The sequence below is a fragment of the Rhizobium sp. L9 genome (genome assembly GCF_002531885.1).
Lineage (GTDB): Bacteria > Pseudomonadota > Alphaproteobacteria > Rhizobiales > Rhizobiaceae > Rhizobium.
Window position 1 is genome coordinate 112,673 of record NZ_NWSZ01000020.1, and the last position, 57,671, is coordinate 170,343.

The 57,671-nt window shown below is 61.1% G+C and carries 48 protein-coding genes and 1 pseudogene (2 of these 49 running past the window's edge); 37 read left to right on the plus strand and 12 right to left on the minus strand.

Annotated elements, in window-relative coordinates:
* The 15 genes from flgK to folD all read left to right on the plus strand — a co-directional run.
* Positions 1-478 carry the end of a flagellar hook-associated protein FlgK gene (gene flgK, locus CO660_RS20925; protein WP_085776972.1) on the plus strand. 1,010 nt of this gene lie to the left of the window's left edge, so 478 of the gene's 1,488 nt are visible here — the last part of the coding sequence; its start codon lies off the left edge, out of view; the stop codon is at positions 476-478.
* A 3-nt stretch (positions 479-481) separates the two neighbouring features.
* A complete protein-coding gene (locus tag CO660_RS20930) occupies positions 482-1,534 on the plus strand; it encodes a flagellar hook-associated family protein (protein WP_097600338.1) in 1,053 nt (350 codons plus the stop codon).
* A 31-nt stretch (positions 1,535-1,565) separates the two neighbouring features.
* On the plus strand, positions 1,566-1,913 hold the full coding sequence (gene flaF / locus CO660_RS20935) for a flagellar biosynthesis regulator FlaF (protein ID WP_064800698.1): 348 nt from the start codon (positions 1,566-1,568) through the stop codon (positions 1,911-1,913).
* Entirely contained in the window at positions 1,910-2,359 is a 450-nt protein-coding gene (gene flbT, locus CO660_RS20940; protein WP_012482697.1) for a flagellar biosynthesis repressor FlbT, read from the plus strand. Before flaF ends, flbT begins: the two co-directional genes overlap by 4 nt.
* Entirely contained in the window at positions 2,350-2,775 is a 426-nt protein-coding gene (gene flgD, locus CO660_RS20945; RefSeq protein WP_085776974.1) for a flagellar hook assembly protein FlgD, read from the plus strand. Before flbT ends, flgD begins: the two co-directional genes overlap by 10 nt.
* Before the next feature lie 90 nt (positions 2,776-2,865).
* Complete coding sequence (fliQ, locus tag CO660_RS20950) at positions 2,866-3,132, plus strand: flagellar biosynthesis protein FliQ (protein ID WP_011424049.1); 267 nt, start codon at positions 2,866-2,868, stop codon at positions 3,130-3,132.
* An 89-nt stretch (positions 3,133-3,221) separates the two neighbouring features.
* The gene (flhA, locus tag CO660_RS20955) at positions 3,222-5,309 is read left to right on the plus strand and encodes a flagellar biosynthesis protein FlhA (RefSeq protein ID WP_085776975.1); all 2,088 of its coding nucleotides are present in this window, start codon (positions 3,222-3,224) and stop codon (positions 5,307-5,309) included.
* Complete coding sequence (gene fliR / locus CO660_RS20960) at positions 5,306-6,058, plus strand: flagellar biosynthetic protein FliR (RefSeq protein ID WP_085776976.1); 753 nt, start codon at positions 5,306-5,308, stop codon at positions 6,056-6,058. The genes flhA and fliR overlap by 4 nt, the downstream gene beginning before the upstream one ends.
* 7 nt (positions 6,059-6,065) lie before the next feature.
* Positions 6,066-6,479, plus strand: coding sequence for a hypothetical protein (locus CO660_RS20965; protein WP_097600339.1), 414 nt, complete (start codon positions 6,066-6,068; stop codon positions 6,477-6,479).
* A gap of 31 nt (positions 6,480-6,510) precedes the next feature.
* Complete coding sequence (locus tag CO660_RS20970) at positions 6,511-7,074, plus strand: rod-binding protein (protein WP_097600340.1); 564 nt, start codon at positions 6,511-6,513, stop codon at positions 7,072-7,074.
* An 11-nt stretch (positions 7,075-7,085) separates the two neighbouring features.
* Complete coding sequence (locus tag CO660_RS20975; protein ID WP_003556590.1) at positions 7,086-7,451, plus strand: hypothetical protein; 366 nt, start codon at positions 7,086-7,088, stop codon at positions 7,449-7,451.
* Positions 7,451-7,987, plus strand: coding sequence for a hypothetical protein (locus CO660_RS20980; RefSeq protein WP_097600341.1), 537 nt, complete (start codon positions 7,451-7,453; stop codon positions 7,985-7,987). Before CO660_RS20975 ends, CO660_RS20980 begins: the two co-directional genes overlap by 1 nt.
* Before the next feature lie 293 nt (positions 7,988-8,280).
* Positions 8,281-9,120 carry a WecB/TagA/CpsF family glycosyltransferase gene (locus CO660_RS20985; protein ID WP_097600342.1) on the plus strand — a complete coding sequence of 280 codons (840 nt, stop codon included), beginning with the start codon at positions 8,281-8,283 and terminating at the stop codon, positions 9,118-9,120.
* Between the two features lie 171 nt (positions 9,121-9,291).
* Positions 9,292-11,055, plus strand: coding sequence for a succinoglycan biosynthesis protein exop (locus CO660_RS20990; protein ID WP_097600343.1), 1,764 nt, complete (start codon positions 9,292-9,294; stop codon positions 11,053-11,055).
* A gap of 121 nt (positions 11,056-11,176) precedes the next feature.
* The gene (gene folD, locus CO660_RS20995) at positions 11,177-12,076 is read left to right on the plus strand and encodes a bifunctional methylenetetrahydrofolate dehydrogenase/methenyltetrahydrofolate cyclohydrolase FolD (protein WP_097600344.1); all 900 of its coding nucleotides are present in this window, start codon (positions 11,177-11,179) and stop codon (positions 12,074-12,076) included.
* Here the strand turns inward: folD and CO660_RS21000 are convergent, their stop codons facing one another.
* Positions 12,077-13,105, minus strand: coding sequence for a substrate-binding domain-containing protein (locus tag CO660_RS21000; RefSeq protein ID WP_097600345.1), 1,029 nt, complete (start codon positions 13,103-13,105; stop codon positions 12,077-12,079).
* 293 nt (positions 13,106-13,398) lie between these two features.
* Here CO660_RS21000 and CO660_RS21005 point away from each other — a divergent pair, with 293 nt between their 5' ends.
* From CO660_RS21005 to CO660_RS21030, 6 genes are all read left to right on the plus strand, one after another.
* Positions 13,399-14,760 carry an ABC transporter substrate-binding protein gene (locus CO660_RS21005; RefSeq protein WP_085776984.1) on the plus strand — a complete coding sequence of 454 codons (1,362 nt, stop codon included), beginning with the start codon at positions 13,399-13,401 and terminating at the stop codon, positions 14,758-14,760.
* Between the two features lie 184 nt (positions 14,761-14,944).
* A complete protein-coding gene (locus CO660_RS21010) occupies positions 14,945-15,958 on the plus strand; it encodes a sugar ABC transporter permease (protein WP_085776985.1) in 1,014 nt (337 codons plus the stop codon).
* Between the two features lies 1 nt (position 15,959).
* Positions 15,960-17,123, plus strand: a complete 1,164-nt coding sequence (locus CO660_RS21015; RefSeq protein WP_097600346.1) for a carbohydrate ABC transporter permease — start codon at positions 15,960-15,962, stop codon at positions 17,121-17,123.
* A gap of 33 nt (positions 17,124-17,156) precedes the next feature.
* Entirely contained in the window at positions 17,157-18,809 is a 1,653-nt protein-coding gene (locus CO660_RS21020) for an alpha-glucosidase (protein WP_085776987.1), read from the plus strand.
* A gap of 21 nt (positions 18,810-18,830) precedes the next feature.
* Positions 18,831-19,919: a sn-glycerol-3-phosphate ABC transporter ATP-binding protein UgpC gene (ugpC, locus tag CO660_RS21025; protein ID WP_097600347.1), complete on the plus strand. Its 1,089-nt coding sequence runs from the start codon at positions 18,831-18,833 to the stop codon at positions 19,917-19,919.
* 176 nt (positions 19,920-20,095) lie between these two features.
* Positions 20,096-20,449, plus strand: coding sequence for a hypothetical protein (locus CO660_RS21030; protein ID WP_009996042.1), 354 nt, complete (start codon positions 20,096-20,098; stop codon positions 20,447-20,449).
* 84 nt (positions 20,450-20,533) lie between these two features.
* On the opposite strand, the gene edd is transcribed toward CO660_RS21030, so the two are convergent.
* The 5 genes from edd to CO660_RS21055 all read right to left on the minus strand — a co-directional run bounded on the left by edd (position 20,534) and on the right by CO660_RS21055 (position 27,492).
* Positions 20,534-22,354, minus strand: a complete 1,821-nt coding sequence (gene edd, locus CO660_RS21035; RefSeq protein ID WP_097600348.1) for a phosphogluconate dehydratase — start codon at positions 22,352-22,354, stop codon at positions 20,534-20,536.
* Between the two features lie 78 nt (positions 22,355-22,432).
* On the minus strand, positions 22,433-23,131 hold the full coding sequence (pgl, locus tag CO660_RS21040) for a 6-phosphogluconolactonase (RefSeq protein ID WP_097600349.1): 699 nt from the start codon (positions 23,129-23,131) through the stop codon (positions 22,433-22,435).
* Positions 23,132-23,141: 10 nt separating this feature from the next.
* The gene (gene zwf / locus CO660_RS21045; protein WP_085776991.1) at positions 23,142-24,617 is read right to left on the minus strand and encodes a glucose-6-phosphate dehydrogenase; all 1,476 of its coding nucleotides are present in this window, start codon (positions 24,615-24,617) and stop codon (positions 23,142-23,144) included.
* 134 nt (positions 24,618-24,751) lie between these two features.
* Positions 24,752-26,047 (minus strand): FAD-binding oxidoreductase, encoded by a 1,296-nt coding sequence (locus tag CO660_RS21050; protein WP_097600374.1) that lies wholly within the window; start codon positions 26,045-26,047, stop codon positions 24,752-24,754.
* An 8-nt stretch (positions 26,048-26,055) separates the two neighbouring features.
* Positions 26,056-27,492 carry a glutamine synthetase family protein gene (locus CO660_RS21055; protein WP_097600350.1) on the minus strand — a complete coding sequence of 479 codons (1,437 nt, stop codon included), beginning with the start codon at positions 27,490-27,492 and terminating at the stop codon, positions 26,056-26,058.
* Between the two features lie 125 nt (positions 27,493-27,617).
* On the opposite strand from CO660_RS21055, the gene CO660_RS21060 reads away from it, so the two are divergent.
* From CO660_RS21060 to CO660_RS21070, 4 genes are all read left to right on the plus strand, one after another.
* On the plus strand, positions 27,618-28,799 hold the full coding sequence (locus CO660_RS21060; protein WP_176536334.1) for an NAD(P)/FAD-dependent oxidoreductase: 1,182 nt from the start codon (positions 27,618-27,620) through the stop codon (positions 28,797-28,799).
* A 145-nt stretch (positions 28,800-28,944) separates the two neighbouring features.
* A complete protein-coding gene (locus CO660_RS33385) occupies positions 28,945-29,088 on the plus strand; it encodes a hypothetical protein (RefSeq protein WP_176536335.1) in 144 nt (47 codons plus the stop codon).
* A 313-nt stretch (positions 29,089-29,401) separates the two neighbouring features.
* Positions 29,402-31,933, plus strand: a complete 2,532-nt coding sequence (locus CO660_RS21065; RefSeq protein WP_097600352.1) for a HAMP domain-containing methyl-accepting chemotaxis protein — start codon at positions 29,402-29,404, stop codon at positions 31,931-31,933.
* Between the two features lie 153 nt (positions 31,934-32,086).
* Positions 32,087-33,934, plus strand: coding sequence for a methyl-accepting chemotaxis protein (locus CO660_RS21070; protein WP_097600353.1), 1,848 nt, complete (start codon positions 32,087-32,089; stop codon positions 33,932-33,934).
* Here the strand turns inward: CO660_RS21070 and CO660_RS21075 are convergent.
* Positions 33,907-34,155 (minus strand): hypothetical protein, encoded by a 249-nt coding sequence (locus tag CO660_RS21075; RefSeq protein WP_176536336.1) that lies wholly within the window; start codon positions 34,153-34,155, stop codon positions 33,907-33,909. The genes CO660_RS21070 and CO660_RS21075 overlap by 28 nt on opposite strands.
* Positions 34,156-34,245: 90 nt before the next feature.
* Here CO660_RS21075 and CO660_RS21080 point away from each other — a divergent pair, with 90 nt between their 5' ends.
* Entirely contained in the window at positions 34,246-35,115 is an 870-nt protein-coding gene (locus CO660_RS21080; RefSeq protein ID WP_097600355.1) for a LysR family transcriptional regulator, read from the plus strand.
* A gap of 113 nt (positions 35,116-35,228) precedes the next feature.
* Here CO660_RS21080 and CO660_RS21085 read toward each other — a convergent pair whose 3' ends face one another.
* Positions 35,229-35,465 carry a hypothetical protein gene (locus CO660_RS21085; protein WP_064800722.1) on the minus strand — a complete coding sequence of 79 codons (237 nt, stop codon included), beginning with the start codon at positions 35,463-35,465 and terminating at the stop codon, positions 35,229-35,231.
* A 20-nt stretch (positions 35,466-35,485) separates the two neighbouring features.
* Positions 35,486-36,775: an isocitrate lyase gene (gene aceA / locus CO660_RS21090; protein ID WP_097600356.1), complete on the minus strand. Its 1,290-nt coding sequence runs from the start codon at positions 36,773-36,775 to the stop codon at positions 35,486-35,488.
* 192 nt (positions 36,776-36,967) lie between these two features.
* On the opposite strand from aceA, the gene CO660_RS21095 reads away from it, so the two are divergent.
* The 5 genes from CO660_RS21095 (at position 36,968) to CO660_RS21115 (ending at position 42,572) form a co-directional block, all read left to right on the plus strand.
* Positions 36,968-38,377: an XRE family transcriptional regulator gene (locus CO660_RS21095; protein ID WP_097600357.1), complete on the plus strand. Its 1,410-nt coding sequence runs from the start codon at positions 36,968-36,970 to the stop codon at positions 38,375-38,377.
* 126 nt (positions 38,378-38,503) lie between these two features.
* Positions 38,504-39,601 (plus strand): polyamine ABC transporter substrate-binding protein, encoded by a 1,098-nt coding sequence (locus CO660_RS21100; protein ID WP_097600375.1) that lies wholly within the window; start codon positions 38,504-38,506, stop codon positions 39,599-39,601.
* Between the two features lie 90 nt (positions 39,602-39,691).
* Positions 39,692-40,834, plus strand: coding sequence for an ABC transporter ATP-binding protein (locus tag CO660_RS21105; RefSeq protein ID WP_097600376.1), 1,143 nt, complete (start codon positions 39,692-39,694; stop codon positions 40,832-40,834).
* A gap of 4 nt (positions 40,835-40,838) precedes the next feature.
* Complete coding sequence (locus CO660_RS21110) at positions 40,839-41,750, plus strand: ABC transporter permease subunit (protein ID WP_097600358.1); 912 nt, start codon at positions 40,839-40,841, stop codon at positions 41,748-41,750.
* Positions 41,751-41,753: 3 nt separating this feature from the next.
* On the plus strand, positions 41,754-42,572 hold the full coding sequence (locus CO660_RS21115; protein WP_097600359.1) for an ABC transporter permease: 819 nt from the start codon (positions 41,754-41,756) through the stop codon (positions 42,570-42,572).
* 105 nt (positions 42,573-42,677) lie between these two features.
* Here CO660_RS21115 and CO660_RS21120 read toward each other — a convergent pair whose 3' ends face one another.
* A complete protein-coding gene (locus CO660_RS21120; protein WP_097600360.1) occupies positions 42,678-43,340 on the minus strand; it encodes a GntR family transcriptional regulator in 663 nt (220 codons plus the stop codon).
* 371 nt (positions 43,341-43,711) lie between these two features.
* Here CO660_RS21120 and CO660_RS21125 point away from each other — a divergent pair, with 371 nt between their 5' ends.
* The 5 genes and pseudogenes from CO660_RS21125 to CO660_RS21140 all read left to right on the plus strand — a co-directional run bounded on the left by CO660_RS21125 (position 43,712) and on the right by CO660_RS21140 (position 49,300).
* A complete protein-coding gene (locus CO660_RS21125) occupies positions 43,712-44,968 on the plus strand; it encodes an NRAMP family divalent metal transporter (protein WP_097600361.1) in 1,257 nt (418 codons plus the stop codon).
* Between the two features lie 74 nt (positions 44,969-45,042).
* The gene (locus CO660_RS21130) at positions 45,043-45,810 is read left to right on the plus strand and encodes a 5-oxoprolinase subunit PxpA (protein ID WP_097600377.1); all 768 of its coding nucleotides are present in this window, start codon (positions 45,043-45,045) and stop codon (positions 45,808-45,810) included.
* 46 nt (positions 45,811-45,856) lie between these two features.
* A pseudogene (locus CO660_RS33920) lies at positions 45,857-45,952 on the plus strand (DUF1445 domain-containing protein); the annotation flags it as partial.
* A 7-nt stretch (positions 45,953-45,959) separates the two neighbouring features.
* A complete protein-coding gene (locus CO660_RS21135) occupies positions 45,960-47,576 on the plus strand; it encodes a 5-oxoprolinase/urea amidolyase family protein (RefSeq protein WP_097600362.1) in 1,617 nt (538 codons plus the stop codon).
* Positions 47,573-49,300 carry a biotin carboxylase N-terminal domain-containing protein gene (locus tag CO660_RS21140; RefSeq protein ID WP_097600363.1) on the plus strand — a complete coding sequence of 576 codons (1,728 nt, stop codon included), beginning with the start codon at positions 47,573-47,575 and terminating at the stop codon, positions 49,298-49,300. The genes CO660_RS21135 and CO660_RS21140 overlap by 4 nt, the downstream gene beginning before the upstream one ends.
* A 236-nt stretch (positions 49,301-49,536) precedes the next feature.
* Here CO660_RS21140 and CO660_RS21145 read toward each other — a convergent pair whose 3' ends face one another.
* Positions 49,537-51,429, minus strand: coding sequence for an AsmA family protein (locus CO660_RS21145; RefSeq protein WP_097600364.1), 1,893 nt, complete (start codon positions 51,427-51,429; stop codon positions 49,537-49,539).
* Between the two features lie 248 nt (positions 51,430-51,677).
* Between CO660_RS21145 and CO660_RS21150 the strand changes: the two genes are divergently transcribed.
* Positions 51,678-53,630 carry an acetoacetate--CoA ligase gene (locus CO660_RS21150; protein WP_097600365.1) on the plus strand — a complete coding sequence of 651 codons (1,953 nt, stop codon included), beginning with the start codon at positions 51,678-51,680 and terminating at the stop codon, positions 53,628-53,630.
* 258 nt (positions 53,631-53,888) lie between these two features.
* Here the strand turns inward: CO660_RS21150 and CO660_RS21155 are convergent, their stop codons facing one another.
* Positions 53,889-57,671, minus strand: partial view of a PAS domain-containing sensor histidine kinase gene (locus CO660_RS21155; protein ID WP_097600378.1) — the 3' portion only. It continues 15 nt past the right edge of the window; 3,783 of the gene's 3,798 nt are visible here — the last part of the coding sequence; the start codon falls outside the window, past its right edge — the gene reads right to left on this strand; the stop codon is at positions 53,889-53,891.

Below are 57,671 nucleotides of genomic sequence, written 5' to 3' on the forward strand. Positions count from 1 at the left end.
GACCATCACGGTCAGCACCCGCGTAATCACCTCGCAGGGCGGCGATCCGATGCGTCTGCGCGATGGTGGCGTCAACGCCGCCGGCGTCGTCCTGAACACGTCAGGCGTCAGCGGTTATACAGCTGAACTCGACCGCCTTTATACGGCGATGACATCCGACATGGATTTCGACCCGGCAGCTGGAGCGCCGGTCGGCTTCGACGCCACGACGGGCATCGATTCAAACGTCAGCATCATGGAATATGCCACGAATTCCCTCGGCTGGCTCGAGCAGTACCGCAGCAACGCGACGACGGCGGCCGAAAACACTTCGGCGGCACTGTCGCGCTCCGACGAAGCCTATTCCAATGAGACCGGCGTCAACCTCGATGAGGAACTGACGCTGCTCCTTGATATCGAGCAGTCCTACAAAGCGGCGACCAAGATTCTGAACGCCGTAGACGAAATGCTGAAGTCATTGCTGGATATTGCGAGTTAAGCCATGAAGAGCTCATTTATTTCAAGTTCGGCCATTCAGAATGCAATGCGGTTGACGATCCGTCAGGCGCAGAACCAGATGACGAAGGCGACGATGGAAGCGACGACGGGGGTCTATGCGGATATCGGCGTCTCGCTCGGCGGCAATGCAGCCAGAAGCGTAGATTTCACCCGCGAGACTGACAGAATCGATTCAATCAAATCAAGCAATTCGCTTGTCAGCGCACGCATGGAATCCTCGCAGCTCGGTCTTTCCAAGATGAAGGATGTCGGCGATGGCCTCGTTTCGAAACTGACGGCGCTGCAGGGTAGCCATGATCCGGGCAGCATAACCGTCGCCATTCAGTCGGCCACCAGCGCACTTTCGACCATGATGGATACGGCCAACACCATGGTGAACGGGGAATATCTGTTCTCCGGCATCAACACGGACGTGCAGCCGCTGACCGACAAGACGACGGCCACGAGCGCCGCCATCGTCACTGCGCTCAACACTTATGCGGCCGGCCTCGTTCCGCCGAAAGCGGTCAGCGACCTCACCGGCGCTGAAATGGAGACCTTCATCACGTCGACGGTCGAGCCGATGTTCAGCGAAGCGAACTGGACGGCTGCAGGGACCGGCTGGTCGCAGGCGTCGAGCCAGAACATGACGAGCCGCATCAGCAACTCGGAAGTGATCGAATCTTCGACCAATGCCAATTCCGAAGGCATGCGTTATTTGGCGCTTGCTTCGGTCATGACCACCGCCCTGCTCGGCCAGAACCTCAGCACCGATGCAATGACGACGGTGTCAAAGCAGGCCATCAGCTACACGGCCAAGGCCACAAGCGGCCTCGTGACGCAGGCAAGTCAGCTTGGCCTCTCCCAGGAGCGCGTCAAGAAGTCCAACGACGCTCTCGACGCTCAGTCGAACATCATCAAGAACAAGCTGGTCGATCTCCAGGGCGTCGATCCCTACGAAGCCTCGACCCTCGTCAAGACTTTGGAAACGCAGCTTGAAACCGCTTACACGATCGTCTCGAAGATCCAGCAGTTGAGTCTCGTAAACTACCTTTGATGATCAAAGGCGCGCACAGAAGGATGCATGAATGTATCAGTTCTCATATGCCGAAGTCATGCAGGACTCGGTGGCCGACGCGAAAGAGCGGGAATGGCAGGTTCTTGACCGGTCCATAGAACTGCTGGCCTTGGCGCGCGACAAGGAAAAATACGGTCGGGAAGCCATCGAAGCCCTGTTTTATACGCGCCGGGTTTGGATCAGCTTTATCGAGGATCTGAAACATCCGGAAAACCAGCTGGATATCCAGCTCAGGGCTAACCTCATCTCGATTGCGATCTGGATATTGAAGGAATGCGACAGGATCAGAAAACGTCTGTCTAATAACTACCAGGGCATCATCGACGTTACCACCATCATCAGGGATGGACTTAAATGAAAAGTACACTTCGCATTTCTCTGAAGGCCGGAGAAAGAATCTTCATCAACGGCGCCGTCCTGCGTGTCGACCGCAAGGTCGCGCTGGAATTCCTGAACGATGTGACGTTCCTTCTCGAGAATCACGTCCTCCAGCCTGAAGGCGCAACGACGCCCCTGCGCCAGCTCTATTTCATCGCGCAGATGATCCTCATCAATCCCGAGGGCAAGGACCACTCGACGGCGATGTTCCGCAAGTCGATCACCATGCTGCTCACCTGCTTCAAGAACGAAGAGATCCTCGCTGAGCTGAAGCGGATCGATGCGCTTGTGTCGACCGGCCGCGCCTTCGACGCCTTGAAGGCGATCCGCGGTCTCTACGCGATCGAAGACAATATCCTCAACAATCACGAGCTGCCGCCGACGATGGTCGAGCAGATTCGCAGGGAGATCGCACCATGGCGGTAGACGCAACGTCAAGCGTGACGAGTTCGACCACGACGAGCTCGAGCTCAACTCAGAGCAAGGCGACGCTGAACTACGACAACTTCCTTCAGCTGCTCATCGCGCAGATGAAGAACCAGGATCCGACCGATCCGATGGATGCAAGCGAACAGGTCGCTCAGCTTGCCACCTTCTCGCAGGTCGAGCAGACGATCCAGACCAACACCAAGCTGGATACGCTCCTGGCAAGCTCGAGCCTGACCCAGGCCAGCAGCTATGTCGGCAAATATATGGAAAGCGCCGACGGCACCGTCAAAGGCGTCATCGATTCCGTCAAGGTTTATTCCGACGGCATCATTGCGACGACCACGGATGGCGATAAGATACTCGTGCAGGCGGGAATCACTGTCGCCGACGAGGCGCCGAGCAGCAGCTCCTGACGCAAAGGGGTGTCAGCGCGCCTGACAATGCCGATCAATCGCAGCCCTGTCATACGGGGCTGCTTCGAGGCGATATGAGGTTGCCTTCAGATGAATGAAGCTGATGCATTGGATCTGTTCCAGGCCGCAATCTGGACGGTCCTGATTGCCTCCGGTCCGGCGGTTCTCGCTGCGATGGTGGTGGGTCTCGTCATCGCGCTGATCCAGGCGCTGACCCAGGTACAGGAAGCGACACTGACCTTCGTGCCGAAGATTGTCGCGGTGCTGGTCGTGGTCGGAATCACCGCCCCCTTCGTCGGCTCGCAGATCTCCATTTTCACCAATCTGGTCTTTTCGCGCATTCAGTCGGGTTTCTGAGCCACCTTCGCGCAAGCTTCGCCATTTAATTCTCGATCCGAATTGGGCGGACTCATGTCCGCCTCCTCTCATGAAGAGACGGAATCGTCATGGCGCAACCACCTGCACTCCCCCTTCCGAAAGTCGCCCCGAGCCTGCGCGATATCGGTTTTGCCCTCGGCATCATCGGCATCATCTGCATTCTCTTCCTGCCGATCCCGCCGTTCCTGATCGATATGGGGCTGGCCTTCTCGATTGCTTTCTCGGTGCTGATCCTGATGGTCGCGCTATGGATCCAGAAGCCGCTCGATTTCTCGTCTTTTCCGACCATTCTGCTGATCGCAACGATGACACGATTGGCGCTGAACATCGCGACGACCCGCGTCATCCTGTCCCACGGCAATGAAGGCCACGATGCGGCCGGCGGCGTCATTGCCGGTTTCGCCAGTCTCGTCATGTCCGGCGACTTCGTCATCGGTCTGATCGTCTTCCTGATCCTCATCACCATCAACTTCATCGTCATCACCAAGGGTGCCACGCGTATCGCCGAAGTCGGCGCGCGTTTCACCCTGGACGCCATCCCCGGCAAGCAGATGTCGATCGACGCCGATCTCTCGGCCGGCATCATCGACGAAAAGGAAGCCCAGCGCCGGCGCAGGGAGCTCGAAGAGGAGAGCTCCTTCTTCGGGGCGATGGATGGTGCGTCGAAATTCGTGCGCGGCGATGCCGTCGCCGGCCTCATCATCACCGCGATCAACGTCTTCGGCGGCATCATCATCGGCTATTTCCGCCACGGCATGCCGATCGGCGAAGCGGCCGACGTCTTCGTCAAGCTCTCCGTCGGCGACGGCCTCGTCTCGCAGATGCCGGCCCTCATCGTTTCGCTCGCAGCCGGCCTTCTCGTGTCACGCGGCGGTACGACCGGCTCCACGGACCAGGCTGTCGTCAACCAGCTGAGCGGCTATCCCCGCGCGCTCTCCGTCTCGGCCGTCTTGATGTTCGTTCTCGGCCTGATGCCGGGCCTGCCGACCATTCCCTTCACCGTCCTCGGCGGTCTTCTCGCCTTCGGCGCCTGGTTCATTCCGCGGCAGGTCGAGGCTGAAAACAAGCTTCGCCGCGAACAGGAGGAAAAGAAGGTCGTTCAGAGCAAGGAACTGGAGAAGGATTCGGTCAAGTCGGTGCTCCGCACCTCCGAGATCGAGCTCGCGCTCGGCAAGATGGTGTCGACCCGCCTGCTCGGCGCTCACCAGGAGCTGGCGTTCCGCGTCGGCAAGATGCGCAAGAAGTTCGCCACTCAATACGGTTTCGTCGTGCCGGAAATCAAGGTCACGGACGACATCGCCATTCCCGAGAAGTCCTATCAGATCCGCATCCATGGCACGACGGTCGCATCTAACCTGCTGCGCGTAGGTGAAGTCCTGGTCGTCACCGGCGCCGGTCGCAAGCCGAGCATTCCCGGCGACGAAATCCGCGAACCCGCTTTCGGCATGCCGGCTGTCTCGATCCTCGAAAACTTCGCCGACGATCTGAAACGCGAAGGCTTCCAGCCGATCGACAACGTCTCCGTCGTGCTCACGCACATGAGCGAGGTCATCCGCAACAACCTGCCGCAACTTCTATCCTACAAGGACGTCAAGGTGCTGATCGACCGCCTCGACCCGGAATACAAGAAGCTTGCCGATGAGATCTGCTCGTCGCACATGTCCTATTCCGGCCTGCAGGCGGTGCTCAAGCTCCTGCTTGCCGAGCGCGTTTCAATCCGCAACCTGCATCTCATTCTCGAAGCGGTGGCCGAGCTTGCCCCGCATGTCAGGAAGACCGAGCAGATCGTCGAGCATGTCCGCATCCGCATGGCCCAGCAGCTCTGCGGCGATCTCGCCGATAATGGCGTCTTGCGTGTGTTGCGCCTCGGCAGCAAATGGGATCTCGCCTTCCACCAGGCGCTGAAGCGCGATGCCAAGGGCGAGGTGATCGAATTCGACATCGATCCGCGCAGCCTGGAGGAGTTCAGCGAGCAGGCCAGCAAAGTTATCCGTGAGTTCATGGATCGCGGCCTGCCATTCGCCCTTGTCACGTCGCCGGAAACACGATCCTATGTGCGCATGATCATCGAACGGCTGTTCGCCACGCTCCCGGTCCTGTCGCATGTCGAATTGGCCAAGGGCATCGAGATAAAGATTTTGGGCTCGATTTCATGATAACAGACCCGCAAGGGACGGTTCTTGCGCTGTTTCTGGTTTTCTGCCGGATCGGCGGCTGTGTGCTGGTTCTTCCGGGTTTTTCCTCGGCGCGCGTGCCTGAGCAGCTGCGCGTCTTCATTGCTCTCGCGCTGTCGATCGCCGTCATGCCGCTGCTCTGGGATACCGTTTATCCCGCCGTTCATACGGGATCCGCGACCTATATCGGCCTGATCTTCAGCGAATCACTGATCGGCGTGATGTACGGCATGCTGGCCAGACTCTATACGCTCGGCATGCAATTCGCTGCGACGATCCTCGCCATGATGGTCGGCTATACCCAGCCGGGTTCGGCCGATGTCATCGAAGACACTCCCGAGACCAGCCTTTCCGCCTTCATCACCTTTGCCGGCATCATGATTCTCTTCATCATGGATTTCCACCACATCGTCTTCCGCGCCCTGATCGATTCCTACACGACCATGCCTTTCGGCGGCCTGGTGCAGATGCGCGCGACGCTGATCTCCTTCACCGACACGCTCGAGCAGACGACCTACATCATGCTGCGGCTGTCGAGCCCCTTTCTGATCTACGGCATGATCTTCAACGTCTCGATCGGCTTCATCAACAAGCTGGCGCCGCAGATCCCGGTCTATTTCATTTCCACGCCCTATCTCCTGATGGGCGGGCTCTTCCTTCTTTACATCTCGATTGCGGCGCTGGTCAGCCAGTTCGGCCAAGCCTTCAGTTCGATCTATATCGGGCGATGAGGCTGTCATGATCGAGAAGAGCCGCTCCCAGAAGCTCAAGCGTCTCCTGTCGGTGCAGCGGCATATCGAAAGGATGGCGGAAAACGATCTGGCCGAAACCAGCCGTCAACGCATCGAGGTCAATGCGGCGATGGACGATGTCATCGTCGCGCTTGGCTCGATGGATCCCGTCCACCACGCTTTCTCGCAGAATTATGCCGATCGATTCGGCAGGCTCACCATCAAGGATCAGCAGCTGACCGGCATGCAGCAGATCCACGAGATGCGGCTGTCGCGCGAGCGCGCCAAGGCCGATCGGCTCGAAGAGGGCATGAAAGAGGCCTTGGACAATGAGCGCCGCGAGGCCGACGACAATGCCGTTTACGATGTAATCGATCAGCAATTCGCAACGCCAGCCTCCAGCAAGCTTCAAAAACCATAATCGTTGCGATCTTAATTCAGAGGATTGTAACGTGGCTATTTCGCCCCCCAGTGATCTGGTCCTGGACGTGGTCAAAGCTGCCGACCCCATGGAGGTTCAGGCAGCCCAGGAAAAATTGAAGGCAAACCGTGCGGCTTTTGCCGCGACGAGCCTCGCCGAGAACGGCAAGGGCTTCTCCAATACGGTCGACGTTCTCGATCACATCGGCCAGAAGAGCGGCCTCTCCAACATCCAGAACCGCACCAAGACCGAGGAGGTTCCGGAAAGCTACCGGAAGTTCGAGGCCATGGTGCTGCAGAACTTCGTCAAGTCGATGCTGCCGAGCGAGAGCGAAGACGTTTACGGCAAGGGCGCGACCGGCGATATCTGGAAGGGCATGATGGCCGAGCAGCTCGGCAACACCATGGCCAAGGGCGATGGCATCGGCATCGCCAAGCAGATGTACAGCGAGCAGCTGCGCCGCCAGGAAGGCAAGATCGTCAACGCTTCGACCGATGATCGCGACCGCAACACAGCGCTCAGCATGATCGACGACTTCCAGCGCAGGACCTTCGGCACGCCGACCGCCGACTCCAAGACAGCAAGCGACACATAATCGAGGACACAATGGAAATAGTTTCGAACGAATACAGGATCAAATCCGTTCTCGGACGCCTCGAGATGATCATCGACAATGAGAACACCCGGATCGGCAACGATCCGCAATTTGATCTCAAGGTCTCCAACGCGCATAAGAGCCGTTGCCTCTACGAGCTGTCGATGCTTTTCCGCGATACCGATCCGGCCGAGCTTGCCGCTGCCCATCTCGATCAGCTGCACGGCCTGAAAAAGAAACTGGTTCTGAACGCCAGGCGTGTCGAGGCGCATCTCGAAGCGGTTCGTGCCGTGGCCGACCTCCTGAAGAATGCGGTTCAGGACGCCGACGCCGACGGCACCTATTCCCAGGAACAATTCGCCGCGCGTGGAAACTGATGGTCAAGCTCGTCCTTACCGGTATCTGGGTTTGCGCCATCACCTTGGCCTCGGTCTATTTTTCGGTGTACCTGGCGACGGCGCCGGCACCCGCGGCAACGGATTCCAAGCAGAGCGCGCTCGAACTGGTGAAAGGTGAAACGATCACTGTGCCGGTCATCGGCGACGGTGCGATCATCGGTTATTTTCTCGGCCGCATTTCCTTCATGATGAACAAGGACATGCTGAAGGGCGTGACCTTGCCGCTCACCGAGATGACGACCGACGAACTTTTCAGCCTGCTCGTCGGCAACAAGATGGTCGATCTTGCCCACATCAAATCCTTCGACCCGAAAGCCTTTCGCGAGGAGATCAGGAAGGGCATGAACGAGCGCCTGGGCGGCGAGTATGTCGCTGACGTGATGCTGGAGCAGCTCGATTATCTCTCCAAGGAAGAGGTCAAGGAAAATTCGGCCGGTCAACCGAAGAAGCTCGGCGCACCGGTCAAGATCGTCGAGGGCGCCCCAGCCGAGGAAGCATCGGCCCCCGCACATTGAAGCAACCGATCATCGATGCACAAACGGCGCCTTCGGGCGCCGTTTGTCGTTGGGCCGCCTTTGGTTAACAAACTACTTATGCGAGCATCAAAATCCAAGGAATTTTCCTAAGGGTTGTTTGAAACCGTCCTGCTATATCAGGTGGCACAGCTTGGCATGCGCCGTTTTCCGCGATCGGGGCGACGCCGTCCATGCGTGACGCGACCGGTTCTTTCGAGACCTCCGGGGTGCGGAAATATGGGCTTGTTTTCCGGGATTTCGGGCGCATGACGCACCCTCGGCAGGAGGTAGGAATGAATTTGATTGCAAACTTCGCGGTGCTTGCGTCGCGGCGGACGATCTTCGATCTGCCGGTCTGCGATCTCGGCTGGGACGATGCCCTCGTTTTTATCAACGAGCTGGCGTCCATTCCCGTCGGCCAGACCGTGGTTTGCTTCGTCAACGCCCATAACATGCTGACGGCGCTGCGCGACGATGAATATTACCGGATCATGTCGCACAACTTGGTGCTGCCGGATGGTATCGGCCTCAATATAGCATCGCAGATCGCCCACGGTGGGCCATTTCCCGCCAATCTGAACGGCACCGACTTCGTGCCGGCCCTGCTCACCTTCATGGAGACCCCGCGCCGCATCGGTCTCATCGGAGGCAAGCGCTCGGTCGTCGAGGCGGCGGCGGAAAATTTCCGCAAGCACACGCCCTGGCATGAGTTTGTAGTTATTTCCGATGGATTTTTCGACAAGGTCGACTCCACGGATGTCATCGAGGAGGTCGAGCGCCAGAAACTCGATATTCTGATCGTCGGCATGGGGACGCCGCTGCAGGAGAAATGGGTTCATGACAATATCCGTGCCGACCATGCGCGCCTGGTGCTGACGGTGGGCGCGCTCTTCGACTTCGTCTCCGGCGCCGTGCCGCGAGCGCCAAAGACCGTACGGATGATGCGTCTGGAATGGTCCTATCGCCTGATACAGGAGCCCGCGCGCCTGTGGCGGCGCTACATCGTCGGCATTCCGGTCTTCCTCTTTCATGTCCTGCGCTACCGCTTCCGCCGGCGCGAAAGAATGCTCAGCCATCCGGAAGAGGCCCGCAACGTCGTGCAGCCGGCGGCCGATCGCAAGAAGGCGAGCTGAGCCTGGAGTGTCCGCGCGTTTGACGCGCAGCAGCGCTATCGAGAATCGGACCGCAATTCTTGCCGGCTGCGGTTAACCATTTCTTTGCCATGAATATTTAGAGTGACTTAATCATCTGCTTCGCATGCGGATGAGTAAACTCGGCCATCATGTGCATGAGATGTGGCGCAAATGTACGATAGCAGGGCCAGAAGTAGTTTTCTCGATCACGCAGCCGCAAGGCCGCGCGCCCATGAGGATCCCTATCGGCCGCCCGGATCAAACGGACCGGATATCGCCCCGCCCGAAGCCGACCTGCTGCGCGCCATCGGCCGCGTGCTGGAAGAGCAGCGCATGAGGGCGGCGCCCGAGGCGCCGCTCGTCGACCGCATCGAAACAATTCTCGGCAACCGCCTCCGGGCTGCCAATGATGTCGGCCATCGACTTCCGCCGGAACTAGCTCGATATGAGGAGCCGGTGGCTTCCGCCGGAGAGCCGGCGATTTCGGTCGAACCGCTGGCCGCAATTCATCAGGAAACGCTCGAGCCCCGCCAGGCAGCACCGCAACGCCGCTCGGACAGGGCCGGCTTTGCGGTAACGGTCGCTGCCGCAACGATCCTGGGCGCCGGCCTGCCGATGCTGATGCCGGCTGCGCCCGTCCTCTACCGCGCCGAAGCGACGCTTGCTGTGAAAACGGATGCCGCAAGCCGCGCCGCTTTCACGCAGGCTGCGGCGAAGGGACTGCTGTCGGCGCGCGTGGCTGCGTCGACGGTCGCCACCCTGAAGCTCGATCACGATCCCGAATTCGTCGGCACGGGCGCCAATGCGTTCGCCGTTGCGCTCGATCTTCTCTCGGCGACCGGTGCTGCCGCCGATCCGGCCTCGCGCGCCGAGGTCGCGCTGAGACGTGCAGTCGAGATTGTGCCCGATGCCGCCGCCGGCACGATCCGGGTGCGGGTGACGACCGGCGACGGCGCCAAATCCACCCGCATCGCCGCAAGGCTTGCCGAGGCAGCGGGCGGCGACGCACGCGGCGGCAACACCGAAACCGACGCGGTTTTGCGCAAGGCCTATGACGAGGCTCGGGCGGAGCTTGCCGCCTTCACGGCAAAGAGCGGCGAAGGCAACGTCAAGGTGGCGATCGATCTTCGCCGCCAGATCGACCGGCTTGATGCCGATCTGAAAGAGGCAGACCAGAACATTCTCGCGGCCAAGGCGCAGGCCGACCGGCTGAAGGCGGCGAAGCTTGCCGGCGTGCTGGACGGTTCCGTGCCCTCCGACATGCTCTCGCCGGCGATGCAGGACTGGCGCGACAAATATGCGGTCGCCAGGACGACGCTTGCGCAGCTTTCGGCTGAGCTTGGCCCGCGTCATCCGCGCCTGTTGCAACAGCAGGCCGAAACCGACGGCCTCAAGGAGAACATGGGCAGGGAGCTTGCCCGGCTCGCACAGGTCGCCAATGCCGCCGCCAAGGCTGCGGTCGATGCACGCAAGGGCCTGAACGACCGCCGCAACACGCTGATCGCCCAGAGCCGGGATACCGGCGTCGATCTGTCGCGGCTGACCGAGCTGCGAGAGAAGGCGAATGCCGCCCGCTCGCGCCTGGATGATGCGACGTCCGCATCGGCGACAGCCGGCGACGGCCATGTCACCGTTTTGAAACCGCCGCTGACATCGGCGATATCGGCAAAGAGTGGTCTGACCGGCCGCGCTCTGGCCGGCGCCGCCACGGGCCTGGCAATCGGTCTTGCCCTGGCTTTCCTGCTGTCCTTGCGCAAATCCGTCGCGTCTCCTGCAACGGAGTTGCCGGCATCTCCGCCCGTTGCTTCTCCGCCGCCATTGCCCCTGCCAGCCCCGGCGGCGGTCGACGAGATCGCGCTGCTGCGCTCCGAAATCTCAGGCCTGCGGGACCGGCTTCGGGTTCATGTGATGGAAACGCGGCAACCGCGGCGCTGAAGCACCCATTTCCTTGCAAATTTGATATTGCCTTGCCGCTTTCCGACAGGATAGGGCGTTAGCGGGCATTTGACGCTCGTCAACTATTCCTAGATTGACGCAAAACAGGGCGGAGATACGCGTGACGACAGTAATCGACGGCAAGAACGTAGCTGCATCGGTCATTCAGACGGTCAAGAGTGCGACGGCAGCGCTGGAAAAAATGAGCGGCGTCACGACAGGCCTTGCGGTCATCATCGTCGGCGACGATCCGGCAAGCCATGCCTATGTCGGCTCCAAGAGCCGCATGGCCAAGGAATGTGGCTTCAAGTCCGTTCAGCACACGCTGCCGGCGGACACGAAGCAGGAAGAGCTCGCAGCGCTTGTCGCCACGCTTAATGCCGATCCGTCGATCCACGGCATCCTGGTGCAGTTGCCGTTGCCGAAACCGCTCGACAGTGAACCGATCATCCAGTCAATCCTGCCGGAAAAAGATGTCGATGGCCTCAGCGTCGTCAATGCCGGCAAGCTCGCCACCGGCGACCTGAAGACCGGGCTGGTCTCCTGCACGCCGGCCGGCGCCATGGTCTTCGTCCGCCGCACCCATGGCGAGGATCTCTCCGGGCTCAATGCTGTCGTCATCGGCCGTTCCAACCTGTTCGGCAAGCCGATGGCGCAATTGCTGCTCAACGCCAATGCGACGGTGACGATCGCTCACTCCAGAACCACGAACCTCGCCGAGGTCTGCCGCAATGCCGATATTCTGGTCGCCGCCGTCGGCCGGCCGGAGATGGTCAAGGCCGATTGGGTCAAGCCGGGCGCGACGGTGATCGACGTCGGCATCAATCGCGTCCCGGCTCCTGAGAAAGGCGGGGGCAAGACCCGGCTCGTCGGCGACGTCGCCTTCCGCGAAGTCTCCGAGATTGCCAGCACCATCACGCCCGTGCCCGGCGGCGTCGGGCCGATGACCATTGCCATGCTGATGGCCAACACAGTCATCGCCGCTCATCGCGCTGCAGGGCAGACACCGCCGCAGTTCTGATTATGGCTGCTGCGGTGCAGGGCCGGTCGAGGCCCTGACGATCAGTTCGGTTTTCCAGAGCTCCTGTTCGGGAAAGGGGCCTGCCTGTTTCACCGTGCCGATCAGCCGCTGCGCGATGCGAACGCCTGCGGCCCGCAGCGAGGAGCGTGTCGTCGTTAGCGGCACCGAAAAGCTCTCGGGCTTCAACAGCGGCAGCACGTCGTCATGGGCGATCAGCGAGATGTCTTCGCCGAGCCGCAATCCGGCCTGGTTCACTGCGCGGATCGCCCCGAGTGCCAGTACCGTGCTGGAGCAGAGGATTGCCGTCGGGCGGTTCGGCAGCTGCAGGAAGCGCTCCATCGAAAGCAGGCCCTGCTCATCGGTCATCAACGCATGGCTGATGCAATCCTCGTCGAGAGTGAGCCCGCGCTCGGCAAGAGCGACTGTCACGCCATTCCTCCTGCGAATCGCGAAATCCAGATGCATTGGCCCGTTCATCAGCGCAAAGCGCGTATGACCGAGCTGCAGCAGGAGCCGCGTCGCATCGTAGAAGGCGCCCTCATTATCGATGTCGAGATAGGGATAGTCCGGATCCGTCCCGAAGGAGCGGCCATGCACGACATAGGGCATGGAGAGGGATTTCAGCATGGGAAGCCGCGGGTCGTGGCCGCGCATATAGGCGACGAACAGCGCATCGACATTGCCGCTGATCGCAAGGCGCCGGAGCGCCGCCACCTCGTCGTCCGGGTCGGATGGCATGATGACGAAGTGAAAATCGTGGCGCACGGCCTCTTCGCCGAGCCCGGCCAGAAATTCGCCGAAATGCACGTCGGACTGATGGCCCGGCGCCGTCGGCATGACAAGGCCGATCGAGCCCGCCTTGCCGGTCGCAAGCCGCTGGGCAGCCTTGTTCGGCCGGTATCCGGTTTCCTTGACAGCCTGGAGCACGCGCTCCCGGGTCGCTTCGTTGACCTCGGGATAGCCGTTGAGGGCTCGGCTCACTGTCGTCTGCGAAAGCCCCAGCAATTCCGATAGCTGTTTGAGATTCACCTGCTATGCTTCCTCCCGGCCCGCTTGGCGCCTCGACAGGCAAGCCGCCTCCCAGCGACATCCAAAGCGCTTTCAATTATGTATTCATTTGGCGCGCTTGACTCAAGAAAAATCGCTCCATATTGCCCAGGAGAAACCGGTGGACGGCGCCATTCCGCATGTCTGCGGCGACTTTTCGCGAAATGACTTGACTTCGCTCCACCGAAAGTGGAATGAGTTGGGTGCCAAAGCGCTTTGAAAATTTCCGTTGAAGAAGTTTGGCGCTGTTGAGTTTGTGATGGGAGGTTGATCACATGAAAAAGTCATTTTTGATGAGCGTTGCCGTGGCGGCGCTTTTTGCCGGTGCTGCGTCCGCGGCCGATCTGAAGTTTGCGCCGGGACAAGATGCCAAGTTCAACTGGAAGAGCTATGACGAATTCAAGGCCGCTCATGCCGACCTGAAGGGGCAGCCGCTGACGATCTTCGGCCCGTGGCGCGGTGAGGACGAGGCGTTCTTCCGGAGCGTTCTCGCCTATTTCACCGAAGCGACCGGAATCGACGTCAAATATTCCTCTTCCGAAAACTACGAACAACAGATCGTCATCGACACGCAGGCAGGCTCGCCGCCGAACATCGCTGTTCTGCCGCAGCCGGGGCTGCTGGCCGATCTCGCCGGCAAGGGCTTCCTGACGCCGCTCGGCGACGACAATTCCAAGTGGATCAAGGACAATTACGGCGCCGGCGACAGCTGGGTCGGTTATGGCACCTACAAGGGCAAGGACGGCAAGGAAGCCTTCTACGCCTTCCCTTATAAGGCCGACGTCAAGTCGCTCGTCTGGTACGTGCCGGAGAATTTCGAGGAAGCCGGCTATAAGATCCCGACGACCATGGAAGAGCTCCATGCCCTGACCGACCAGATCGTCAAGGATGGCGGCGTTCCCTGGTGCATCGGTCTCGGTTCCGGCGGCGCGACCGGCTGGCCGGCGACCGATTGGGTCGAGGACATCATGCTGCGCATGCAGCCGCCGGAAGCCTACGACAAGTGGACGACCAACGAGCTGAAGTTCACCGATCCGGCCGTGGTTGCCGCGATCGACGAATTCGGCAAGTTCGCCAAGAACGAGAAATATGTAAACGGTGGTGTCGCAGCCGTGGCCTCGACCGATTTCCGCGACAGCCCGAAGGGCCTCTTTACCGTTCCGCCGAAGTGCTACCTGCACCATCAGGCCTCGTTCATACCCTCCTTCTTCCCTGAGGGCACGAAGCTCGGACAGGACGCCGACTTCTTCTATATGCCGACCTATGCTTCGCATCCCGAACTCGGCAAACCGGTGCTCGGCGCCGGCACGCTCGTCTCGATCACTAAGGACTCGAAGACGGCCCGCGCCTTCATCGATTTCCTGAAGACCCCGATCGCACACGAGGTCTGGATGGCGCAGTCGAGCTTCCTGACACCCTACAAGGGCGTCAGCACGGAGGCCTATGCCAATCCGCAGATGAAGAAGGAAGGCGAGATCCTGACGTCGGCCACCACCTTCCGCTTTGACGGTTCCGACCTGATGCCGGGCAAGATCGGCGCAGGCGCCTTCTGGACGGGCATGGTCGATTTCGTCGGCGGCAAGACTGCCGAAGAGGCGGCCGGCGAAATCCAGAGCGCCTGGGACGGCATCAAATAATCGTTAATACGATGCCGCCGGTTTGCCGGCGGCGTGGCCTGCGTGACTGGCCGGGTTCTCAAAGAGCCCGGCCTTCGCGGGATATATTGTGACTGGGCAATCAAACAGATTGACGGTGGCCGGCCTTGATCCGTCAGAATAAAATCCGGTCGGAATGAAATCAGGGGAAGCAGGGGAGGGCGAAATGCTGTTGCAGATAGTGTCCGCGTTGGGCGTCGTGGTCGTGGCCGTTGTCGCGTGCTCGGCCTATTTCTATTTTTCGAACAAGATTCTGGATCTGGCTCTGCCGGTGAAGGATGGCGACATCCGCGCCGCATCGCGCAACCTCAACCGGCGCGCACTGATCCGGCCGTGGTTGTTCATCGGGCCGGCGCTGTTCCTGCTTTTCGTCTACCTCGTTTATCCCGTCGTCGCGACCTTCATCCTCTCCTTCTACGACCGCACCGGTCTGCAGTTCGTCGGCCTTGCCAACTACAAATGGGCGATTGGGGACCGCGAATTCCGCCAGTCGATCTTCAACAACATCCTCTGGCTTGCCGTCGTGCCGGCCGCCTGCACCTTCTTCGGCCTTGTCATCGCCGTGATGACAGACCGCATCTGGTGGGGCAATATCGCCAAGAGCATCGTCTTCATGCCGATGGCGATCTCTTTCGTCGGCGCATCGGTCATCTGGAAATTCATCTATGAATATCGCGGCGGTAACGACGTCCAGATCGGCTTGCTGAACGCCATCGTCCAGCTCTTCGGCGGCACGCCGGAAGTCTGGATCTCGGTTCCTTTCTGGAACAATTTCTTCCTGATGATCATCCTGATCTGGATCCAGACCGGTTTCGCCATGGTCATCCTGTCGGCGGCGCTGCGCGGCATCCCGGAAGAGACGATCGAGGCCGCCGTCATCGACGGCGCCAATGGCTGGCAGATCTTCTGGCGCATCATGGTGCCGCAGGTCTGGGGCACCATCGCCGTGGTTTGGACGACGATCACCATCCTCGTCCTCAAGGTCTTCGACATCGTGCTGACCATGACGAACGGCCAGTGGCAGACAATGGTGCTGGCGAACCTGATGTTCGACTGGATGTTCCGCGGCGGCGGCGATTCCGGCCGAAGCGCCGTCATCGCCATCATCATCATGCTTGCCGTCACGCCGATCATGATTTGGAACGTGCGCCGTGCCAACCGCGAACTGAAGGGCCATTGAGATGACCGCTGTCGGAAGCTATTTCAAGATCGGTCCCGCCCGTCTCTTCGTTCACCTCGCCGTTCTGCTGATCGTCATCATCTGGCTGATCCCGACGCTCGGCATCTTCGTCAGCGCCCTGCGCGACAAGGACCAGATCGTCGTCTCCGGATGGTGGACGGCCTTTGTCGGCTCGACGCAGACCGTCGCCGTCCGCCTGGGCACGCCCGATCAGCAAAAGCAGGAAGGCGCCACTTACGTCATTTCAGGCAATGTGCTGGAAGGGCAGACCGGCCGCTCGGTAAAAGCCTTCGGCAACCGCGTGCAGCAGCCGGCCGCTTTCGAAGCCGGCGAGACCGCCGATCTCGGTGATGGCGAAATGCTGCAGATCAACAGCGACGGCGGCTATCGCTATACCAAGAACACGGCCTTTTCACCTGACGAGCGGCCGCGGCGCATCTACGTGTCCGTCTCGGCGCCGCCGCAATTCACGCTGCAGAACTACAGGACGGTTCTGACCGGCGAAGGCATCGGCCAGTCCTTCATCAATTCGCTGACGGTGACGATCCCGGCGACGATCATCCCGATCCTGATTGCCGCTTTTGCCGCCTATGCCCTGAGCTGGATGGAGTTTCCCGGCCGCGCGCTGCTGATTGCGCTCGTCGTCGGCCTCATCGTCGTGCCGCTGCAGATGTCGCTCATTCCGCTGCTTCGCCTCTACAACGAGATCGGCAATATGCTCGGCCAGCCGTCGAAGACCTATCCCGGTATCTGGTTCGCGCACACCGCCTTCGGCATGCCGCTCGCCATCTTTCTCCTGCGGGCCTATATTGCCGGCCTGCCGAAGGAGATCATCGAATCCGCCCGCGTCGACGGCGCGAGCGACTTCGAGATTTTCACCCGTATCGTTTTGCCCTTGTCCTTCCCGGCACTCGCCTCCTTCGCCATCTTCCAGTTCCTGTGGGTATGGAACGACCTGCTCGTCGCCATGGTCTTCCTCGGCACCGATCAGGATCACCTCGTGCTGACCGGCAGGCTGAACGCGCTGCTCGGCTCGCGCGGCGGCAATTGGGAGATTTTGACGGCGTCGGCCTTCGTCACTATCGTCGTGCCGCTGCTCGTCTTCTTCGGACTGCAGCGTTATCTGGTGCGTGGTCTGCTGGCGGGTTCGGTCAAGGGCGGCTGACAATCCACCGAAATGTGACGAACAGGATATCTTATGAACGTGGCTTCCCAATCGATCTTGACCGCCGACAAGGACTGGTGGCGCGGCGCGGTGATCTATCAGATCTATCCGCGCTCCTACCAGGATTCGAACGGCGACGGCATCGGCGATCTGAAGGGCATCACCGCCCGCCTGCCGCATGTGGCGAGCCTCGGCGTCGACGCGATCTGGATCTCGCCCTTCTTCACCTCGCCGATGCGCGATTTCGGTTACGACGTTTCCGATTACGAGAATGTCGATTCGATCTTCGGCACGCTGGTGGATTTCGACACGATGATATCAGAGGCCCATCGCCTCGGAATCCGCGTGATGATCGATCTCGTCATCTCCCACAGCTCGGACCAGCACCCCTGGTTCGTGCAGAGCCGTTCCAGCAAGACCAATGCCAAGGCTGATTGGTATGTCTGGGCCGACGCAAAACCCGATGGCTCGCCGCCGAATAACTGGCTGTCGATCTTCGGCGGCTCCGCATGGGCGTGGGACCCGACGCGCATGCAGTATTACCTGCACAATTTCCTGACCTCGCAGCCGGATATGAACCTGCATAACCCGGAAGTGCAGGATCGTCTGCTCGATGTCGTGCGCTTCTGGCTCAATCGCGGCGTCGACGGTTTCCGCCTCGATACCATCAATTTCTATTTCCACGACCCGCTCTTGCGCGACAATCCGGCGCTTGCGCCCGAGCGGCGCAACGCCTCGACGGCGCCGGCGGTCAATCCCTATAACTTCCAGGAGCATATCTACGACAAGAACCGGCCGGAGAACCTTGCCTTCCTGAAGCGTTTCCGCGCCGTGCTCGAAGAGTTCCCGGCAATCGCCGCCGTCGGCGAGGTGGGTGACAGCCAGCGCGGCCTCGAAATCGTTGGCGAATATACCTCCGGCAATGACAAGATGCACATGTGTTATGCCTTCGAGTTCCTGGCGCCCGATCCGCTGACGCCGGAGCGCGTCGAGGAGGTGATGGAGGATTTCGAAGCTGCCGCACCCGATGGCTGGGCCTGCTGGGCCTTCTCCAATCATGACGTCATGCGTCACGTCAGCCGCTGGGGCGGGCTGGTCGCCGATCACGACGCCTTCGCCAAACTCTATGCCTCGCTGCTCTTGACGCTGCGCGGCTCCGTCTGCCTCTACCAGGGCGAGGAGCTGGCGCTGACGGAAGCCGATCTCGCCTATCAGGATCTGCAGGATCCTTATGGCATTCAGTTCTGGCCTGAGTTCAAAGGCCGCGACGGCTGCCGCACGCCGATGGTCTGGGACAGCCACGTCGCCCAGGGCGGTTTTTCAACCGTCAAGCCCTGGCTGCCGGTGCCGGTCGAGCACATCCTGCGCGCGGTCAACGTCCAGCAGGGCGACGAGACTTCGGTGCTGGAGCACTATCGCCGCTTCATTGCCTTTCGCAAGTTGCATCCGGCCTTTGCCAAGGGTGAAATCGAATTCGAGGAGGCGCAGGGCGACAGCCTGGTCTTCACCCGCGAATACGGCGATGAAAAGCTGCTCTGCATTTTCAACATGAGCCCGGCCGAGACCGGCGTCACTCTGCCTGCGGGAGAATGGCAGGCATTGACGGGCCATGGCTTTACCAGCAACAACTATGGCGACAAGATCGATATTCCGGCCTGGGGGGCGTATTTCGCCCGTCTCGCTTAAGGATCAGGAGGGGAGTGACAAATGACTGGACTGACACTGAAGGACATCCGCAAATCCTACGGTTCCGTGGATGTTCTCCATGGTATCGACCTCGATATCAAGCAGGGCGAATTCATCGTCTTCGTCGGTCCGTCCGGTTGCGGCAAGTCCACGCTTCTGCGCATGATTGCCGGTCTCGAGGCGATTACCGGCGGCGAGATGTATATCGACGGCCAGCTCGTCAATGACGTGCCGCCATCGAAGCGCGGCATCGCAATGGTCTTCCAGTCCTACGCGCTCTATCCCCACATGACCGTCTACGACAATATGGCCTTCGGCATGAAGATCGCCGGCGAAAGCAAACAGGAGATCGACCGCCGTGTCCGCGCGGCGGCCGAGAGCCTGCAACTGACCAAATATCTCGACCGCCTGCCGAAGGCGTTGTCGGGCGGCCAACGCCAGCGCGTGGCGATCGGCCGCGCCATCTGCCGCGATCCCAAGGTCTTCCTGTTCGACGAGCCGCTGTCCAACCTCGATGCAGCGCTGCGCGTTGCCACCCGTATCGAAATTGCCCGCCTTAACGAGCAGATGGCCGATACGACGATGATCTACGTCACCCACGACCAGGTCGAGGCGATGACGCTCGCCGACCGTATCGTCGTCCTCTCGGCCGGCAATATCGAGCAGGTCGGCGCGCCGCTGGAACTCTACGAACGCCCGGCCAACCTCTTCGTCGCGAAATTCATCGGCTCGCCCGCCATGAACATCATTCCCGCGACGATTGCCGGGGCCGGCAGCCAGACGACCGTAACGCTGACCGGCGGCATGTCGGTGACATTAGATGTGGCGACCGAAGCTTCCGAGAAAGGCAAGCAGGCGAGCTTCGGCGTTCGTCCCGAAGATCTGAGGATCGCCGACGGGAGCGACTATGTTTTCGAGGGCGAAGTCTCGATCGTCGAGGCGCTCGGCGAAGTGACGCTGCTTTATATCGAGGGCCTGGTTCCCGGTGAGCCGATCGTTGTCAAGTTGCCGGGCATTTACGATGTCCATAAGGGCCAGAAGATGCGCTTTGCCGCCGATCGGCAGAAGCTGCATCTCTTTGACGCGACCGGCCACACCTATCGGAAATGAGGAAGCCATTTTTGGGGTAATAACACCAGAAATTGTGCGGGACGGGCCGAATTCTCACTTTCTGTTAAAGATCGGCTGCTACCTTTTCCCAGTCGATTTACGAGGGGGACAAGCACGTGGCCGCTTCCAATCCATCACAGCCAAGACCTCACTTCCTGAGCAAGGAAGAATCCTTCATGTATGACCGCGAGGCGCGGTTCAAGATGGAGGACACAATGAATGCCGCGCGCATCGAATATACGGAAAAGGGCGTCATGCACGCGGCTTCGCGCCGCTGCGATATCGTCCGCATCTCGATGAGCAGCGCGACGCTCGCCATCCTGACCCAGTTCAACCTGCCGAAGCAGTTCTATCTGGATATTCCGGATGCCCGCATCACCAAGGTCGGTTGCCTGCTGATGAAGGTGAATGCCAACAACACGATCGAGGTGCGTTTCCTGCGACTGCTGACCCAGAAGGAACTCAACAAGATCTTCGTCTACAGCACGCACCCGGCGCACAAGGATTACGTTCTCGATATCCGCGCCTAAGGATATCACCGGACCTGATACAGAAAACCCGCGGGGTGCTTCGTGCGCACCCCGCGGGTTTTTGTTTGCTCCGGGCGTTCGTGCTCAGTGGAAAAGCACGCTCGCACCCTGATCGGAAGCGCCGACGGCGCGGCGGAAGGGGGCGAAGAGTTCACGGCCCATGCCGAATTCATTGTCGGAGAGATCGATGCTCACCGGCTCGCGCTCGGCCATGTCGGCTGCGTCGACCAGCACTTCGAGCGTGCCCTTGATTGCGTCGAGGCGAATGATGTCGCCGTCCCGGATGCGGGCAATCGGGCCGCCGTCGACGGCTTCCGGGGTGACGTGGATCGCCGCCGGTACCTTTCCGGATGCGCCGGACATGCGCCCGTCGGTTAGGAGCGCCACGCGGAAGCCGCGATCCTGCAGCACGCCGAGCGGCGGCGTCAGCTTGTGCAGTTCCGGCATGCCGTTCGCCTTCGGCCCCTGGAAGCGCACGACGGCGACGAAATCGCGGTTGAGCTTGCCTTCCTTGAAGGCGTCCTGCAGTTCCTGCTGGCTGTGGAAGATGATCGCCGGCGCCTCGATGACGTGGCGCTCCGGCTTGACGGCCGAGATTTTGATAACCGCCTTGCCGAGGTTGCCGCGCAGCATCTTCAGCCCGCCATTCGCCTGGAAGGGCGTCTCGATGTTGGCAAGCACCTTCGGATCGTGGCTCTTGTCCGGCGACGGTTCGCGCAGCACGGTGCGGTTCTCGCCGAGGCGGGCATCGACCGTATAAGCTTCGAGGCCCTGGCCGAAGACGGTGCGAACGTCGTCATGCACCAGCCCGTGCTTCAAGAGTTCCTTGATGAGGAAACCCATGCCGCCGGCCGCCTGGAAATGGTTCACGTCGGCAAGGCCGTTCGGATAGACGCGGGCAAGCAGCGGCACGATTTCGGAAAGCTCGGCGATGTCCTGCCAGGTCAGCTGAATGCCGGCTGCCCGCGCCATGGCGACGAGGTGCAGCGTGTGATTGGTCGAGCCGCCGGTCGCATGCAGGCCGACGACGCCGTTGACGACGGAGCGCTCATCGATCATCTCGCCGGCCGGCGTGAATTCGTTGCCGAGTGCCGTGATCGCCAGCGCCCGCTTGGCGGCTTCGCGCGTCAGTGCTTCGCGCAGCGGCGTGCCGGGGTTGATGAAAGAGGATCCCGGCATGTGGAAACCCATGATCTCCATCAGCATCTGGTTGGAATTGGCGGTGCCGTAGAAGGTGCAGGTGCCGGGACCATGATAGGACTTCGATTCCGCCTCCAGCAGCTCGGCGCGGCCGACCTTGCCCTCGGCAAAGAGCTGGCGCACGCGCGACTTCTCGTCATTCGGCAATCCCGTCGTCATCGGACCGGCCGGAACGAAGATCGACGGCAAATGACCGAAGGACAGGGCCGCGATGACAAGGCCCGGCACGATCTTGTCGCAGACGCCGAGGAAGAGGGCGGCATCGAACATGTTGTGGGATAGGCCGACGCCCGCGGCCATGGCGATCAGGTCTCGCGAGAAGAGCGAGAGCTCCATGCCAGGCTGTCCTTGGGTGACGCCGTCGCACATGGCGGGCACGCCGCCGGCCACCTGGGCGACACCGCCAGCCTCGGCGGCCGCCTCGCGGATGATTGCCGGATAGGTCTCGAACGGCTGGTGGGCCGAGAGCATGTCATTATAGGCGGTGATGATGCCGAGGTTGGGGACATGGTCGCCGGCGAGCGCGTCCTTATCGGCGGGGGAACAGATGGCGAAGCCGTGGGCGAGGTTGGCGCAACCGAGCACCGAGCGCTGCACGCCCTTTGAAGCTGCGGCGCGCAGGCGGTCCAGGTAGCGCTCGCGGGTCGGCTTCGAGCGTTCGACGATGCGATCCGTGATCGCAGAAATGCGTGCATGAGCGGACATGGAAAATCCCTGCCTTATTCGTTGTCTCTAACTCTCTCGGCGGCTCCGGCCTGAATCCGGATCCGGGTCTGGGGCCGATCAGGGAGCCCAGTAGATCTCGACCGGGGAAGTGGCCCGGCGCAGAACGGCGCGGATCGGCATTTCTGCCTCGTCACCGCTGCCTTCCGCCTTGGCGAGAACGTCTTTTTTGCCTTCGCCCTCGATATGGAGCACCAGGAGTGCGGCATCCTGAAGACTGGAGAAGGTGAAGGTCAGGCGCGGCTCGCCGGCTCCTTCCGCTTCCATCGGGATGACGCCGCGCGGCGTCGATGCGTCGAGCGCCTGGGCAAGATTGCTGCCGCCCGGAAAGAACGAGGCCGTGTGGCCATCGCCGCCCATGCCGAGGATCACCACGTCGAAGGGGATGCCTATTTCGGCGCTCTTTTCCGTCGCAAGCCTTGCGGCCTCTTCGACCGAAGCTGCCGGCTGGTAAAGCGGCACGAAACGCGCCGCCTTCGCCTTGTTCTGCAAGAGATTGGCATCGACCAGCAGATGATTCGAGCGCGGATTGTCGGCCGGTACGAAGCGTTCGTCCACCAGCGTGATCGTCACCTTGTCCCACGCAATGTCGCGTGTCGAAAGCGCCTGGAAGAAGGCCTTCGGCGTCGAACCGCCGGAAACGGCCATGGACGCCGCACCTCGAGCGGAGATGGACGCCGAGAGCGTATCGGCAACCTTATCGGCGAGGCTGCCGGCGAGTTCGGCGGCACTGGCGAAGGAATGCAGGGTTGAGGCCATCGATGTCGTCCTAGATGTCGTCATGCCAGGTGCGGCCGTCGCGCTCGATCAGCGCGATGGCCTGGCTCGGGCCCCAGGTGCCAGCTGTATAGCCCTGCACCTGCTGGCCGGTCGTTTCCCAACCCTTGAGGATCGGATCCACCCATTTCCAGGCGGCTTCGACTTCGTCGCGGCGCATGAACAGGGTCTGGTTGGAACGGATCACGTCCATCAGCAGGCGCTCGTAAGCGTCCGGATTGCGGACATTGAACGCCTGGGCGAAGCTCATGTCGAGCGATACGTTGCGCAACCGCATGCCGCCCGGACCCGGATCCTTGATCATCAGCGACTGCTTGACGCCCTCATCCGGCTGCAGGCGGATGATCAGCTGGTTGGCGACGATGCGTCCGGCCGCCTGGTCGAAGATCGCATGCGGGATCGGCTTGAAGGTGATGACGATTTCCGACATGCGTCCGGTAAGCCGCTTGCCGGTTCTGATGTAGAAGGGAACGCCCGCCCAGCGCCAGTTATTGATCTCGGCCTTGATGGCGACGAAAGTCTCGGTGTTCGAGACGCCGCCTTCCAGCTCTTCGAGATAACCCTTGACCGGGCCGCTTCCCGAAGCGCCGGCGCGATACTGGCCGCGGACCGTCGCCTGCTCGACATTGGAGGCATCGAGCGGCTTCAGGGCGCGCAGCACCTTCAGCTTCTCGTCGCGAACGGCTTCCGAATCCATCGACGATGGTACTTCCATCGCCGTCAGGCAGAGCAACTGCAGAATGTGGTTCTGCACCATGTCGCGCAGCGCGCCGGCCGTATCGTAATAGCCGGCGCGGCCTTCGAGACCGACCGATTCCGCCACGGTGATCTGCACATGATCGATATAGTTCGCGTTCCACAGCGGCTCGTAGAGCGCATTGGCGAAACGCAAGGCCATCAGGTTCTGCACCGTCTCCTTGCCGAGATAGTGGTCGATACGGAAGATCTGCTCTTCCTTGAAGACGCGGCCGATCGTGTCGTTGAGTTGCAGCGCCGAGGCCAGATCACGGCCGATCGGCTTCTCGACGACGATGCGGGTCGATTTGGTGATCAGCTTGTGGTCATGGATCTTCTGGGAAATATCGCCGAAGATGCCGGGCGCAACCGCCAGATAGAAGGCGCGCACCCGGTCCCTGCTTTCGTCGAGCAGTTTCTTCAGCTGATCCCAGCCCGTGTCAGTGCGGGCGTCGACCGAAACATAGTAGAGGCGGGCACAGAACTTTTCGACCTCCGCGTCGTCGTATTCGCCTTTCTTCAGGTGTTCCTTCAGCGCATCCTTGGCGAACTTGCGATATTCCTCATGCGAAAGCGGGCTGCGCGAGGCGCCGATGATACGCGTCGGTTCCGTGAACTGACCTTCGATCTGGCGATGGTAGAGCGCAGGCAGAAGCTTACGTTCGGCAAGGTCGCCGCTGCCACCGAAGACGACATAATCAAAAGGCTCAACGGGAATGATCTGGCTGCTCATGAGCTTGTCTCTCAATCAGGCTGGTTGGCGGCCCTTTTAATCTAATCGATTTAAAAAAGCCAGTGTGCAGTGCAATGAATCTGTCAGGCACCGGTTTTAGAGCGAATTCCGCAAAGAGGAAATCCGCAATCGGACTAAAACTTGTCGCGAAGCGCAAACCACGACAAGGCGAGGAAAAGCAACGGCGCCCGCATCCGGGCTCCGCCGGGAAAGGCGGGAATGTCGAGCGATTTGAACAGATCAAGATCGCCGGATTTTCCGAGCACCGCTTCCGCGTAGAGCTTGCCACAGTAGTTTGACAGCATGACGCCATGGCCGGAATAACCGCCAATCGAGGTGACGCCGGGCATCACCTCGCGCACGAAAAGTTGGCGTGGCATGGTGATGCCGACGCTGCCTCCCCAGGCATGGGTGATCTCGATATCCTTCAGGTCGGGATAGATCTCGGCGATCTGCCGGCGGATATGCTCCGATATGTCCCGCGGATTGTCCGCCGTATAGGCCTCGCGCCCACCGAACAGCAGGCGGCCTTCGAATCTGCGGAAATAGCGCACGACGAAGCGCGAATCGGCGACGGCCTCGCCCCCCGGCAGCACATCGGGGTAGCCGTCGAGCGGAACAGTGGCGCCGATGAAGGAGCGGATCGGCATAACATGACTGGCCGTCACCGGCTCAAGATTGCCGATATGGCCGTTGCAGGCGATCAGCGCCCGGTCGGCGGTGATCGTGCCCTTTTCGGTTTCGATCGTCACCTTGCCGCCGCTTTGGCGGATCGCCTTTGCCTGGGTCATCTCGAAAATGGACGCGCCGGCATTGGCGGCCACCCGGGCGAGCCCGATGAGCAGCTTGAGCGGATGAATATGGCCGGTCCCGACATCGCGCACGCCGCAGTGGAAACGCTTCGAGCCGAGCCGCTCCTGCGTTTCCTTCTCATCCATGAAGCTCAAATGCGGGTAGCCATAGCGCTCAGCGGCGATTTCGGCATTCTCACGGTAGTCACGTTCGTAGCTTGCCTTGTGCGCGACGTTGAGCTGCCCGGGCACATAATCGATCTCGATCTGATGTTCCCGGGCGAAATCGAGAAGATGGCGCTTGGCCGCCTCGGCGACATCGAACAGGGCTTTCGAGCGTTCGTAGCCGATCTTTTCCTCAAGCTCTTCCGGCCACCATCGCTGGCCGGTGCCGAGCTGGCCGCCATTGCGCCCCGACGCTCCGTCTCCGAAGCGCCAGGCCTCGATCAGCACGACGGAAACGCCTGACTTGGCGAGGTTGTAGGCGGCCTGCAGGCCGGTATAGCCGCCGCCGACAATTGCGACGTCGCATGTTCTCGGGCCGTCGAGAGCGGAGTAGGTCGGCCGCTCCCCGACAGTTGCCTGATACCAGGATAGCCCGGGCGCAATCGGGCTCTGCCACATCGCCTGCGATGCCATGATATCGCTCACACGTTGAGCAGAAGAAACTCCCGCTCCCAGGGACTGATCACCTGCATGAAGGTCTCGAATTCGCCGCGCTTGACGCCGGCGTAAAGGCCGATGAACTGCTTGCCGAACACCTCTCCGAAGGCGGGCTCGTCCTCCATCAGCGCCACGGCTTCCAGCAGGCCGCGCGGCAGGTCGATCGAACCCTCATTGGCCGAATCCTCGGTCGGCGCCGTCGGCTCGATCTGCCTCATGATGCCGAGCAGGCCGGCGGCAAGCGAGGCGGCGAGCGCCAGATAGGGATTGGCGTCCGAGCTCGGCAGCCGGTTTTCCACCCGCCGCGCCTGCGGATCGGAAACCGGAACGCGGAAGGCGGTCGTCCGGTTGTCGTAGCCCCAGGCGTTGTTGACCGGGCAGGACATGTCGGGCTGCAGGCGCCGATAGGAATTCACATAGGGCGCCAGCATCGCCATCGCGCTCGGCACAAATTTCTGCATGCCGCCGATGAAATGGAAGAATTCCTTCGAGGCCGATCCATCCGCATTGGAGAAGACGTTTCTGCCTGTCTCGACATTGACCACCGACTGGTGGATGTGCATCGCCGATCCCGGCTGGCCCTGCATCGGCTTGGCCATGAAGGTCGCATAGATGTCGTGCTTCAGCGCCGCTTCACGGATCGTGCGCTTGAACAGGAACACCTGGTCGGCAAGCTCGATCGGATTGCCGTGGCGCAGGTTGATCTCGAGTTGCGCTGGTCCCTCTTCGTGGATCAGCGTATCGATCTCCAGCCCCTGCTTCTCGGAGAAATGGTAGATGTCGTCGATTAGCTCGTCGAACTCGTTGATGCCGGCGATCGAATAGCCTTGGCCGCCGAGGATCGAGCGGCCGGAGCGGCCTTTCGGAGGATGGAGCGGATAGTCGGGGTCGTCATTCTTGGCGACCAGGTAGAACTCGATCTCGGGTGCGACGATCGGCTTCCAGCCGCGATCATGATAAAGGCTCATGATCCGCTTCAAGACGTTGCGGGGCGTATAGGGCACTTCCCCGCCATCCGAATCGACGATATCGCAGATCACCTGCGCCGTCGGGTCGGTCTCCCAGGGCACGACCGATAGCGTCGACAGATCCGGCATCAGCTTCAGATCGCTGTCGCGCGGCTCGTATCGGAAGCTCTCCGTCTCCTCCGGATACTCACCTGAAATCGTATGTCGGTAGATCGCCGAAGGCAGGGCCAGTGAGGTGTTGGAGGTGAATTTGGAACTCGGCATCATCTTGCCGCGCGGAACGCCGGCAAGATCCGGCGTGATGCATTCAATGTCTTCGATGCTCCTAGCCCTCAGCCACTGCGCCGCTTCCTTCCAGTTCGCAACGCCGCGCAGGGATCCGGGGTCCGGGGGTGTTTTGGTCGAGGCGGGTACGTTTCTGGCAGGCTTCAGCGTCGTCTTTTTTGGGGACATGACACACCGGTTTGGTTGATCGTGGCGCCATCATAGCCGGAGTTTGCCAATTGGCGAGGGGTTGAGAACGTTGACTTTCGTCCTTTGATGGAAAAGAAGACGCCGGTTGGATCGGGGAAAAAGGTTTGCAGCACAAAAGCGACGTCATCGTCATCGGCGCCGGAGCCGCCGGCATGATGGCGGCCATTCGCGCGGGCAAACGCGGCCGCTCGGTCGTGGTCATCGACCATGCGAAGGCGCCTGGCGAGAAGATCCGCATATCGGGCGGCGGCCGCTGCAATTTCACCAATATCCATGCCGGACCGAGGAATTTCCTTTCCGCCAATCCGCATTTCTGCAAGTCGGCGCTTGCCCGTTTCACGCCCGCCGATTTCATCGCCATGGTCGATCGGCACGGCATTGCATGGCATGAAAAGACGCTCGGCCAGTTGTTCTGCGATGACAGCGCCAAGGACATCATCCGTATGCTGCTGGACGAGATGCGCGCGGTCGGCGCGGGCCTGCATCTCGGCACCGAAATATTCGGCGTCGAGAGGAGGGAGGCAGGCTTCCGCGTCTCCACGGGCGAAGGCGTCTTCGAGGCATCCTCTCTCATCGTGGCGACCGGCGGCAAATCGATCCCGAAGATGGGTGCCACCGGCTTTGCCTATCGCCTTGCCGAACAGTTCGGCCTCACCGTGCTCGAAACCCGCCCGGCTCTCGTGCCGCTGACGCTGGATCCAGGCATGATTGCAAGCATTGCGCCGCTTGCCGGCATCTCGGCCCCCGCCGAAATCCGCCACGGCCGCACTGCCTTCCGTGAAGCGCTGCTGTTTACCCACCGGGGTTTAAGCGGCCCCGCCATCCTGCAGATTTCCTCCTACTGGCGGGAGGGCGATGAAATCGTCGTTGCAGTCGAACCGGATGTCGACATATCGGCGCATTTGAAGACGGCGAAGCGGCTTAATGGCCGCCAGTCGGCCCAGACAGCTCTCGGCGATATCCTGCCGAAGCGGCTGGCCCAGTTTCTCGTCGAGCGGGAAAAGATCGCCGGTAATATGGCCGACCTGCCGGACAAGGCGCTGCAGCGGCTGGCCGCCAGCGCCCAGAACTGGATCATCAAACCATCCGGCTCGGAAGGATATCGCACTGCCGAGGTGACGCTCGGCGGCATCGACACCGCGGGCCTCGATTCCCGCAGCATGGAAGCAAAGACCGTTCCCGGCCTTTATTTCGTCGGTGAATGTGTTGACGTCACCGGCTGGCTCGGCGGCTATAATTTCCAATGGGCCTGGGCTTCCGGTTTTGCCGCCGGCGAATCTGCTTAGAAATATCCGCAATAACGATTCAAGACTTCTTAAGAGAGGTGCGCCATCCTGTCTCAATTGCCGGCTCTGAAAGCTTTTCCCAAATTAAGCTTTACCGGCAGGCCTTTTTGTTGGACTGTTGTGTCACAAGAGTGAGGTTTCGAGCATGAACAGAAACGCACGACGCGCCCGCGCCATCGCAATCGCCCAGGCAAAACCCGACGCCCGCATCGCCACCCTGCGATACCTGATGCTCGCAGCCGGCGCGACCGCCGCCAGCCTGGCGCTGCTGCTAGCCAACCTCATCTGATCCTACCCGCCCGGCTGAAAGCAAACTTGCCGGACTCCGATCACGACGCTGCGGCCGCGTGGCGCATAATCTGCAATTATTTCACCGTCTTGGCTTAAGTCACCATTACCGCTTATCTGAAAATTAATATCTAATCTGACACAATCGCCCGCGATTATTTGGGCGTTTCCAAGTTTGCTTGGACATGAACTGGCAATGACTGCCGCCTGGCCTCCAGGTCCCCCGATGGAAATAGAATAATTCGATGTGCACTCGGCTGGCGCGCCTTATGGCTGCCGGCGGGAGGAGTAGTGTATGAAAGGCCCGGAACGCCATGTTGATTGACAAGATTCTTTCCCGTTTCAGGATCAAGACCAAGGTTTTGATCTTCGTTCTGCCCTTTGTCGTTACCATTTCGGCGGTGGGATTGACCGGCCTTTACGCATCCGGCCTTCTTCAGGGCCGCATGGAAATATCCAATAGCGTGCTGCAGTCGCTGAGCGGGTTCAAGGATCTCTACGGTTCGATGGACGATTTCCTGCGCGTCACCAGCCCCGAGGCGCGTGATAAGCTGCTGTCGGATCTGAAGATGCAGCAGGGCGTGCTCGATCAGACGCTCGACCAGGTCGGTGAACAGGCTGCCGGCCGGGACAGCCTCGCGGAAGCTTCGAGCCGCACCAAGGAGATTTCGGGCGTCGTCGACAAGCTCTGGGCGTTGCACGAGCAGGAACAGGCGCTGCATGAGCAGATCGATGCGGCGCAGAAGAGCCTGATCAGCACCCGTTTCACGGTCTCCTATCAGGCCGAGGAATTGCAGACCGCGCTCCAGCGCGATGAAGGCGCTGCCACCATAACGCTGCGCACGGCCGACCGCCTATTGAAGGGCGGCGATTTCTTCGGCACCGTGGCCAGCGGCTACGCTAAGCCGCAGACGCCTGAGGAAAAGATCGCCTTCATCAACGAACAGATGCCCGCGATCATTAAGTCGCAGCGCTTGATCGCCATTTCGGTTCCGGCCAATCAGAAGAATGTCATCGACGCGCTGGCAGCGACCATCGACGGCATTAAGGCGATCGCCCAGATGCCCAGCCCGACCGACGAGAACATCACCGAACTCGGCCGCCTCATTTCGCGCTTCCGTCAGACCTCGACTTATACACAGTTGACCGCGACGCAAATGATGCGTCAGGCGACACAGAGTTTTGCTGAACTCGAGGGCCGCATTGGCCAGACCAATTCCGTTCTTCAGGATACGCGGCGCCTGGAAAATTCGGTCTATGCGCTGCAGATCGTCCTTTCCGATTTCCTCGCCAATTCAAGCAAGGACAATCTGGTCCGTCTGCAGCAGCAGACCGGCACGCTCGGCAAGGACATGGAGGTGCTGGCCACCAGCGCCAAGGGAATGGGCTTTGCCGAAGGCATATCGGACGCGATCAAGCCGGCGCTTGACGTCATATCGGGCGGCGGTTCGAAGATTGTCGATACGATCGGCGAGCGCGTGACGGCCTATGCCGCAGCGCGCCAGGAACTCGACGGGATCTGGAGGAAGCTCACTGATTTCGCCGAACTGCAGAAGCAGACGGCCGGAACCGAGCGCACCCAGGCAAACAGCATCTCCGTCATGACCACTGGCCTCGGCATTCTTCTGTCGATCCTCGGCGGCATCGCCCTGGTTCTGACGCTGCAGCGCCCGATCAGCCAGATCACCGCCGCCATGCGCCGCATTGCCGACGGAGCCCTGGATACCAGCATATCGGGCGAGCAGCGCTATGACGAAATCGGCGACATGGCCCGGGCGCTCGGCATCTTCAAGGAAAATGCCATCTCGAAGATCCGCATCGAGGAACAGAGCGACGAGGAGCGCGCTGCCGCCGAGCACGAGCGCCAGCGCAACGATGCCGAAAAGCGCGAGATGGACCGTCAGATCGAGTTCGCGGTCAACGCACTTGCGGCCGGCCTCGAGCGCATGTCGCAGGGCGATATCTCGACGACGATCGATACCCCCTTCATCGGCCGACTCGAACAACTTCGTCAGGATTTCAACGGTTCGATGCTGCGCCTGCAGGCAACAATGAGCCAGATCCGCGACAACGTCGAATTGATCCAGGGCAACGGCAACCAGATGGCCCACTCGGCCGAGGATCTCTCCAAGCGCACGGAACAGCAGGCTGCCTCGCTGGAAGAGACCGCCGCAGCCGTCGATCAGATCACCGTCACGGTCCGTTCGTCGGCCGAACGCGCCAAGGACGCGGACCAGATCGTCCGCCAGGCCAAGCGCAGCGCCGACGATTCCGCGGTCGTCGTCAGCAATGCGATTGACGCCATGGGCCGCATCGAGGAGGCCTCGCGTCAGATCGAGCAGATCATCGGCGTCATCGACGAGATCGCCTTCCAGACCAATTTGCTGGCGCTCAACGCCGGCATCGAGGCCGCCCGCGCCGGCGAGGCCGGCAAGGGCTTCGCCGTCGTCGCCATGGAAGTCCGCGAACTTGCCCAGCGCTCGGCGGCGGCTGCGCAGGAGATCAAGGGCCTGATCAACAAGTCGACCAGCGAGGTCAGCTCCGGCTCGCAGTTCGTCCAGGAAACCGGCACAGTGCTTGCGAAGATCAGCGCCCAGATCGTCACGATCAGCCAGCATGTCGAGATGATCGCCCGCGCCAGCCACGACCAGTCCAACGCGCTGCAGAGCGTCAACTCGACGGTCAATCAGATGGACCAGATGACGCAGAAGAACGCCGCGATGGTCGAGGAGACGACGGCCGCCAGCCGCGAACTGGCCGACGAGGCTGACGCGCTGCGCCGTCTGGTCCAGCAGTTCAAGATCCACGGCGAGGCGGCCGAAGCCGAGGTTTATCGCGCCGCCTGATCGCGATCCTTCTCATCCAAACGGCCCCGGCTCTTCCCGGGGCCGTTTTCTTTTGTGTGCAGAATCGCGCTTCCCGCCGCTCTGATTTACGGAAAATTTTTCCTTAACGCTTTTGGCTTAATTTAGCATTTGTCATGCCGGCCGGGGGTTACGATGCTGCGCCTTTTTTCTACGTCTATCGTGCGACAGATCGTTGCGATCACGCTGTTTCTGCTGGCGACCAGCACGGCCGCCATCGTCGGCGCAACCTATTACAATCTCAGCCGTCACGTGATGGACGGGGCCGTCTCCGACGCCAGGGATGCCGCCCGCGCCATGGCTGTCCTTTACGGCGCAACTGATCCGGCGGCGAAGATTGCCGTGAAGGACAATCAGCTCTCCGCCGTCACCGAGGATGGGGTTCCGGCCCTTGCCGATCATTCGCTTGTCGATCGCACCGCGCAGTCGATCGCCGGCGTAGCGACCATTTTCCAGAAGCAGGGCAGCGACTACGTCCGCATCTCCACGAACGTCAAGAAAGAAAACGGCGAGCGCGCCGTCGGCACAAAGCTCGCAGCCGAGCACCCGGCCCAGCCGGTTCTTGCCAGGGGTGAGGCCTATTACGGCCCGGCCGAGCTATTCGGCCGCAAGTTCATGACCGGCTATTTCCCGATCAAGAACGCATCGAATGCCAATGTCGGTATTCTCTTCATCGGCATTCCGATGGAATTCTATTACCAACGCATGAATGAGCTGCAGATCCTGATTCTCGGCATCGGCGCCATCGTCATGCTGCTCGTCGGTGTTCTCGCCTTTTATGCGATCCGCCTGTCGGTGAAGCCTTTGCAGGCGCTGACCGCCAGCGTCCACTCGATCTCCTCGGGCGATCTCGAAGGGACGATCCCTTGTCTTGAGAAGAAGAACGAGTTCGGCGATATCGGCCGAGCCCTGGCGCTTTTCCGCGACAGCGCCCGCGCCAGGCGCGATCTGGAAACCGAAGCAGTCGAACAGCGCGCCTTGAGCGACGCGGAACGCGCCCGCAACGACGCGGACAAGCGCTCGCTCGACAGCCAGATCGATTTTGCCGTCAGCCAGCTTGCGGCCGGCCTCGGGCGCCTGTCCCAGGGCGATGTCTCGCAGACGATCGGCACGCCCTTCGTCGGCCGACTGGAACAACTGCGCATGGATTTCAACGCGTCGCTGCTGCGGCTTCAGGATACGCTCTCCGGTATCCGCGACAGCGCCTCGACGATCCAGCGCAACAGCAGCGCCGTTTCGGCCTCCGCCGGCGAGCTTTCGAAGCGCACCGAGGCGCAGGCGGCGAGCCTGGAGGAGACCGCCGCCGCGGTTGAGGAGATCACAGTTACAGTTCGCTCCTCCGCCGAGCGTGCCCGCGAAGCCAACAGCGTCGTGGCCGCGACCAAGAAGACGGCCGACAATTCCGGCACCGTGGTTGGCGATGCCGTCGCCGCCATGGAGCGTATCGAAGGGGCCTCGAAGCGTATCGAGCAGATCATCGAGGTGATCGACGATATCGCCTTCCAGACCAACCTTCTGGCGCTGAATGCCGGCATCGAAGCGGCGCGGGCCGGCGAGGCGGGCAAAGGCTTTGCCGTCGTCGCCCAGGAAGTCCGCGAACTCGCCCAGCGTTCGGCCGATGCGGCGCGCGAGATCAAGTCGTTGATCGAAACGTCGAGCCGGGAAGTGACGGCAGGCTCGGAACTCGTCCAGAAGACCGGCGGCGTTCTTGCCTCGATCAGCCAGGAGATCATCGCGATCAGCGGCCATGTCGAGACTATCGCCACTGCCAGCCGTGATCAGTCGGCCGCGCTGCAGGAGGTCAACGGCTCCGTCAACGCCATGGACCAGATGACCCAGAAGAACGCCTCGATGGTTGCCGAGACAACGCAGGCAAGCCGCCTGCTTGCCAGCGAGGCCGATACGCTGATGGCGCTGATCGAAGGCTTCCGCATTGGCGCCGAGCCCGCGGCCGCTCACCTCGGCGCAAGGAAAGTCGCCTGAGGAACCCGGCCGCGACTGCCGCAAGACTGCGCCGCAGCTTTGCTGCGCTTTGAGACCACGCGCCTGATGATGAGGTCGAGCGAGGTCAGCCAGGCGGCGAAGCGAATGGTGCCGCTGTCTCCGAACTCGTCATAGAATCGATCCTCATCCGCCTTGCTGTTGCTCGGCGGGCGATGGTGGCGAAATCCATGCACGCCTGCGATGGTGATCATGTCGATCATGGGATGTCCTTTCCTACTCAAAGACATCTCTTGATTTAAGCATCGAATTTCTCTTCATAAACAGGGAAATCCACGCTATGTTTTTCACTGATGAAAAACGCGAATTGGGATTCCTATCAGCTTTTCCTACAGGTGGCCCGGCTCGGCGGCCTGACGGGGGCGAGTTCCGCAAGCGGTCTTAGCCCCGCGACCATCGGCCGACGCATGCTCGATCTAGAACAGGAGGTCGGCCGCACCCTGTTTTCCCGCAGCCAGACAGGTTATCGGCTGACGCGGGATGGCCAGGCGCTGCTCGATCACCTTCAGGAAATGGAGGCCGCCGCCCGCAAGGTCGAAGCCTGGCGGCAGTCCGGGGAGGGCGGCACGACAGTCAGGATCACTGCAGGCACCTGGGTCGCCTGGCTTCTGACGGAGAATTTCGCTGCCATCCGCATGCCGGGCGATGCCTTCGCCATTGCGCTCACCATCGGCGAGGCGCGGGCAAGCCTTGCCTATCGCGAGAGCGACATTGGCATTCGCGCTTTCGAGCCGGAGGAACCCAATCTGGCCGCCCGCCAGCTTGGAGAGGTGGCATACGCCGTCTATGTCAGGCGAAACGCAGTCGAGACCGACGAGCGCTGGATTGCCGTCGGCGAGGAGGAGGCGATCTCGGCCTATCTGCGCTGGCCGCATTCCCATGCCGCGGCTGATATCGTCGCCACCGTCAACCGGCCGCGTTCGCTGCCGGATCTGGTGCGCGCCGGCGCCGGCAAGACGGTGCTTCCCTGTTTCGTCGGCGATCTTCATCCCGAATTGCAGCGCCAAGGCGGCGAATTGCCGGAATTGCGTCACCGTCAATGGATCGTCATGAATGCCGAGGATCGCCATCGCCCGGAGATCCGCACGGTCGCCGACCGCATGACGAAGCTCGTTAGAAGCTATGCCGACCTTTTCGCCGGCAAGCGTCCGAGCCGCGGCTGATGCCCGGCCCGCGGAAGACTGGAAGACGATAGGGCGTCCGCGCATTCTTTCGCGGCGCGGACGCTCTGATCGAGCGCAATCCGAGCGACGTGCCAGGGCTGCCGCCTATTTCGTCAGTGCCGGTTGGTGACGACGACCGGGATCAACAGGTCGCCCCAGTTGCCGTCGCCGCCGTGGTGACGGGCCGAGCGCACCAGTTCGACAGAAACGCCGGCCTCGACGGCCTTCATGACGGATTGGTTCAGCCGATGCAGGTCATTGGCGAGCATGCGGATCGTCGTTTGCTGATCCTCGCTCATGCTCGATGCCTGCTCTTCGGCCCGTTCGCGGACGCGTGCGATGGATGCCATGATCTATCCTCCTCTTCGGGTCATTCCGCAGCCGGTTTGAACTGCGCATGTTCGGTTGAATCGTGCATCGCCGTGGTCGAAGACCGGCCGCCGGTGATGGCGAGCGACACGGCGTCGAAATAGCCGGTTCCGACCTCGCGTTGATGTTTGGTGGCGGTATAGCCGTTCACCTCCGCGGCGAATTCGGCCTGCTGCAATTCGGAATAGGCCGACATCTGCCGCTGCTTGTAACCGCGCGCCAGCTCGTACATGCCATAGTTCAGCTGGTGGAAGCCGGCGAGCGTGATGAACTGAAATTTGTAGCCCACCGCGCCCAGCTCGCGCTGGAACTTGGCGATCGTCGCCTCGTCGAGGTTCTTCTTCCAGTTGAACGATGGCGAGCAATTATAGGCAAGCAGCTTGCCCGGATGGACCCTGTGCACACCCTCGGCAAAACGGCGCGCCTGCTCCAGATCCGGCTTCGAGGTCTCGCACCAGATCAGGTCGCAATGCGGCGCATAGGCGACAGCACGGGCGATGCAGGGCTCGATGCCGTTTCTCACCTGATAGAAGCCTTCGACTGTGCGCCCGGCATCATAGTCGACGAAGGGCTGGTCGCGCTCATCGATGTCAGACGTCAGCAGTTTTGCTGCTTCCGCATCGGTGCGGGCGATGACCAGGGTCGCCACGCCCATGACGTCGGCAGCAAGCCGGGCGGCGTCGAGATTGCGGATATGGGCGGCCGTCGGGATCAGCACCTTGCCGCCGAGATGGCCGCATTTCTTCTCCGAAGCGAGTTGGTCCTCGAAATGGACGCCTGCCGCACCCGCCTCGATATAGGCCTTCATGATCTCGAAGGCGTTGAGCGGCCCACCGAAACCGGCTTCCGCATCGGCAACGATCGGTGCAAACCAGGTCTCGACGGAAAGGCCGTTGCCCTCTGCGGTCTCGATCTGATCGGCGCGCTGCAGCGTGCGATTGATGCGCTTGGCGAGTTCCGGCCCGGCATTGGCGGGATAAAGCGACTGGTCGGGATACATCGCCGATGCGGTATTGGCGTCGGCCGCCACCTGCCAGCCGGAGAGATAGATCGCCTTCAGCCCGGCGCGCACCATCTGCATGGCCTGGTTGCCGGAGAGCGCGCCGAGCGCATTGACGAAGTCTTCCTGATGAATGAGCTGCCACAAGCGATCCGCCCCCATTTCGGCGAGCGTATGGCTGAGCGCCACCGAGCCTCTCAGCCGCTCCACGTCAGCGGCGGAATAGGGCCGTTCGATACCGTCAAAGCGGCCTGCTGGCGCATTTCGGACAAGCTTGTAAAAATCGGTCATGCGGGCTTTCCTCACTGAAAATCGTCATTGCGTGAATGAATGACAAGATTGACAATTTGCGCCGTTATAGCCAGAAAAACCTTTGATTTTCGGACCGGAAAGAGGTTAAGATGACGAGTATTGACAGAGGGGCGCTGTGAAGTTGTAAAATTTTGTAAATTAAGCGGCCCTGTTCTTTGTCAAAGGTGTGACATGGCGGAACGGAAGATCTTCGCAGGCCCTAAACTGCGGCGCATTCGCAATGCGCTGGCGCTGACGCAGACCGCCATGGCCGAGGCGCTGGAGATTTCGCCTTCCTACCTGAACCTGATCGAACGCAACCAGCGGCCGTTGACGGTTCAGCTGCTCCTGAAGCTTGCGGCCGTCTACCGGATCGATCTGGAGGAGTTGCGGGGACAGACCGGCGGCAGTCTCGGTCAGCTGAAGGAGGTCTTCGCCGACCCGTTGCTATCAGGCGAACTGCCCGGTGACCAGGAACTGGTGGAGGTGGCTGAAGCGGCGCCGAATGCCGCAAGCGGCATGATCAAGCTTTATCGTGCCTACCGCGAACAGGCCGCGCGGCTGTCCGATCTGACGGCGCTGATGGCGGCCGAAGGGCACGCGCCGGTCGCCGCCGGCCGACTGCCGCTGGACGAGCTGCGCGAGGCGCTGGAGCGCCGATCCGGCTATTTCGGACGGATCGAGGCAGCGGCGGAAGCCTTTGCTGCGACGGTGCCCGGCGGCCTCGATCTTGCGGCGGGACTGAAGGACTGGCTGCGCGCCGAACGCGGCATTGCGGTGCGCGTCTTACCCGTGCACGTCATGCCGGATCTGCGCCGCCGTTTCGATCGCCATTCGATGCGGCTTTTCATTTCGGAACGCCTGTCGCCGGCCGATCGTGCGCACGAGATAGCGGTGGAGGCAGCGACCCTTGCCTTGCTGCCGGCCATCGATGCCGAGCTGGACGATCTCCAACTTTCCTCCGCCGAGGCGCGCCGCATCGCCCGCTTCGAGCTTGCCCGCATTGCGGCACTGGCGCTGGCCATGCCCTATGAAGCCTTCCTTTCGGCGGCCAAGGCGACGCGTTACGACATCGATATTCTTCGGGCGCGTTTCGGCGTCTCCTTCGGCCATGCGGCAACGCGTCTGACGATGCTGCAGCGACCCGGCGCGGCAGCAATCCCCTTCTTCCTGATCGAAATCGATGCGGCCGGCCATCGGCTGCGGCGAGCTGGCGCCCAAGGCTTTCCGCAGGCCCGTTTCGGCGGCGGCTGTCCGAAGCTCAATATCCACGCCGCCTTCCTGCAGCCGGGCCAGATTCTTGCCGAGACGGTCGTCATGCCGGATGGCGCGTCCTTCCTGACGGTCGCGCGCACCCTGGAGGGGCCGAGCGTCGAATTCGGCGAAAGAATCAGACGCACCGCGATCCTGGTCGGCTGCGATGCCGCTCTTGCAGACGGCGTGGTCTACGGGCAGGCGGCGGCGCTCGATCCGGTTGCAATCGGCCCGGCCTGTCGTCTCTGCGAGCGGCGCGGCTGCCTTTCCCGCGCCGAGCCGCCGGTAACGCGGCCGCTCGGGCTCGACGAGATGGTGGCGGGTCTCAGCGCCTTCGACTTCCAGTGATTGTGAAATGATTGAAGGCGTAGTTTTTGCGCTTGTGGGCTTAGAAATTCCTTCTTAGTCTGCGGACAAAACCAGAGGGAAAAGATGTTCGCGGGATGCGGGCTCTTCGAACAAACAGGAGAAATCATGAGGTCAACCATCGCAACCGTGACGGCCGCAGCCATTGCCGCGCTCCTTGCCGCCGCGCCGGCCGTTGCGCAGGAACGCGTCGTTAACGTCTACAACTGGTCGGATTATATCGACGACAGCATCCTTGCCGATTTCACCAAGGAAACCGGCATCAAGGTCGTCTACGACACTTTCGATTCCAATGAGACCGTCGAAACCAAGCTGCTTGCCGGCGGCACCGGTTATGACGTCGTCGTTCCCACGGCCGACTTCCTGCAGCGTCAGATCCAGGCGGGCGTCTTCCAGAAACTCGACAAATCCAAGCTGCCGAACCTTTCCAACATGTGGGATGTGATCCAGGAGCGCACCGCTGCCTACGATCCGGGCAACGAATACGCTGTCGACTACATGTGGGGCACCGACGGGATCGGCTATAACGTCAAGAAGGTCGCAGAAATCCTCGGGCCTGATGCCAAGCCAGGTCTCGAAGTAATCTTCGACCCGAAGGTGGCCGAGAAGTTCAAGGATTGCGGCATCTACGTGCTCGACACGCCGAAGGACGTGATGACCACGGCGCTGCGTTATCTCGGCCTCGATCCGAACTCGACCAAGCCCGAAGATTTCAAGAAGGTCGAGGAATTGCTGACGGCGGTGCGCCCTTATATCCGCAAGTTCCACTCCTCCGAATATATCAACGCCCTTGCCAATGGCGATATCTGCATCGCCTTCGGCTATTCCGGCGACATGCTGCAGGCCCGCGACCGCGCGGCCGAGGCCAAGAACGGCGTCGAGGTCAACTATTCGATCCCCGTGCAGGGCGCCCAGATGTGGTTCGACATGATGGCAATCCCCGCCGATGCCAAGCATGTGGCCGAGGCGCACGAATTCCTGAACTACCTCATGAAGCCCGAGGTCATCGCCAAGGCGAGCGACCACACCTTCTATGCCAACGGCAACAAGGCCTCGCAGCAGTTCGTCAGCAAGGAAGTGCTGGAAGATCCGGCCGTCTATCCGACCGACGAGGTGATGAAGAACCTCTTCACGGTCAAGCCGTGGGATCCGAAGACGCAGCGCACGGCCACACGGATCTGGACGAAGGTCGTGACCGGCCAGTAAGTCGATGCCAGGCCCGGACGGAAACGTCCGGGCCTTTCAATTACCGGGCCGGGGTGGAGGCCGGCTGAAAACTTATTCTCGGGGAATATGATGAAATCTTTGGGCAATATCCGCCGCGCCTTCGCACCCTGGACCGATCCTTCTGCAAAACCTTTCATAGCCTTCAAGAATGTCACCAAGCGCTTCGGCAATTTCACCGCCGTCGATGATCTGTCGCTGAACATTTATCACCGCGAGTTCTTCGCGCTGCTCGGCGCCTCCGGCTGCGGCAAGTCGACGCTTCTGCGCATGCTCGCCGGCTTCGAGCAGCCGACCTCGGGCGAAATCATCCTCGATGGCACCGATCTCGCCGGCACGCCGCCCTACAAGCGGCCGGTCAATATGATGTTCCAGTCCTACGCGCTTTTTCCGCATATGACCGTCGAGAGGAATATCGCCTTCGGCCTCAAGCAGGACGGCATGCCTAAGGACGAAATGGTCGAGCGCGTGACGCAGATGCTGAAGCTCGTAAAGCTGGAGCAGTTTGCCTCACGCAAACCGAATCAGCTCTCCGGCGGTCAGCGCCAACGCGTCGCGCTCGCCCGCTCGCTCGCCAAACGCCCGAAAGTGCTGCTGCTCGATGAACCGCTCGGCGCGCTCGACAAGAAGCTGCGCGAGGAAACCCAGTTCGAACTGATGGACCTGCAGCAGACGCTCGGCCTCACCTTCGTTGTGGTCACCCATGATCAGGAAGAGGCGATGACCATGGCCGACCGCATCGCGGTCATGAGTCGCGGCCAGGTCGTGCAGGTGGCAACGCCGGGCGAAATCTACGAGGCGCCGAATTGCCGCTTCGTCGCGGACTTCATCGGCGACGTGAATATCTTTGACGGCAAGGTGACGACGTCAGGAAGCGGGTCGGTCGAGATATCAGTCGAAAGCGGCCTGACGATCCGGACTGCCGCCACGGAGGCGCCGGCGACCGGCGGCACGGTCGGTTTTGCTATCCGCCCGGAAAAGATTCGCGTGACGCGCACGGCCCCCGCGAACGCCTCGGTCAATGCCGCCAAGGGCGAGATCTGGGATATCGCCTATCTCGGCGACATGACCGTCTTCCACATCAAGCTGCCGGGCGGCAAATTCGTCAGAGCCTCTTCCCTCAACGCGCAGCGTTCCGTCGAAGACCCTTTCACCTATGATCAGGAGGTCTGGGTTTCGTTCGACGAGAATGGCGGCGTGCTGCTGAAGGACTGAGGCTATGGAAACTTTCGCATCTCGCCTTTACAACCGTCTCGTCATCATCATCCCATATGCTTGGCTGCTGCTCTTCTTTCTGGCGCCGTTCTTCATCGTCTTCCGTATTTCCCTCTCGACGACGGCAATCGCCATCCCACCCTACGAGCCGGTCTTCTCCTTTGCCGATGGCTGGGGTGGTTTCTGGAGCAAGGTCGCGACCTTCTCCTTCGATAATTACGGCTATCTCACCGACGATCCGCTCTATTTCAACGCTTATCTCTCGAGCGTCATCATCGCGGCGGTCTCGACCTTGCTGATGCTGCTGATCGCCTATCCGATCGCCTATGGCATGGCGCAGGCCCCGCGCCGCATCCGGCCGACGCTTTTGATGCTCGTCATCCTGCCGTTCTGGACGAGCTTCCTGATCCGCGTTTACGCCTGGATCGCTATCCTGAAGCCCGAAGGGCTGCTGAACCAGCTTCTCCTGTCGCTGCATGTGATCGACAGCCCATTGATCATCCTCAACACCACCACCGCCGTCTATATCGGCATCGTCTATTCCTATCTGCCCTTCATGGTGCTGCCGCTCTATTCGGCGCTCGAAAAGATGGACGGCACGCTGATCGAGGCAGCGCAGGATCTCGGCTGCACGCCGATCCAGGCCTTCTGGCGCGTCACCTTCCCACTGTCGATCCCCGGTGTGGTTGCCGGCTGCATGCTGGTCTTCATCCCTGCCGTCGGCGAGTTCGTCATTCCCGATCTTCTCGGCGGTTCGCAGACGCTGATGATCGGCAAGACGCTCTGGAACGAATTCAACGCGAACAGAGACTGGCCGGTCTCCTCGGCGGTCGCAACCATCCTGCTGATGATCCTGGTGATCCCGATCGTTTTCTTCCAGAATCTCCAGGCCAAGGCCGAAGAGCGGGGGAAGTAAGCCATGCTGAGATGGACCCGTTTCAACATCATCTCCGTCGTGCTCGGCTTTGCCTTCCTCTATCTGCCGATCGTGCTGCTGGTGGTCTTTTCCTTCAACGAATCGAAACTCGTCACCGTCTGGGGCGGCTTCTCCACCAAATGGTATGTCTCGCTGCTCTCGAACCAGGCCCTGCTCGACGCCGCCTGGGTGACGATCCGCGTCGGTCTGCTGTCGGCCACCTTCGCGACCGTCCTCGGCACGATGGCGGCGCTGACGCTGGTGCGCTATAGCCGCTTCCGCGGCCGCATGCTCTTTTCGGGAATGGTCTATGCGCCGCTCGTCATGCCGGAAGTCATCACCGGTCTGTCGCTGCTGCTGCTCTTCGTGGCGATCGGCTTCGACCGCGGCTTCTGGACGATCACGCTGGCGCATACGACGCTGACCATGTGCTTCGTCGCCGTTGTCGTGCAGTCACGGCTCTTAAGCTTCGACCAGTCCATTGAGGAAGCCGCCCAGGATCTGGGTGCGCCGCCGGTGCGGACCTTCTTCGAGATCACGCTGCCGATCATCTCGCCGGCGGTGTTTTCGGGCTGGATCCTGGCTTTCACGCTGTCGCTTGACGACCTCGTGATTGCAAGCTTCACCTCCGGCCCCGGCGCAACCACACTGCCGATGAAGATCTATAGCCAGGTGCGCCTTGGGGTGACGCCCGAGATCAACGCGATCTGCACGATCCTGATCGCCATCGTCGCGGTCGGCGTTATCTGCGCATCGATCGTCACCAAGCGCCGCCAAGTGCAGCGCGAGCGCGATGAGTGGGCGGCTGCTGCCGGCGCGTGATCCAACGAAAACGAAGAACTCCAGCAGGGCTGGCTGGCGGTCGCTGACGACATGAACGTTTGACTTCGTTCACCGATGTCGCCGAGAGCGCATCGTTGTGAAATCTCAGCCGAGATAGGATGCCCGCTCGAACGCCTTTAAAAGTGCTCGCTCGGACAGATTGAGGTAGGTCTCCATCTCGTGACACGCCTGACTGTTCTCACCTTTTTCTGTCAGGGTAACGATAGTGTTGTTCATATCAATGAACGGTGCGTGAAGTTGCTCCAGATTATCCAGAAGCCCGAACCCAAGGCGCAACTCTGCTGCAACGCGTTCGTAGAAATCGCTAAGCCGTGCGCTGTCTGCCAGGTCCACGATCGCGCTGTGAAATTTCATGTTCGCACTTCCTACTGCATGCCAGTCCTGCTCTTCACGCTTGGTCTCCGCCTCCTCCACAGCCTCGCGCATCGCTTTGACCGCAGGATGAAGTCGCCAGGCTTGCCGAAGCGCGCCGCACTCCAACATCCGGCGAACTCGGTAGATGTCCATGATAGAGGCCACATTCGGTGTTGCTACAAATACACCCCGATTGGTCTCGTGGCGGAGCAATCCGTCCTTGGTAAGCAGCCGAAAGGCCTCGCGGAGTGAGTTACGCGACACTTCAAACCGATCACTGAAGCCTGCTTCAGACACCCGCTGCCCAGGTAACAATTCACCGGAGATCAACAAAGCGCGGATGCGCTTCGCCAATCGGTCTGCCAAGGGCTGACTCTCAGCTTTTTCGGTCACCGAAACCTCTTCTGCCGCAAGGGAATACTCGGCCATTGCATACCACTAAAATGGGCGACCGGAAGCACCAATGTGAGAACGGAAAATCCATTTAATGGGGAAATCAGTACGGTTTCAGTAAACGATGCAATTTGATCGTTGAACAATCTGTTAGCTACGTCTTCGCCTGCTCCCATCGCGCTGAAGATGTCTCTGATTAAGATATTTGTGTATCGATCAACAATTATGAGAGATACGCTCCATTTTTACATGTTTTGGCAGAACGATAAATAATTATCGTTGAACAATCTTGACAACGTTGCAGAGCGGATCATGATGGGAGTGCTAAAAGCATCCGCGAGGGGTGGGTGACGATAAACGGAGAAACTTCCATGCAGCAGACCGAGCTCGCGCACGGCCGCCAGGTTGCGGCTGTGCAAAGCGCCAAAGCGCAGCGCCACGCCTTACTTTCCGCAATGTTCCTGATGTCGATGGCAGCCGTAGGACCGGGCTTCATCACACAGACGGCCAATTTCACCGTTAAGCTCGGAGCAGCCTTTGCCTTCGCGATCATCGTTTCCATCTTGATCGACTTCGTCGTCCAGGCAAATGTCTGGCGTATTGTAACGGTGACCCGCATGCGGGCGCCGGCAGTTGCCAACGCGGCAATTCCGGGTTCGGGTTATCTGCTGGCCGTTCTGGTGATTATCGGTGGCCTGTTCTTCAATATTGGCAACATCGGAGGGGCAGGGCTTGGCCTCAATGCCATGATCGGTCTCGATCCGAAGATCGGCGGCGCGATCGGCGCCCTTGTTGCCATCGGCATCTTCGTTTCGCGCCGTGCCGGTGTGGCGATGGATCGCGTGGTCTTCGTCGCCGCCTTCGTCAAACTTGCACTTATTCTTTATGCTGCAGTCGTTTCCGGTCCCCCGGTCGCTGATGCTTTCCACCAGACGTTCCTGCCATCCACAATTGACTTAGCCACCATCACCACGATCGTGGGCGGCACGATCGGCGGCTACATTACGTATGCCGGTGCACATCGCCTGCTCGACAAGGGAACGGTCGGAGTCGAAAACATCGGCGCGGTCAATCGTGCGGCGCTGAGCGGCATCGCTATCACCGGAGTGTTGCGCTATATCCTGTTCCTGGCCGTTCTCGGCGTCGTTGCCTCTGGAGCGGTCATCGACCTGTCCGGCAAAGCAGCAAATCCGGCAGGCCAGGCCTTCCATGCCGCGGCCGGCGACATCGGCTTCCGCCTGTTCGGCGCAGTCTTCCTTGCTTCTGCGCTAACCAGCATTATCGGCGCAGCGTACACGTCGGTCTCGTTCCTCACGGCCTTCAAGCCGAATATGAGCGAGCGGCAACGTAACTTGTCGACAGTTGGTTTTATCTGCATCTCGCTGATCGCCTATATGCTTGTCACCACCCCGCCAGCCGCTATGCTTGTGTTCGTCGGCGGTCTGAACGGTCTCGTGTTGCCCATCGGTCTTTCGATGCTGTTGTTCGCAGCCTGGAAGCGCGCAGACCTGATGCATGGATACCAATATCCTCGTTGGCTCCTGGGCCTTGGTGCACTCGCCTGCTGCCTGACCTGGTACATGGCCTACAAGTCCGTTGGCTCTATCTTCGCGCTGCTCGGCTATTAAAATCATCCACCCAAATTTTAGCCGGCCATATTGGTGTGGCCACGCAAGTCCACTGCTTCAGGAGGAATATCATGATGGCCGTTATCGATCTCAACAGCGATCTTGGCGAAGGTTACGGCGCTTGGAGCATGGGGGATGATGCCGCAATGCTCGCCGTTGTTTCCAGCGCCAACATTGCCTGCGGTTTTCATGCCGGTGATCCGGCCGGGATCTACCGCACAGTCAAGGGTGCTGCTGAGAAGGGCGTCGCGGTCGGCGCGCATGTCTCCTACCCGGATCGCGTCGGCTTCGGCCGCCGCGATCTCGATGCCACCTCTGAAGAACTGATTGCCGACGTCATATATCAGATCGGCGCGCTGAAGGGCGTTGCCGCAGCCGCTCGCACGACCGTTCGTTACGTGAAGCCACACGGCGCACTCTATAATCGTATCGCGAACGACTCAAAACAGGGACGAGCCGTCATCGACGCCATAAAGGCCGTCGATCCTTCCTTAATCCTAGTGGGCCTTGCCGGCGCACCCATTCTTGATCTCGCCCGCAAGGAGGGGCTCGTTGTTGTCGCAGAAGCCTTTGCCGACCGAGCCTATACTCCGCAGGGACAATTGGTCTCCCGTCGCCAAGCCGGTGCGGTGCTGCACGACGCCACCCATATCGCCGAGCGCATGTTGCAGCTTGCCCGTGAAGGTACGCTTGAGGCCATCGACGGCAGCACCATCAAGATCGAAGCGCAATCCATCTGTGTTCATGGCGACAGCCCCGACGCCGTTGCCATAGCACAGGAAGTCCGCCGCCGTTTCGAACTGGAAGGCGTCGAAATCCGTTCGTTCACGCCCGCCATTTGAGGAACAGCGCATGATCATTCCCGCCTCTTGCCTTAGGCAAGCCATGGCAGCCATCATGGCCTCCGGCGTTCGCTTCGCCATAACCCGTGCACCGAGCCACATGTCCGTAGCCGATATTTCCGATTCTGCCGATCACGTGTGAGAACAGAATGCGTTTTCTTCCGGTCAGCCTCACCACCCTGCTTGTCGAACTGGCCGATCTTGACCAGACGCTTGCTTTGTTCGCCTCCCTTCAAGCCGATCCGATCGAAGGTATCGAAGAAACAGTTCCGGCGGCCCGGACGCTGATGATCCGTTTTCGCCCAGAGAGAATTAGCGGCGAGACACTGGCAAGCAGGCTTGCGACCCGCGATCTCTCGGCCAAAATCGCCGTCTCGGAAAATCTCGTCGAAATTCCCGTTCGTTACGACGGTGAAGATCTCGGCGACGTCGCTGAATTGACCGGCCTGAGTGTTGAAGAGGTCATCCGTCGGCACACCGAAAGCGAGTTCATTGTCGCCTTTTGTGGTTTTGCGCCCGGTTTCGGTTATCTCGTCGGTGGCGACCCCGCGCTTCACGTACCACGCCGCCAAAGCCCGCGTACCCGTATACCCGCTGGCTCCGTCGGGCTTGCCGGCGCTTTCAGCGGCGTCTACCCGCAAAACAGCCCCGGTGGCTGGCAGATCATCGGCACAACGCCATTGAAGATGTGGGATATCGATCGCGATCCAGGCGCGCTTCTCCAGCCCGGTTATCGCGTCCGCTTCCTCAATATGGCAGGCAACACCGTTTCTGTTGCCTCCACGACGCCGCGTAAAGATAAGGCGAAAACAGGCAGGACCGCACCACACTTCGAGGTTCTTGCGGCACCGATGCCGGCGCTGTTTCAGGATCTCGGACGCTTCGGCCAAACCGGGCAGGGCATCTCGGCAGCCGGAGCGCTTGATCGCAGTGCTTTCAATGCCGCTAACCGCATTGTCGGCAATCCCGCCAACACACCCTGTCTTGAACTGACGCTCGGCGGTTTTTCCTTCAAAAGCTCAAGCCGGACCGTTATTGGTGCTGCCGGAGCGCTCGGCTCGATCACGATCAAAACCGCAGCCGGACGCACATTCACTGCCGAAGCTTATGCCCCGGTATCCCTGGAGCCCGGCGATGTGGTGACCTTTGGCCAACCGCTGAAGGGCATGCGCAGCTATCTTGCTGTGCGCGGCGGTTTCAAGGTCGAACCTGTTCTTGGCAGCGTTGCAACCGATACGTTGGCGATTGTCGGCCCGCAGCCGGTCACTGCTGGCTCAACCCTCTTTTTAAATCTCGTGAACTCAGGCCTTTCGAGCGTTTCGATCGACGAGGTACCGGCGTTCGACCCACCGCGGCCTGGCGATGTGGTAACACTCGATGTGGTTCTGGGTCCTCGCACGGACTGGTTCACGCAAAGGGGACTCGAGACCCTGACAGGCCAGCTATGGCAGGTGACGCCACAGTCGAACCGCGTCGGCATCCGGCTGGCTGGCGACATTCCGGTCGAACGGAAGGATAGCGCCGAACTGGCAAGCGAAGGTACTGCGACAGGCGCCATCCAGATACCTCACAGCGGCCAGCCGGTCCTGTTCCTTAACGATCACCCGTTGACCGGCGGTTATCCGGTTATCGGCGCAGTCGCCAATTATCACCTTGATCTTGCGGGTCAGATTCCGGTGAACGCAAAAATCAGGTTCCGGCCAATTGGCCCGTTCGCCGAAATATCGGCGGGCGAGAACCCAGAATTCCGAGGAGAACAGCGATGAAGAAAGTACTGATTGCCAATCGGGGCGAGATCGCGGTGCGCATCATCCGCGCTTGCTGCGACTACGGTATCCAGTCCGTCGCCGTTTATGCCGACTCTGATCAAGACGCACTATTTGTGCGCCTGGCGGATGAGGCTTATGCACTTGAAGGTATCCGCCCTGCGGAAACCTATCTTGACATTTCCAAGCTGATCGCCATCGCAAAACGCGCCGGCGCAGACGCCGTACACCCCGGTTATGGTTTTCTCTCCGAGCGCGCCGAATTTGCGCAAGCGGTAATGGATGCCGGTTTGACCTGGATCGGCCCGGACCCCCAGGTCATTGAAGCGCTCGGCGACAAGGTGGAGGCGCGACGCATTGCCACCAGCGTAGGTGCACCGTTGGTCGCGGGAAGCGATGGTCCAGTCTCCTCCGCCGCAGAAGTCATCGCCTTTGCCGAGGAATATGGCCTTCCTGTTGCCATCAAGGCGGCTCACGGCGGCGGCGGTCGCGGCCTGAAGGTCGCGTGGAAAATGGAGGAGATCACAGATCTCTACGACTCCGCCGTTCGTGAAGCAACCGCCGCCTTTGGTCGCGGCGAATGTTTCCTCGAACGTTTCCTCGATCGACCCCGCCACATCGAAGCGCAGGTCGTTGCGGACAAGCACGGCAATGTCCTCGTTCTTGGAACGCGAGATTGCTCGCTACAGCGCCGGAACCAGAAACTGATCGAAGAAGCGCCGGCACCTTTCTTGTCCAAGGAGCAGCGGCGCAAGATCCACGAGGCGGCGAAATCAATCTGCGCGGCTGCAGGTTATTCAGGTGCCGGTACCGTTGAATTCCTGCTCGGCGTTGACGGGACGATTTCCTTCCTCGAAGTCAATACTCGGCTTCAGGTGGAACATCCCGTAACCGAGGAAACGACTGGCATCGATCTGGTCATCGAACAATTTCGCATCGCAGAGGGCCATAAGCTGCGTGTCCTCGATACGCCGGAACCGCGTGGCCATTCCATGGAGTTTCGCATCAACGCCGAAGACCCCGGCCGGGGTTTCCTGCCGACGCCCGGCTCCATCTCGGTTTTCGACGCGCCTTCCGGCCCTGGAATCCGTGTGGACAGCGGCGTCGTTGGCGGTTCAAGCATTCCGGGCGTGTTCGATTCGCTGATGGCGAAGCTCATCGTAAGCGGCTCAGACCGAGACGAAGTGCTGCGCCGTGCCCGCCGCGCCTTGAAAGAATTCCGCATCGAGGGCGTGGCAACCGTCCTGCCGTTCCACCGTGCGGCCATCGAAACCAAAGACTTCATCGGCAGCGATGGTTTCAAGGTCCATACGCGATGGATCGAGACTGACTTTGCCGCCATGCCAGACGCGATGGAACGTCCCGAACCGGCAAACGACCCATCCATGACCCACACATGGCTGGAGATTGACGGCAAGCGCGTAAAAGTTGGACTGCCAAACATATTGTTATCCGGTCTTAGCACGGCCGGTCAGATCGACACCGCCGCAGCCGATGCGAACGGTCAAAAAAAGGAAGAAGGCGTTGTGGCACCAGTTTCCGGAACGCTGCAATCCTTCAAGGTAGAGGATGGCGCTACTGTTGCCGAAGGTGATCTCCTGGCGGTGATGGAGGCCATGAAGATGGAAACACAGATCGCTGCCCCGAAGGCGGGCAAGGTCCACCTTCTTGTAAAGGAAGGCGATTATCTGCAGGCTGGCGTGGCGCTCATGGCGCTTGAATAGTATGAAGGAGCACGGTCGATCTACCGCCGCCATACGATTGGCAATTAACCGATCGTCCCCGGCGCAGGCTGCTCTTGGTCGGAATGCTCTGGCCGATGACCGCCAGGCCTTTTCTCGGCGAGAGGCTGGTACGCTCGCCCTTTAAGAAGGCCGCAGCGTTGGGTTGCCGCCAAATAGCAATTCGCTCTGCTCAATGGAATTTGTTTGAAACGACGGCAAATCGGGCGTCCCGAAGGCTATTGCGCGTGGGGCGCGGTGTTCAGAAGTGGAACCGGCGAGATCACCGGGTTCGGCCATGAGCCGCCGACGAAGAACGGCAGAAGCGGCAGCTCGGCTGCCTTGGCCGGATCGGTTGTCTCCAGCGAACCGGAAAGCGCCAGACCGTTGGACTGATAGGTGACCACGCCGGAAAGCGCCAGCGTCTGCGTCGGCCCGACGATGTTGGCGTCATGGATTTCGGCGGAGCCGTTGGCGAAATCGGCTTGAAGGTCCAATTGGTTGAAGGCGAAAGCGCCGCCCGCTGCGGCACTCAGCGGAAAGAACGGCTTTTGGGCCGCCTGTGTCCTGAGCGCTCCTACGTCGATTCCGGGAATCGTGCCCTCCCTTGTCCAGAAATGCAGTCTGCCGGTGACGTCGGCAAGACCGGCCGTCCAGATCGCTTTCGACGACTGCAGGTCGAGATCGAGCGATCCCGTCGCAAGCGGCAGCGGCCCTTTGAGCTGCAGACGCTCGGCAAGGCCAGCGAAGTCGGCGTCGCGGATCGACAGCTGCAGCTTGCCGCCACCGTCGAAGTCACGCCGTGTCGCCTCCAGATGCGCCGTCATTTCGCCGCCTTCGAAGCCGCTGTCGCCGATATCGAATTTCGCCTCGCCGCCGGTGACGATCATGCTGGCGCCGACATCGGAAAGCTCGAAGCGGCCCATCTCGGCGCGCCGCGCCGAAAGCCTGACGTCGACGTCGAGCAGTTGCAGCGGTTCGCTGATGCCGGCGGAGATGTCCTCCGCCTCACCGGCCGCCAATCTCAGGGCGAAAGCATCAAGGAACGGCTTCAGGTTCATCTGGTCGAAGGCGAGCGTGCCGCCGATCTTCGGCCGTCTGCCGGCCGTGGTCGAAAGGTCCATCACGCCAGTGGCGCTCGCCTCGTTCAGCGATAGACTGAGATCGTTGAAACGCAGCCCGCTGCCCGACGACATGATGTCGGATTCCAGCGAGGCGCTCTTCAGAGTGCCGACGCCGGGGAGCGATCTGCCCGACCATGTCAGAAACGCCGGCACATCGGGAATGCTGACGGCGATATTGCCGGACAGCGCCGAAAGGCTGGCGATGCTGGCGATCCCTTGAAAATGGGCCGTCAGCAGGTTTGACGTCAGCGATGTCCGCGTCTCCGCGCTCTTGCCGGCAAAGGCAAGCAGCGGCTGGCGCGAGGCGAAATCCACCTTCAGGTCCACGCCGTTGATACGGGCGATCACGACAGCCGAGATCGCGCCCGAGAGCCGTGGCCAGCCAATGTCGGCCGTGACGCTGTCAAAATTGTAAGTCTTGGCGCTCTTGAGGTCGGTGACGGCAAGCGTGCCGTCCTCGACGGTGACCGCACCGATCTCGGCATCGAGAGCGGGATCGAGCACCTCAGCCCCGTTTTCGTAGCGCACGCCGCTGATCGCGCGCGCAAGCAGGCCGGCGTAACTCCAGTCGATCAGGCCGTTCTCGTCACGCGTCAGCGCTAGGTTGGGCCGCAGCAGATGGAATTCGTGGAAACTCGTCCGGCCTCTCAGCGCATCGATGAGGCTGAAATCCGCCGACAGGCTTTCAATACTGCCGAGCAGCTTGTCGCCGCTTTCGCGCGGCCGGCGGATGGTGACCTGGTTCAGCGTGATGCGCGGCGTCGGCCAGAATTCGAGAACCGGATCACCCTTGATTTCGGCATGGTAGCCCGTCCATTTCGACAGCGCATCCTCGATGCCGGAGCGCACGAAACCGGTCGTGATGAGATAGGGTGCTGCGACCCTGAGGGCCACGAACAGCGCAAGCGCAACCAGCAGAAGCAGTGTCGACATGCGGGCAAAGGCCGGAAGCCAGCGCGAAACCGGCCCGATCTTCCTGCGCCACCTGTGATGTCTAGACGTACTCATGATCTCCGCCCGCTTACCGGTCAAGCGCTGATTTCGCCCGATATATGAAATATCAGGCCTATGCAAATCCAATGCATGTCGCCCGGAAGCGTGCAGCGGTTCCGGGACAATGACATCATAAAACGAAGAGCCGAAACGCGTCGCATGAATCCGATTTATGCGACGCGTTTAGGCTTGGGATCGGGCGGTCGCGCCCTTTATAATGCAACGCAGCATGATATAAAGACGGCGTTGGGGAGGAGGAATGAATGCAGGATAATAAGCCACTTTGGGTGCCCTCGGCGGAGGCGGTCGCCAAAAGCCCGATCCACGCCTTCATCGAGCGCTGTAACGCCGAGTTCGGGCTTTCCCTTTCAGGCTTCGATGATCTGCATGCATGGTCGGTCGCCGAGCGGGAGAAATTCTGGTCGACCGTTTGGGATTTCTGCGGCGTGAAGGGAGAGCGCGGTGCAGAGGTGCTCGTCGACGGCGACAGCATGCTCGGCGCCCGCTTCTTTCCCGACACGACGCTGAATTTTGCCGAAAACCTGTTGCCTGGCCGCGGTGAGGCCGACGCAATCATCTTCCGCGGCGAGGACAAGGCCGAAGACCGTTGGTCGTGGGATCGGTTGCGCGCACTGGTCTCCAAGCTGCAGCAGGCCTTCGCGGCACTCGGCATCGGCAAGGGCGACCGCATTGCCGCTATGATGCCGAACATGCCCGAGACCGTCGCCGCCATGCTTGCCGCCGCCTCGATCGGCGCCATCTGGTCATCCTGCTCTCCCGATTTCGGCGAGCAGGGCGTGCTCGACCGCTTCGGCCAGATCGGCCCCCGGCTGTTCATCGCCTGCGACGCCTATTGGTATTCCGGCAAGCTGCAGGACGTAGGCCAGAAGGTTGCCGCGGTGGCCAAAAGCCTCGGTGTTCCCACGATCGTCGTTCACTATGCCGGCGATGCCGAAGCGGCGGCGGGCAGCACGCCCGGGGCTTCGACGCTGGACGCCTTCATTGCTCCTTACGAGGCCAAGGAGATCGCCTTCACGGCGCTTGCTTTCGGTCATCCGCTCTACATCCTCTTTTCCTCAGGCACAACCGGGGTGCCGAAATGCATCGTGCATTCGGCCGGCGGCACACTGCTGCAGCATCTCAAGGAGCACCGGCTGCATTGCGGCCTGGAGGCAGGCGAGAAGCTCTTTTACTTCACCACCTGCGGCTGGATGATGTGGAACTGGCTGGTCAGCGGGCTCGCCAGCGGAGCCACGCTCTGCCTGTTCGACGGCTCGCCCTTTGCACCTGACGGCAATGTGTTGTTCGACTATGCCGAGGCGGAAAGATTCGCGATTTTCGGCACCTCGGCAAAATATATCGATGCGGTGCGCAAGGGCGGGTTGACGCCGCGCAAAAGCCACGATCTCTCCAGCCTCCGGCTGATGACCTCCACCGGTTCGCCGCTGTCGCCCGAGGGTTTCACCTTCGTCTATGAGGGCATCAAGGAAGATGTACAGCTCGCCTCGATCTCGGGCGGCACCGACATCGTTTCCTGTTTCGTGCTCGGCAACCCGCTGCAGCCGGTCTGGCGCGGCGAGATCCAGGGGCCGGGCCTCGGTCTTGCGGTCGACGTCTGGGATGATGACGGCAAGCCGGTGCGCGGCGAGAAGGGCGAACTCGTCTGCACCAAGGCCTTCCCCTCCATGCCTGTCATGTTCTGGAACGACCCTGATGGCGCCAAATATCGCGCCGCCTATTTCGACCGGTTCGACAATGTCTGGTGCCACGGCGATTTTGCCGAATGGACCAAGCATGGCGGTCTCGTCATCCATGGCCGTTCGGATGCGACGCTCAACCCCGGCGGTGTGCGCATCGGCACGGCCGAAATCTACAACCAGGTGGAACAGATGGACGAGGTGGCCGAGGCACTGTGCATCGGCCAGGAGTGGGATGACGACGTGCGTGTCATCCTCTTCGTCCGCCTTGCCCCTGGTGTGACGCTGACCGAGGATCTCATCAAGGCGATCAAGGCGCGCATTCGCACAGGCGCCTCGCCGCGGCACGTGCCCGCAAAGGTCATCGCGGTTGCCGATATTCCCCGCACCAAGTCAGGCAAGATCGTCGAGCTTGCGGTGCGCGAGGTCGTTCACGGCAGGCCGGTGAAAAACCAGGAGGCGCTCGCCAACCCCGAAGCATTGCGCCTCTTCGCTGATTTGAGCGAACTGAGGGACTGATAAGGAAGGGTAAACCACAAGCTTTCACCATTCAGCAATGACCTGTCATGGAAACCTTTCGTTAAGAAACCTTTGTCAAAGGTGAAACAACTTGGGGGCCGCACATGAACGAGGCGGCCTGAAGCCTCCGGGCTTACGAAACATGACGTTGATCGACTGAGCTCTTGTTGAACAGCACCTATTTGAAGGCAGCCTCCGGGCTGCCTCTTTTTTGCTTGCCCGTGCAGCGTTCCGGCGGCTCCGCCCCGTAGATAGAGATCAGCCAGCCAGCACGCGTTGCGACGGGAAGGTGATCTCGACGAGCGTGCCTTCGTTCGGCGCCGAATTGATCGAGAATGTCGCTCGGTTGGCATCCACCATCGCCTTGGTCAGCGGCAGGCCGAGCCCTGTGCCGTCGCCGCGATGGCGTGACTGGGTCGAGGAGACCTGGCGGAATGGCTTCATCGCATGGTCGAGTTCGGCGCGCGTCATACCGATGCCCGTATCGCGGACCCTCAACACCACGCTGCCATTCGCCTCGTAGGAGGTGGAAACGACGATCTGTCCGCCAGACGGGGTAAAGCGGATGGCGTTCGACAGGATGTTGAGCGCGATCTGCTTGATCGAGCGCAGATCCGCTACGACCTCCGGGACTGAATGCGACAGCGCCGTGCGGATGATGACGCGCTGGCCGTTTGCCTGCGGCTGGACGAGGGCGACGGCCTCCGAGACTGCCTCGTTGAGGCCGACGGCGGCGAAGTCAAGATCCATCTCGCCCGCCTCGATTTTCGAAATGTCGAGGAGATCATTGACGATATCGAGGACGTGCCGGCCGGAGCGGCCGATATCGTTGGCATACTCGATATAACGGGGATGGCCAATCGGACCGAAGCGCTCGCCGGCCATCATGTCGGAAAAGCCGATGATGGCATTGAGCGGCGTGCGGATTTCATGACTGACGCGCGCGAGGAAATCGGTCTTGTGGGCGTTGGCAGTTTCGGCCGCGCCCTTGGCGTTGCGCAGCTCGTCCTCGGTGCGTTTCCACTGCGTGATATCGCGGATGACGGCGCAATAGCCGTTCGAGGAGGTCAGCCGGCCCATCGTCATGAACAGCGGCACGAAGCCGCCGCCGGCCTCGCGGCCGATCACCTCACGCCCGTCGTTCAGCACACTTGCCACGCCGTGGCCGGAAAGGCCGTTCAGATAGTCGAGGACGGCTTTCTGGCTCTCATGGGCAAACAACATGACGAAGGGTTTGCCGCGCGTCTCCTGCTCGTCGTAATTGAAGAGCGCGCTTGCCGACCGGTTCATCGAACGGATGTCACCCTCCGTGCCGATGACGACGACACCGTCGGTCGCCGTTTCGAGGATCGAGCGCAATTCCTCGACCTCGACCTGAAGCTTGGCGACCTTCTCGACCATCCGCTCGGGACGCGCTTCGGAGCGGTTGCCGTCGCCGCGGCCATCTTCCTTGCCTTCCACCGGCATCAGCGCCAGCATCAGAGCATTGGCATCTTCCCACCGCACCGATTGCAGCCGGGCAGTCACCGGCGTCAGCGTGTCGTCGGCCTTGACGAGCATCATGGTGCCGGAACCGGCTGCCTTTTCCTCAAGTTCGCGGCGCTGCAGCAGTGCTTCGATACCGCCGACCTCACGCAGCGCGTCGAGCGAGTGGTAGCCCGTCAGCCGCATGAATTCGGGATTGGCATGGATCAGTTGATCGCCGACATGGATAAGCACTGCGACCGGCAATTGGTCGACCGTACCGGCCGAAAGTCCGTCAATCATCTTCACGCGCGGCGGGATGAAACTTGTGAGAACCTCGATCTGGCTGACCGTCTCCTCAAGCCCTTCCGTCGGCTCGTCCTCGGCGATGGCGTCGGGTTCTTCAGCGGCGTCTTCGCGCAGCGGGTCGACCGCGTGCTCGAAGATTGCCTCCTGCGGCGCCGTCTGCTCGACCGAAGCGGCGTCGGCCGTATCGGCGGCGGGCGTTTCGCCGGTGATGGCTTCCGCTCTTTCTTCGAAGGATGCTGATTCCGTAGCGGTAGTGCCCGTCGGCGGGGCGTCAGGCTCTTGCCTGCGGGCGCCGAAGGCTTCCAGGCGCTTGGCGATTTCGCGGAAGTTTGCCTGTTCGGCGGCCGTCAATGCGGCGCCTGTGCTGTGAAGCTGCACGACCTTGTCGGTCGAATGGCGATTGGGCATTTCCACGATGCGAAGCGCCGGGGGTTCGTCTGCGGCTTCGGCCGCTGGCGCTTCACTGGCGCCCTCCTGCATCTCTTCGGCGGCGCTCTCCCGGGCGGGCGGCTCGAAGCCGGCCTCTTCTCCGGTCGCTTCGAAAGGCGTCTCTTCGGTCTGCGGGTGGTCCTCGATCGCGTCCGCTGCGATCGTTTCCGACGGGGCCGCTTCGGGCCCGACGTGAATGTCGTGTGCCGACTCGGTGACAGAGGGGTAGGCTGCCAGGCCGAGGCTTGCGGCATCATGGCCGATGCCGTCCGGGCCGAGCGTCAGGCCGAGCGCCAGCGGATCCTCCTGCGCATCGGAAAGCCGGACGACGCCGAAGCCGCGGAAACCGTCGAAGTCGCGGTTGCGGGTATAGGTCGGCAGAGCGGCGAGATCGACCGGAACGACGAGGCTGGTGCCTTCGACCGGCCAGAGGATCGTCTTGCCCGACCATGTGTCGCGACGCGCAAGCGCCTCGGAAATCTTGCCCTCGGGATCGAGATTGAAGAGAGCGGCGATATCGCTGAAGGCGGAGCCGATGATGGCGGATGCATGCGGACCGACGGCCTCGGCAAATTCGTGGCTGACCTCGTTGAACCGGCCTTCCGCATCGATCTTCCAGACGAAGCGGGTGGCACGGCTGTTCGGCCTGAAGACGAAACCGGGCTCGGCCGCAAGCGACGGGGCAGGGGGCGCGTCGGAAGCTGCGGTTGTTGCGATGGCCGGCTCTTCGCGGGCGGCTTCCGGCGCCACATCGAGCGGCAGCTGGCCGGCTTCGGCGGGTGTTTCCGCCATCACAGTCGCTTCCGCCGTCTCGTCCGCGGAATGGCTCGCGGCGTCATCAACGGGCACCACGGGCTCGTCGACCTCATCCATGCGGCTCTCGGTCGCGTCTTGGTTCTCCGGGGCTTCGTCTGCGGCCGGATTCTCGTCGGCAACCGCCGCCTCTGCGGATGTGAGGGCCGCCTCTGCCGGCTGTTCCCGGTCGTCGGCGAACTCCTCCAGCGTCTCCTCGACCTCTTCGATCTCCGAGACCGCATCGACGATCTCGCCGATCCCGGTCGCCGCAGCCGCCGCTTGCGAGGGAAGTTCGGATGACGACGTGCCTTCTTCCCCCGTCGGCGCGTCAGCCGCCTGCGGCGGTCCATCGACTGCATCGAGCATGGGCGCGTCGACCGGATCAAGATGCCCGATCGCGGTTTCCACGGCAAAGAGCAGATTGAGCGCCGGCTCGTCGCTGAGCCTGCCGACCGCAGCCGGAAGATAGCCCCTGCCGGTGGCGACCGGGCGCTTCACCAGGCGATCGGGATGCGCGCCGGCAAGGTTGATCAAGGCCTTTGCGGTCTCGCCTGATATTGCGAGCGAGGCAAAGCCCGGCGAGGCTGCGATGACCTCGCCATTGGCGCCGATGACGGCCATATGCGTATCGGGATCATCGAGACCCTGCAGCATCTGGGCCGCCGCAGCGCCAGCCGTCAGCGGCCTTGCCGATACCGGCACGGAAAACAGAATGGCCTTCTCGCCTGATGAAAGCCGGATCAGTTCGGCCGCCGCCTGCACCTGCACGCGCTGAAAGCCCTTGGCGACGCGGATCATCAGGCTTCTGTTGTCACCGATATCGGCGAGCTGACGCGCCGCCGTTTCCAGCTGCCGAAAGGTGATGTCGGTGCGATCGACGCCCTGATCGAGCAGGTCGTAGATCGCCGAATGGCCGAAAAGCTCCGCACCTGCGCCGTTTGCCCAGAGCAGGCGGGCAAGATCTGATGAAAACAGCACCATGGCTTCGCCGCGCGAAAAGCGCTCCCGCACCCGCGCATGCACGGCGATATCGATGAACGGATA

Excerpts from the sequence above, each read along its gene's own strand:
- CO660_RS21100 (WP_097600375.1), top strand. The coding sequence starts at position 38,504 with ATGAGGTCAACCATCGCAACCGTGACGGCCGCAGCCATTGCCGCGCTC.
- CO660_RS21145 (WP_097600364.1), bottom strand. The coding sequence starts at position 51,429 with ATGAGTACGTCTAGACATCACAGGTGGCGCAGGAAGATCGGGCCGGTT.
- CO660_RS21065 (WP_097600352.1), top strand. The coding sequence starts at position 29,402 with ATGTTGATTGACAAGATTCTTTCCCGTTTCAGGATCAAGACCAAGGTT.
- CO660_RS21085 (WP_064800722.1), bottom strand. The coding sequence starts at position 35,465 with ATGGCATCCATCGCACGCGTCCGCGAACGGGCCGAAGAGCAGGCATCG.
- CO660_RS21110 (WP_097600358.1), top strand. The coding sequence starts at position 40,839 with ATGGAAACTTTCGCATCTCGCCTTTACAACCGTCTCGTCATCATCATC.
- aceA (WP_097600356.1), bottom strand. The coding sequence starts at position 36,775 with ATGACCGATTTTTACAAGCTTGTCCGAAATGCGCCAGCAGGCCGCTTT.
- CO660_RS20980 (WP_097600341.1), top strand. The coding sequence starts at position 7,451 with ATGGTCAAGCTCGTCCTTACCGGTATCTGGGTTTGCGCCATCACCTTG.
- CO660_RS21030 (WP_009996042.1), top strand. The coding sequence starts at position 20,096 with ATGTATGACCGCGAGGCGCGGTTCAAGATGGAGGACACAATGAATGCC.
- CO660_RS21020 (WP_085776987.1), top strand. The coding sequence starts at position 17,157 with ATGAACGTGGCTTCCCAATCGATCTTGACCGCCGACAAGGACTGGTGG.
- flhA (WP_085776975.1), top strand. The coding sequence starts at position 3,222 with ATGGCGCAACCACCTGCACTCCCCCTTCCGAAAGTCGCCCCGAGCCTG.
- CO660_RS21075 (WP_176536336.1), bottom strand. The coding sequence starts at position 34,155 with ATGATCGACATGATCACCATCGCAGGCGTGCATGGATTTCGCCACCAT.
- CO660_RS21105 (WP_097600376.1), top strand. The coding sequence starts at position 39,692 with ATGAAATCTTTGGGCAATATCCGCCGCGCCTTCGCACCCTGGACCGAT.
- CO660_RS21015 (WP_097600346.1), top strand. The coding sequence starts at position 15,960 with ATGACCGCTGTCGGAAGCTATTTCAAGATCGGTCCCGCCCGTCTCTTC.
- flaF (WP_064800698.1), top strand. The coding sequence starts at position 1,566 with ATGTATCAGTTCTCATATGCCGAAGTCATGCAGGACTCGGTGGCCGAC.
- CO660_RS21150 (WP_097600365.1), top strand. The coding sequence starts at position 51,678 with ATGCAGGATAATAAGCCACTTTGGGTGCCCTCGGCGGAGGCGGTCGCC.
- CO660_RS21005 (WP_085776984.1), top strand. The coding sequence starts at position 13,399 with ATGAAAAAGTCATTTTTGATGAGCGTTGCCGTGGCGGCGCTTTTTGCC.
- CO660_RS21050 (WP_097600374.1), bottom strand. The coding sequence starts at position 26,047 with ATGGCATCGCAGGCGATGTGGCAGAGCCCGATTGCGCCCGGGCTATCC.
- CO660_RS21055 (WP_097600350.1), bottom strand. The coding sequence starts at position 27,492 with ATGTCCCCAAAAAAGACGACGCTGAAGCCTGCCAGAAACGTACCCGCC.
- fliR (WP_085776976.1), top strand. The coding sequence starts at position 5,306 with ATGATAACAGACCCGCAAGGGACGGTTCTTGCGCTGTTTCTGGTTTTC.
- ugpC (WP_097600347.1), top strand. The coding sequence starts at position 18,831 with ATGACTGGACTGACACTGAAGGACATCCGCAAATCCTACGGTTCCGTG.
- flbT (WP_012482697.1), top strand. The coding sequence starts at position 1,910 with ATGAAAAGTACACTTCGCATTTCTCTGAAGGCCGGAGAAAGAATCTTC.
- CO660_RS33385 (WP_176536335.1), top strand. The coding sequence starts at position 28,945 with ATGAACAGAAACGCACGACGCGCCCGCGCCATCGCAATCGCCCAGGCA.
- CO660_RS21095 (WP_097600357.1), top strand. The coding sequence starts at position 36,968 with ATGGCGGAACGGAAGATCTTCGCAGGCCCTAAACTGCGGCGCATTCGC.
- CO660_RS21070 (WP_097600353.1), top strand. The coding sequence starts at position 32,087 with ATGCTGCGCCTTTTTTCTACGTCTATCGTGCGACAGATCGTTGCGATC.
- CO660_RS21010 (WP_085776985.1), top strand. The coding sequence starts at position 14,945 with ATGCTGTTGCAGATAGTGTCCGCGTTGGGCGTCGTGGTCGTGGCCGTT.
- CO660_RS20990 (WP_097600343.1), top strand. The coding sequence starts at position 9,292 with ATGTACGATAGCAGGGCCAGAAGTAGTTTTCTCGATCACGCAGCCGCA.
- CO660_RS21125 (WP_097600361.1), top strand. The coding sequence starts at position 43,712 with ATGCAGCAGACCGAGCTCGCGCACGGCCGCCAGGTTGCGGCTGTGCAA.
- CO660_RS21135 (WP_097600362.1), top strand. The coding sequence starts at position 45,960 with ATGCGTTTTCTTCCGGTCAGCCTCACCACCCTGCTTGTCGAACTGGCC.
- CO660_RS20930 (WP_097600338.1), top strand. The coding sequence starts at position 482 with ATGAAGAGCTCATTTATTTCAAGTTCGGCCATTCAGAATGCAATGCGG.
- pgl (WP_097600349.1), bottom strand. The coding sequence starts at position 23,131 with ATGGCCTCAACCCTGCATTCCTTCGCCAGTGCCGCCGAACTCGCCGGC.
- CO660_RS20965 (WP_097600339.1), top strand. The coding sequence starts at position 6,066 with ATGATCGAGAAGAGCCGCTCCCAGAAGCTCAAGCGTCTCCTGTCGGTG.
- CO660_RS21080 (WP_097600355.1), top strand. The coding sequence starts at position 34,246 with ATGAAAAACGCGAATTGGGATTCCTATCAGCTTTTCCTACAGGTGGCC.
- zwf (WP_085776991.1), bottom strand. The coding sequence starts at position 24,617 with ATGAGCAGCCAGATCATTCCCGTTGAGCCTTTTGATTATGTCGTCTTC.
- flgD (WP_085776974.1), top strand. The coding sequence starts at position 2,350 with ATGGCGGTAGACGCAACGTCAAGCGTGACGAGTTCGACCACGACGAGC.
- CO660_RS21130 (WP_097600377.1), top strand. The coding sequence starts at position 45,043 with ATGGCCGTTATCGATCTCAACAGCGATCTTGGCGAAGGTTACGGCGCT.
- CO660_RS21115 (WP_097600359.1), top strand. The coding sequence starts at position 41,754 with ATGCTGAGATGGACCCGTTTCAACATCATCTCCGTCGTGCTCGGCTTT.
- CO660_RS20985 (WP_097600342.1), top strand. The coding sequence starts at position 8,281 with ATGAATTTGATTGCAAACTTCGCGGTGCTTGCGTCGCGGCGGACGATC.
- CO660_RS21140 (WP_097600363.1), top strand. The coding sequence starts at position 47,573 with ATGAAGAAAGTACTGATTGCCAATCGGGGCGAGATCGCGGTGCGCATC.
- edd (WP_097600348.1), bottom strand. The coding sequence starts at position 22,354 with ATGTCCGCTCATGCACGCATTTCTGCGATCACGGATCGCATCGTCGAA.
- fliQ (WP_011424049.1), top strand. The coding sequence starts at position 2,866 with ATGAATGAAGCTGATGCATTGGATCTGTTCCAGGCCGCAATCTGGACG.
- CO660_RS20975 (WP_003556590.1), top strand. The coding sequence starts at position 7,086 with ATGGAAATAGTTTCGAACGAATACAGGATCAAATCCGTTCTCGGACGC.